The sequence below is a fragment of the Shewanella sp. NIFS-20-20 genome, assembly GCF_019209865.1.
GTDB lineage: Bacteria > Pseudomonadota > Gammaproteobacteria > Enterobacterales > Shewanellaceae > Shewanella.
Map to the genome: position 1 here is coordinate 1 of NZ_JAHUTT010000033.1, position 42,123 is coordinate 42,123.

The window sequence follows — 42,123 nt, forward strand, 5'->3', positions numbered from 1 at the left end:
TGTTAGCTAACGTCAAGGCAATGAACAAAGTCATAAGACTAGGTATGCCTGTTAGTTACCGAGTTGAGTAATTAGAGTAAGTGTCATTAGATCAGTACGTTACGTGAACTATTTGATCAACAACGCCTAGTGGAAGTGTTGCCCGGTGTGCCACTGGCGCTGGGGCGGCGGCATGAGGCCAGCCTGACCATGCAGCCGGAAACGCACTGGAGTACGCAGTTTGGTGGGGTGCGTAAAGACTATATGGATGCTGCCCATGAGTGGCATAAAGCGTGCGCCAAAACCGGTAACTGGTATATGCCCTTTGCGCCCAAAGAGCGGCCATTTCCTGTGCCTGAACTAATTGACCGCGCCGTACTCGAGTTAGGTGATCATGTGTGGCCGCATGTTCGTGGTAAACAGTCTGTTGGTTCACAACTTAGTGATAAGCAGCGAGATGAGCAAAATGCGGGGCAGGAAAGCTCAACCGTGCTCTTGTGTGGTCATGCTGCGTCCGATAAGCAGTTTGGCGCCGAGCGCAGTTTGTTGAATGTCGCCAAAGCCATTGCTGGCTTGGGGCACAAACTGATCGTGACGCTGCCAGAGCGTAATATGGCTTACCTTGAAGAGCTTAAGCCATATTGCAGTGACATAGTACTCATGCCAAGTCCTTGGCGCCAAGATGACGAAGTTTGGCCGATTTCTCTTGATGCTTATCAGCGGTTAATCAAGCATTTTGGTGTTGATTTAGTGCATGTTAATACCCTGGTGAACCGGGTGCCGCTGTTGGCGGCGTGGGAACTTGGCGTTCCCAGTGCATTACATGTGCGTGAGCTGCTTAACTGGGACCCTGCGTTAATTGCAGCTATGGGCGATGAAGATGCCGATACACAAGTGCTTAATCCGCTTATGCTGGCGGACAGACTGATTGCCAATTCGGACTATACCGCCCAGTGCCTGTTATCCCAGCACCCTGAGTTAGTAGATAAACTGGCGGTGGTTACCAATACCGTTTCCATGGAAGGAGATTGGCAAGCTGTTAATACCAATAAACAAACGTTGCGCATTGGTATGGTCAGCAGCAATCTGCCTAAAAAAGGGCTGGATGACTTTGTTGCCATTGCCAAGGCTGGCTTGGCTGCCAAAATTAACACCGAGTTTGTATTGATAGGTCCGGTTAATGAGCATACTGAGGTGCTGCAGGCCAATATGCCCGCAAATATCAACATGGCGGGATATGCTAACAGTCCAGAGGAAGCCATGGCTCAGTTGGACGTGCTGGTTAATCTGTCGCAGTTTCAGGAATCGTTTGGTCGAACGGTTGCTGAAGCCATGCTGGCTGCCAAGCCTGTGATTGCTTATCGGTGGGGGGCGCTGCCTGAGCTTGTCACTAATGGCGAAACCGGCTTTTTAGTGCACCTGGGCGATACTCAGGGCGTGCTGCAGCGGCTTGAACTCCTGTGCAGGCAACCTGAAATGATGGCTGGGATGGGAGTTAAGGCTCAGCAAATAGCCAAAGCCAGATTCAACGATGCCAGATTTCAAACTGATCTAGGTAAGGCTTATCAAGATCTGTTGCCGCCATCACTGAAAACTACATGCGCTGAACAGCTTTAAAAAGCGAAAGATTTGAAGCACAGAGAACACAGAGGTCACAGAGAAAAGCAATTGCAAAGGCGACTCTTAATCTTTCCCTCCGCGTTCTCAGTGAAGCGAAGCGCTCTGTGGTCAAAAGCTTTTTTAAATCCTAAAGCCATACACCACAGAGGGCACAGAGACAAAATAAGAGCTTCAACTTAATCTCCTTACTTCATGAGGCGAAGCGCTCCGTGGTGACAATGCTTTTAAAGCAATGCAATCAACCACTGAAAGCACTTCGTGGATGAAAGACTCTTAAAGTCACCTGTTTAACATTACCTAGTGTATTGCTGAAATGGCCCCGCTATTTCGGTTGACCCATTCTTATTATTTTTTCTGGAAGTTTTAAAGATGAAAATTGCCATTGCCGGAACCGGTTATGTTGGCCTGTCCAATGCTGTGCTGCTGGCACAACACCATGAAGTCGTTGCTGTGGATATCGTGCCTGAAAAAGTCGCCATGATTAACGATCGACTGTCCCCCATTCAGGACACGGAAATTGAACTGTTTCTCAAAGAAAAAGCGCTGAACCTGACTGCGACGCTGGACTGGCAAGCCGCCTATAAAGATGCAGATTTTGTGGTTATCGCCACCCCAACTGACTATGACGTTGCCACCAACTACTTCAATACCCGCTCTGTTGAAGCCGTGATTGATAACGTATTGTCAGTGAACCCCAATGCTGTCATGGTGATAAAAAGCACTGTGCCGGTGGGTTACACCAAAGCGATTAAAGAACAGTTTTTGACAGACAATATTCTGTTCTCACCTGAATTTTTAAGAGAAGGAAAAGCACTGTACGACAACCTGTATCCATCCCGCATCATCGTTGGCGAGCGTAGCGAGCGTGCTGAAACCTTTGCAAAATTGCTTGCAGGCGGCGCAATCAAGCAAGATGTGCCAATGCTGTTTACCGACAGCACAGAAGCTGAAGCCATTAAACTGTTTTCCAATACTTACCTGGCGATGCGGGTTGCCTACTTTAATGAGCTGGACACCTACGCAGAAACCCATGGTCTCGACAGCCGCCAGATTATTGAAGGCGTTGGCTTGGACCCTCGTATAGGTAGCCACTACCACAACCCATCATTTGGCTATGGCGGTTATTGTCTACCAAAAGACACCAAGCAGTTGCTGGCAAACTATCAGGATGTACCCAACAACTTGATCCGCGCCATTGTAGACGCCAATACCACCCGTAAAGACTTTATCGCCAACGCCATTGTTAAGCGTAATCCACAGCGTGTTGGTATTCATCGCCTGATTATGAAAGCCGGTTCGGACAATTTCCGCGCCTCAGCCATTCAGGGGATTATGAAGCGTATCAAGGCCAAGGGCATTGAAGTGGTGGTATACGAACCGGTGCTCAATGAGGATGAGTTCTTTAGTTCCCAGGTTTATAAAGATCTCACCGCCTTCAAAGCTGATTGTGACGTCATTGTCGCCAACCGTTTGGTAGACGAGCTGCTGGATGTGCAGGACAAGGTCTATACCCGGGATCTGTTCGGTTCAGACTAAAAGCGCTTAAAGAAAACGAGCGCGCTTCGCTGAGAAAAAGCAAAAGCGCCGAATCACGAAGTGTACAAAGGTCACAGAGAAAAGCAGAAAAAGCAAAGGCCCTTCTATTCGCTTTTGTAATTTATCTTTCCCTTCGTGTAGCGAGTGAAACGTGCGCTTCGTGGTGAAAACGCTTTTAAAGCAAAAGCAAAAGCAAAAGCAAAAGCCATAACCACAGAGAACATAGAGATGCACAGAGAAAAGCAGAAACAGCTTTGTCTTTCCCTCCGTGTCCCCTGTGAAGCGAAGCGCTCAGTGGTCCGAAGCTTTTAAAGCAACAGCCATACACCACCGAGAACACTGAGATGCACAGAGAAAAGCAGAAGCAACAGCTTCTTTTGGTTTTTCCTCTGTGTCCTCTGTGAAGCGAAGCGCTCTGTGGTCAAAGACTTTTCTGCTACTCGACCAAGCCATAAATCTGAATGCTGAACCAGCATAAGAGATTCAATATGTTTAAAGATTTTGAACTGACCTTCAGCGAAGGTTGCACTGACTATATTAAAAAGGTGTACCCAAAGCATAAGCTGATTTTAGAGTACGGCGCCGGTGGTTCTACCCTGCTTGCCGCTGAACATGGCTGTAAGGTGATTTCCACTGAAACCGACCCTAAATGGCTGATTGAGCTGATGGGCGCTTATAAAGAGCGACAATTACCTGGCGATATCATTCCGATATTGGCCGATATTGGGGCGACAAAAGCCTGGGGCTACCCAATTGATGATTCAGCCTTTAGAGAGTGGCCTGAATACCCCCAAAAAGCATGGCAATTTTGCAAAGAGCATGAACTTCAGCCAGACCTTATCCTGATTGATGGTCGTTTCCGGGTTGCCAGTTTCCTGACTGCTTGCATAAACGTCACCAAAACTACCACACTGTTATTTGATGACTATGTTGAACGCGAGCATTATCACAGCATAGAAGCGCTGTTTAAACCGGTAGACATTATCGATAACCGCATGGCGGTGTTTAAGATTCGCCCAAAAAAAAACAGCAGTCAGTACTTACTGAACAATATGCATTTTTTCCTCGACCCAAGATAAGAAACTCACTTTAAAGCAAGAGCTATCGGACAAAGAGAAAAACAAAACACAAACATTTTGGTTTGTCTCTTTTCTTTCTCTTCGTGTAACTCGGTGCAGTTGTAGTGCTTCGTGGTGCCAAGCTATAAAGCAACAGCAATACACCACAGAGAGCACAGAGGAACACGGAGAAAAGCAACAGCGGTAAGATCTTCTTCGCTTTTCGCTCAATGTCCACTGTGAAGCGAAGCGCTCCGTGTGCAAATGCTCTTTCGGGCCGCAGGCCGACCTTGGAGCGAGTGAAATGCCCCCTCCTTATCAGTAACCACATCATCTATCAATTTAGGATTTTTATGAAAGCCATTATCCCTGTTGCAGGCCTTGGCACCCGTATGCTACCTGCTACCAAAGCAATACCTAAAGAAATGCTACCTATTGTTGATAAACCATTGATTCAATACGTGGTGCACGAAGCGATTGCTGCTGGTATTAAAGAGATCGTGTTAGTAACCCATTCCAGTAAAAACAGCATTGAAAACCACTTTGATACTAGCTTTGAGCTTGAAGCGACGCTGATTAAACGCGTAAAGCGGCAACTACTCGATGAAGTTCGCAATATCTGTCCACCGGATGTGACGATCATTCATGTGCGCCAAGGTGAGGCTAAAGGCTTAGGCCATGCGATAAACTGCGCCCGAGCGGTCGTCGGTGATGCCTCGTTTGCTGTGCTATTACCAGATGTGATTGTCGATCAATATCACAGTAATTTACGCCAAGATAATTTGGCTCAAATGGTGCGCCGTTTTAAAAACACAGGTCATAGCCAAATTATGGTGGAGCCTGTGCCTATGGAGAAAGTCTCTAGCTATGGCGTGGCCGATTGCGGTGGCGCTAACTTAAATGCTGGTCAGTCTTTTCCTATGTCGGCCGTGGTTGAAAAACCCGCCCAAGATGAAGCGCCTTCTAACTTAGCCGTGACCGGCCGTTATGTGTTAGATAAAGCCATTTGGCCACTGTTAGCACAAACGCAACCCGGTGCCGGTGATGAAATTCAGCTGACTGATGCCATTGCCGAGTTGATGCAGAGGCATACCACTGAAGCCTATCATATTGTCGGTAAGAGCCATGATTGTGGTAATAAGGCCGGTTATATGCTGGCCAATCTTGAATATGGCTTGCAGCACCCTGAAACCGCATCTGAGTTACAACATGCGATTGAGTTACACGCCAGCTTAGGTTTATCGAGCGTAGCCTAATCGCAAGCGGTAACTGTTTTTATAAGCTCACACTTTAGCATGGCCATTGGTTCATGGTTGTCTGAGCTAGCATGATGAGACTGGTTTGGCTTATTTGGGCTAAAAACAAGCTTAGCGACTGATACTTAAGGCTTTACACTAGTAAGTGTCAGCGCTTTGTTTACCTGTGACATTAAGCTGGGCAATAATGCCGCTGTTAAAATAATTAAAAATGTTAAGTGAGAGTAACTGTGTTGTCTGCAAGTTTAGATTGGTTGTCGCCCACCCTTAAATTTCGTTTATTAGCCAAGCAAGATTTACAAAGTGGGCAGGGCTTTGATTGGCTGGCAACTGGAAACGATCCTTATTTCCATTTAAAGCACGGGTCGCGCCAACCTTTGGGTTGGTATATGGTCAGTGTAAAATTACGCGCCAATGTCGCTAAATTGGGCGCTAAGCTCTACGTCGACTATGGTGATGGTATTGAAGAGCAGCACGCAATTCAATTTAGTCTTACCAATAATAAGTTATTTAAACGCTTATGTTATTTCCCACAGCGGCCAGTACGGTTGCGTTTTGATCCTTGCATTCAGCCGTGTCAGTTTAGCGTTGAGGTGTTTAGCCTAGCTAAGCTGAGCGAGAAGCGTGCTCGAAAACTGATGCTTAAAAAACTGCAAAATCGTCGCAATACTGACCCGTTTAAACAGTTAGCGAGTGCTGAGATTTTATGCTTATACAATCAATGTTTTGATGATGGTTTTGGCTTAATTACTTACAGCCAATGGTTAGCGGAATACCAGCAACGGCAGCTGCAACCTCAACAACTTGAGTTGATCAGCCAATCGTTAACTCAGCAGCCACTGATCTCAGTCATCATGGCCAGCTATAACTCGCCGATAGCATATTTAGCACAATGTATTGCCTCGGTAAAGGCGCAAGTTTATCCCCATTGGCAGCTATGTATTGCCGATGATGCTTCAACCGATCCCGAGGTTTTGGCGTTATTGCAATCCTATGTAACTGCGGACGAGCGTATTGTTATTTGCGCTAGAGAGCAAAACGGCCACATTTCTGCCGCCAGTAACTCGGCATTAGCCTTGGCAGAGGGGGAGTACGTTGCCTTATTAGATCACGATGACTTGCTGGCGCCTCATGCGTTGTTAATGATGGCACAGGCCATTAATCGCCATCCTCAGGCGGAGTTCTTCTATTCTGACGAAGATAAAATTGATGAGCAGGGTAATCGCAGTGAGCCGCATTTTAAGTCGGCGTGGAATCGTGATTTATTTTACTCTCACAATTATATTACTCATTTGGCTGTGATTAAGCACAGCCTAATGACCAAGGTGGGCGGTTTTCGAACTGGGGTCGAAGGCAGCCAAGATTATGATGTATTTTTACGAGCCATCGCCCATTTAGGCAACAAACAAATTATTCATGTGCCCCACGTCTTGTATCACTGGCGTGCCATTAATGGCTCTACGGCGTTAAGCGCTGGTGAAAAAACGTATACCAATAAAGCGGGTCTCAAAGCATTAACCGATTACTTTACCCCGATTAATTTAGCAGTTGAGGTGACAGCTCATCAGCTTAATAATTGTTATCGGATTACTTGGCCTTTGCCTGAGCCTCTACCTTTAGTGAGTTTAATTATTCCCACCCGAGATGGTATTGAGCTGCTTAAGCAGTGCATTGACAGTATTTATCAGCGGACTGATTACCGAAACTTTGAAATCATTATTGTCGATAATCAAAGCCGCTGTCGGCGCACACTAGCCTATATGGCTGAGCTGACTCAGCAGGGGTTAGCGCGTGTGGTTAAATTTGATGATGAATTTAATTTTTCGGCGATTAATAACCATGGCGTTGCCCACGCTAAAGGCAGCATTGTTGGTTTAATTAATAACGATATTGAAGTGCTCAATCGCGACTGGTTAACTGAGATGGTGCGTCAGGTCAGTCGCCCTGATATCGGTTGTGTTGGGGCCAAGCTGTTTTATCCCGATAAACGAATTCAACATGCTGGGGTTGTTCTTGGCATTGGCGGCGTTGCGGGTCATGCCCATAAGTATTTTGGCAGTCATCATCACGGCTATCATTCGCGCTTAAGCTTGGTACAAAATTTTTCGGCGGTAACCGCTGCGGCTTTGCTGGTGCGTAAGGCTGTGTATCAAGAAGTTGGCGGCTTAGAAACCCGTCTAAAGGTGGCGTTTAATGATGTCGATTTTTGCTTAAAGGTGCGAGAGGCAGGTTACCGTAATTTATGGACACCCTTTGCTGAGCTGACTCATCACGAATCTGTGAGCCGTGGCTATGAAGACAGCACAGAAAAACAGCAGCGCTTTCAATCAGAAATCGATTATATGCAACAAAAATGGGGCGAGCAGTTACTCAATGACCCTTGTTATAACCCTAACCTTACGTTAACTCATGAAGACTTTTCATGCCGGGTTTAGCCTATTGTCTGCGAGAAAATTGTGAATAAATACATTTTATTATTGGGACCCTCTGGCATTGGTAAAACCACAGTGGTTAAGCAGCTGCATCAGTCGGTCTCATCTGTTACCAGTGTGATTTTAGATAACTTGGCTCACCAACATGCCCGTAATCTTGGTTTAATTGATAAAAAAGATAACTTAAATGCCTTAATTGCTGCGCTTGAGCACGACCGTGAGCGTTTTTTGAGTTTTGGTTTAGAAGCGCTTGAGCATTTTTATGAAAAACAAGCCGATAAGCTTAAAGGCAACCCGATTATTGTCGACATTGGTACTGGTTTTTTAGATGCGCAATCATCGATGGCTTGGGTGACTGATCATCCATCGATTTGTTTGTTATCTGAGCCTGCCAGTGCGTATGACCGTTTTCGTAAGGCGAGGCAATTAGATGTGTCTTACGAGCAATACCTCAGCACTCAGTTTTGTAAGCATCGCGTCGCGATATATAACAAGGCTGGGGTGGTGCTAAAAACCGATAATCTAGATGAGCAGCTCAGTGCTCAGCGCTTTATTTGCTGTGTGCTCGGTATGCTTGAACCTGCCAATGCCGCCATTGCATTGGGGGAGTGGCTTAATGATCACTAGGCTGATTAAGCGCTGGCGTTTACGCCCTAGTCCATTGTTCAGCTGCCAAGCCCAAGTATTGCCAAGGTCGCCAGACAATACCTGGGTACTATCAAAACTTAACACGCCGACAATGGATTTTTATTTTCGCAGCCGTCGACAGCAGTTACCTGGGTATCATGAGCTTGATGCCAGCATTTTGCCTGCACCAAACTCACCTTTGTGGCATAGCCCAAATTCAGTGCTGATTTTAGTGCGTGATGTGCCGCTATCGGTGTTAGAGCGTTTACTGGTATCGCCTAAGCGCCCTGCCCATATTGTGTGGTTTATGGATGATGATATTCCTGGGGCTGGCGCTGATCCAAGTTTGCCTGATGGCTATCGCCGCCGTTTGGCCAATTGGTATCAGCAAGCCGCACCTATGTTGCAGCAACTCTGCTGCCAAGTGTGGGTGTCAACCGCTGCGCTCGCGCAAAAATATCAACTAACAAATGATTGGATACTGGCGCCTAAGCAAATTGTTGCAGAGCAACTGCAATTTATTCGTTGTTTTTATCATGGGTCGAGCAGCCACACTTTGGAGTGGCAATTTATGCAGACTTTGGTCAGTGCTGTGCAGGCCCGTTATCCTCAACTATCTTTTGAATTAATTGGTGATATACAAGTTAACAAAGGCTTCAGGCATTTACCGAGAGTCAGTATTTTGCACCCCATGAGTTGGCCCAATTACCTAGCGTTAATTCAAAGTAGAACCATGGATATTGGCTTGGTGCCATTATTTGATAGCCCATTTAATCGGGCGCGTTCTCATTGCAAGTTATTAGATATCGCCCGCCAAGGTGCCATAGGCATTTATTCAAGCCGCGTGAGTCATAGTGAGCTTATTGCCAGTAATAATGCGGGACTAGTGGTTGGTGATAGCGTAGAGGAGTGGCTTCATGCAATTGATGTGGCGATCAATGCTGATAGACGTGTGATCCATCAACATTCCCTAAATTTAATTAATACCCTCGATACCTAATCTTTCGGCCTTAGGCCATCAATCGAAAATAATAACAATATGACCATTAAAATAATCATTCCTGCCAAGGTGAACTCGGCGCGCCTGCCTGATAGGGCATTGGCTGCATTTTTAAAAGACTCCGAACATGGCAAGCCCATGATCTGGAGTGTGTATCAAACAGCTCTGGCAACGGGCGTCGGTCGCGATAATATTGTGGTGGCTACCGATAGTCTAGATATTGCCATTATGATGCAGGCATCAGGTGTGCAAGTGCGCATGATAAATGCCGATACATCAGACACAAATACAGTGGCTGATGTGATTGCCACCATGAATTGGTCGCCAGCAACCTTAGTCATCAAAATACCTAGCGATCAGCCGTTGATCACCAGCACTATGATTAATGCAATGATTGCGCGCTTGCGGTGTGATAGCGATAGCGTGGTGACCCTTAGCTGCCCATTAGCCTCAGTAAGAGACATGGCTAACCCTAGTGTGGTTAAGGTGGCAACAGATGTTAGTGGCCGAGCACTATTTTTTAGTCGCTCGGTGGTGAGCCAGCAACCTAGCGGCGCGCAGCAATTTAATCATCCTGCTGAGTCTAACCCTTGGCAGCAACACATTGCAGTATTTGGTTACCGTAATGATGTGGCTATGGCCTTAGCCAATGCCCCGATCGCGCCATTAGAACGCTTAGAATATATTGAAGCGCTGCGAGCATTAAGCCTAGGGTACCGTGTTAATGTTATGCCGCTGCCATTGATTGACGCCAGCGCTACATCAGCAACTGCCCAACAAGTGGTAGCGCTAGAGCAAACCCGATAGCGCTTGACGGTTAACCACACATATAAAGATCATCATGTTAGCCTTTAGTCCTTGGTTGTTCTCCGCGTTGTCAGTGGTGAATCCGCTTTTATCAGTCATCTTGCAAAATGCGAAGCCAGAGCGTTGCCCCACTGATCACGTCGAGCGTGGCGTTTATTAGAGTTAGTCATTATTCAGTTTTTAATTTAAAATAACGTTATAATGCATTTATTTTAATCAATAAATAACAACGAGTTAAGTCAAATAAATGACGTTTTTAGTAAAATCGTCGGGAATACTTGCCCGCGCTCCCATTATTAGCACTTGTCTTGAACAGCCCGTCGCTCGCTTTGGTGAACATCCCGTCGACTTCTGCCATGATATTTGTATTGGCTGGGGCTTGAAGGCCAATAGCCGTCAGTTTAAAGCGCAAGCGCAGGGGTTAGGCGTGCCTTTTTGGCAGCTTGAAGATGGCTTTATTGGCTATATAGGTCACCCAGCCGCTAAGGGGCGGCAAGTGTCTTTAGTGGCCGATAAACAAGGCATGTATTACGATGCTAACCATCACTCTGATTTGGAGCAGTGTATTGCGACGCCATGTTCGGAAATTGAGCTGGCCCGCGCTGAAGCGCTGGTGGCTGCGGTAGTTGACGCTGGCATCACTAAATACAATTGTTATCCCCAGGCCAATAGCCATCAAACATTACCGAGCTCGCTTAAGGCGATGCTTAATGGTCGTGAGTATGTCTTGCTGGTCGATCAGGTGGCGGGCGATCAATCGGTCGCCGGCGCACTAGCGAGTGATGATGATTTTATTGCCATGGTCAGGGCCGCCAAAAGTCGCTACCCAGATGCTTGTTTGTTAGTCCGTACTCACCCAGATACTATCTTTAGTCGAGGCGTTGGCAAAAAAGTTGGCGCATTAGTTAAGCTCGAGCAGCACCCTGAGTTAGCTAATGTATTGTGGTTTAGCCAAGCGTGTCATCCGCACGCCTTAATTCAGGCGTGTGCAGCGGTTTTTACCGTGTCATCGCAAATGGGCTTTGAAGCCTTATTGTATCAAAAGCCTGTGCATTGTTTTGGCATGCCGTTTTATGCGGGCTGGGGACTAACCCATGACAGCAAAACGTGCCCGCGTCGCCAGTTGTTAGCGAGTGCTCACTCTGTCAGTCTTTATCAGTTGGCTCATGCGGCCTTGATTGCCTACCCAAAATATTATCATCCAGTGTTAGCCAAGGCGTGTGAGCCCGAAGAAATAATTGAGCTGATTGTTTTGCAGGCCCGCGCGTTGCCGCAATATCAGCAACTTTATCTGGTGGGCTTTTCATTTTGGAAGCGTGCCTTTATGGGGGCGTTTTGTGGTGAGTTAGCCCAAACCATTCGTTTTGTGGCTAAACCGCCGTCATCGTTACAAGCCAATGAGCAGATGTTAGTGTGGGGCAATCAGTGGCCTGAACTCACCGATGTTATTCGGGTTGAAGACGGCTTTATTCGCTCAAGCGGTTTAGGTTCTGATTTACGGCGGCCATCGTCATTAGTGGTTGATGATTTAGGCATGTATTTTAATGCTAAACGTAATAACCGCTTACGCGAATTACTTAATTATCAACCTTTAACCGAAGCCATGGCAGTGCGAGGCGCGCATTTAGCTGCGAGTTTAGTCGCTAACGACATCACTAAATATAACTTGGCGAGCAAGGTTGCTTTTCAAGCACCCAACACCAATAAGCCAGTGTTGCTGGTGGTCGGCCAAGTGGATGGTGATGCCTCCCTTACCACTGGCAGCCCTTTTGTGCATAGCAATCAATCGCTATTGCATGCGGTGCGCAAAGCCAACCCAGAGGCTTATATTATTTATAAACCTCACCCTGATGTGGTGGCGGGCAATCGTGAAGGGCTATTAAGTGATGCTTGCCGTCGTGATTGTGTCGATGAAGAAATCACAGAGATTGGCCTTAACCAGCTTTACCCCGTGATTGATGCCTTACACACCATGACCTCACTCAGTGGCTTTGAAGCCTTGCTGCGCGGGGTCAAAGTAGTGACCTGGGGCCAACCGTTTTATGGCGGTTGGGGGTTAACCCAAGATATGCACCCCCCCCACGATCGTTTACGGCCATTAAGCCTTGAACACCTAATTTATATTACCCTAGTGGCTTATCCCAAATATGTGGATTGGGACACTGGGCTTAAGGCAACGCCAGAACAATTAATTATAAAAATGGCCCATGCCAAAGCCGATGCCAATCTTAAATCGACATCATGGCAACGCTGGCAGCGTAAGTTGACTTATTTAATGGAAACTCTCAGAACTTAATGAATATTGTGTTATTGCAAGGCCCGCTCGGCCCCATTTTTCAAACCTTAGCTAATCAGCTGATTGCTGATGGCCATAAAGTATTTAAGATTTGTTTTAATGGCGGCGATGAATGCTGGTCGTCAAATGCTGAGCAAATCCGTTTTCGGCAACATAGCTCAACCTGGCAGGCTTTTTTTAGCCAGTTTTGTCATGAACAGCAAATTGACAAGGTGATTTGTTATGGCGATTGCCGCTTTTACCACCGCATTGCCGCAAAGGTATGTAAGCGCCAGCAGCGTCAGTTTTGGGCGTTAGAAGAAGGTTATTTACGCCCAGATTACATCACGTTTGAGCAAGGAGGCGTCAATGCTAATAGTCCTCTGTATCGCCAGCGTAATCATTTGGTGTTGCCGCAGACTTATCCAGCATATCAGCATCCTTTTGTGGCGGGTAAAACTTTTGGCAAACGCGCGTGGTTTGCTTGTCGTCAGCATATTAATCGCCTGCTTGCGAGCTTGCGCTACCCACATTATGTTAATCATAGGCCATGGCGTATCGATCAAGAGGCTCTGGGGTGGGTGAAGGGTGCATTGATAAAGCTCAAACATAAAGCCCCTGATGCACGATTACTGGCAGGACTTAAGGCCCATAACAAAGGCCGACTATTTTTATTGCCTTTGCAAGTGTCGGAAGACTTTCAAATTCGCGATCACGCTAACTACAAAGACATCAATAGCGTTATTACTGATGTCGTCACTTCGTTTGCCAAGCATGCCGATAGTCGCGACAGTTTACTGATCAAGCATCACCCGATGGATCGTGGCTTTGTGGACTATCAAAAATTGATCCATAGTTTACGCAAGCAATACCAGTTAGGTGAGCGCCTAAGTTATGGTTATGAACTGCCTTTGCCTGAGATTTATCCGTTATTAAAAGGGGTGGTGACAGTAAATAGTACCGTCGGTTTGTCGGCATTATTGCACCATGTTCCCGTGAAGTGCTTGGGTAAAGCCTTGTATGATATTAAAGGGCTTACTAGCGCCATGAGCTTAGCGCAATTTTGGCATAACCCGAGCGCGGTTGATCATCAGCGCTTTGAGTATTTACGCCAAGCATTGCTATGGCAAACTCAAATCAATGCCAGCTTTTATGCCGACTTACCCCATGCCGCGCGCCGTATTATTGAGCGCGTGACTGAGGTCAGTGAACAAGCTGAGCTACTCAAAAAAGCAAGTTAAAAAGCCCACTTAATGCCAATATTATGGCTATTTAAGGCGGGGTTATAATGGTAGCGATTGCCGTTAGACATGTGTCCATAACGGTAAAACACTCCGAGGTGTGGAGTTAGCCGGTATCCGGCTTCTATTCCATAGGTAAATTGAACCTCGCCGCCGTAATGCTTGGTGTAGCGCTGGTGCTCTCCATAAATCACTTTATCCATCCACACTACCCCAATTGGAATTTGCAGCCACAGCCCCCCTTGGTGGTAGCGCGCAAATGCTCCGCCGCCTAAGCGGGTTCCTGACTCATCATCCACGCTCAAATGGCCTAGTTTGCCACTGATCCCGAATGCCCATTGATCGCTATTGGTTGCCCATAGCTTACGCTCGTAGACTACATCTATACTCGCAATGCGCTTATTTTGACTGGTGGTAGGCTGGCCATAACTCAGGCTTAAGTCATTATCATTGGCCCAACCGTTAACGATAACGCTGACTAACAGTAGTGACAACAGGTTGATAGGCATCCTTTTTTGCATCAGCAATCTCCTTGGTTTCAAAGCCGACTCCCTAGCCAATGAATGGGATGAATGTGGCCACCTGTTTTAACCTTAGTTGAGGAATCAACAGTTTGAGGCGCAAAGATCTAAGGCGACATAAAATTTGCGAAATTAACTCAACAGATAACCTATTGCTGGTGCATATCGCTATCAATCGTTGGTTGATTTGGTGAGATTGGCTGCGCGCTGGCGTTAAATCAACGTAAATGATGGTTGGTTGTCGAGGGGGAAAGAATTTATCGGCATTTTAGAAGAATTTTTGTTGAGCTGCTAAACTTAACTAATTGATATTTTTTATTGTTAGTCTGTTCCAGTGGTTATAACGTGAAGTTCGCATCTCCAATGGATGTTGACTGGTTTTACTGGGCCGTGAGACTCAGTTGATGAAGGGATTATTAGTGACCGAAACACTTGCAAAAACCGCGAGCCCTGTTGATGTGAGCGAGGTTGAACATCGATTCTATTACCAACTTATTGTTGGGAAACAGAAACAGGAAGATATGCTTGATGGCATGGACGCCGACGTGGAAGCCGATGCGTTTAAACTCGATATTGAGCGCGAAGCGGTATTTGATCGCTTAGAAAAAAAGAAAGAGGCTCGCCGGGTCTTTGAAGACGTCTCTGGTCAGTTAGTCTACACCCTGATTCAATCCATCATGTTTCGTCTTGATGATCCCTTAGAAATCCTCAAGCATGCCGGACTGACCAGCAAACAACTGAGTTTAATGGAATTACTTCAAGGCGATAATGCCGAGTTACCGAAATTACGACCTTATATTGAAAAAATGGACTGGCTCAGTAAAGAGCTAGTCAATATGGTCAATAGTCCGAGTTTTCGCCACCGTAAACCGCAACGGGCTTCAGACATTCGTGTCAAAGATCTCAAATTGGTACTTAACTTTATTGGCATTGAAAACTTGCAAGTGTTGGTGCCGTATTTATGTATTCGTACCTGGTTACCCACGGGGCGTGCCAATATGTTGTGGACCACCCGCAAGTTGTGGCGCTATATGTTAGTGACGGCCACGGCGTCACAAATTTTAGCCAAGGAAGAGGGCATCGATGGGGCGTTTGTGTATACCTGTTCTTTGTTGTCTCAACTGGGAACCTCAGCGATCTTAAGCAATAGCTCAATGATTTTTGATGGCATTTGGGGCCACTGGTTACGGGAAGCCAATCAAAGTCGTGATAAAGAAATTTATGATGCGGTGATTGCCACCGAGTTTCCTGCTGAAGCTGTGTATCAACAAGTATTAGATCGCGCTATGTCGCTCAACTGGGAGTTGCTGAGTTTATTAGAATTTGAAGAGAGCCAATTCACTCAAGTACTCAAGGAATTAGCCGAAACACATACTTATGCAGGTTTGTCGCCGCAGGCGGCGGTGATCGCCCGAGCCAGCTGTTTTGCTAAAGTCATGCTCCTAAAAGAAATGCGCCAAATTAGCGACGAAGAAAAACACGCAATGTATCAGCAATATGAGCTGTCGACAGCGGAATTAGCCTTGTTAAATCAGCAAAACTTCAGAAAACTAGAGATTATGTAATCAGTATTGCATTGTATTTTTATGCTATTTAGGTGCATAGTTAACAAAGAGGGCCTTTAGGCCTTTTTTTTATGACTAAATATGCTGGGAGAAGATGGATTTATGCTAGTTAGCATCAAAAGTTAGTATCTTTATGCATCTCTGTGATGGGGCTGTTAACCGATTATTGTTAAAAACTGGTATTTCGGTCACAATTTAGCTAATAATGGTTGGTATATAGAGTAGCAGCACCAAAAACCAAGCAGATAAATTATTAATTTTGGTGCGGACAGAGCGTCAACACTTGCCCTTCGCAATTGAAAAGGATGTACAACATGAGTAACAAGCAACAATTTCAGCGCGCACAATTTGATCAAGTCATGGTTCCTAATTATGCTCCGGCTAATGTCATTCCTGTTCGCGGTGAAGGCAGCCGTGTATGGGACCAACAGGGCCAAGAGTTTATCGATTTCGCGGGTGGAATTGCGGTTAATTGCTTAGGTCATTGCCATCCTAAATTAACCGCTGCGCTGCAAGAGCAGGGACAAAAGCTATGGCATTTATCCAATGTGATGACCAATGAGCCGGCCTTGGCATTGGCCACCAAATTGGTTGAACATACCTTTGCCGATAAGGTCTATTTTGCCAACTCTGGCGCTGAGGCCAATGAAGCCGCATTAAAATTGGCGCGTCGTTATGCCCAAGATAACTATGGTACAGATAAAACTGAAATTATCGCCTTTAACCAAGGCTTCCACGGACGCACCTTCTTTACTGTTACCGTCGGTGGCCAAGCCGCCTACTCCGATGGTTTTGGCCCTAAACCACAAGGTGTGACGCACTTACCTTATAACGATGTCGCTGCGTTAGAAGCTCAAGTCTCTGATAAAACCTGTGCCATTATGCTTGAACCTCTGCAAGGCGAGGGCGGTATCATAAACGCGACCCCTGAGTTTTTAACCGCGGTGCGTCGCTTAGCCGATAAGCACAATGCCTTAGTGATTTTTGATGAAGTACAAACGGGTGTGGGTCGCACTGGTAAACTGTATGCCTATATGAATAGCGCTATTGTGCCTGATATCTTGACCACGGCTAAAGCGTTAGGCGGTGGTTTCCCCATCGCGGCTATGCTGACGACCACGGCCATTGCCGCGCATTTAAAAGTTGGAACTCATGGCTCGACTTATGGCGGCAATCCCTTGGCTTGCGCCGTTGCCAATGCGGTACTCGATGAAATTTGCCAACCGCAAGTGTTAGCGGGCGTCAGCCAGCGCGAGCAAATGTTCCGAGCGGGTTTAGCGGCTATCAACGATAAGTATCAAGTATTTAAAGAGGTACGCGGCCAAGGCTTGTTACTGGGAGCCGTGTTAAATGACAAGTATGCCGGCCGTAGCCGTGAGTTTTTATTGGCAAGTATTGATCAGGGACTCATGAGCTTAATCGCCGGTCCTAACGTGGTCCGGTTTGCGCCATCGTTAATTATTCCTGAAGCTGATATTACTGAAGGTTTAGCTCGTTTTGAGCGTGCCGTTGCTGCGGTTGTCGCCGCATAATTTTGGTCATGAAAAGGCGCCAATCGGCGCCTTTTATTTCAGGAGACCATTATGCTGGTCATACGCCCAATTCGTGAAAGTGATTTTGACGCGCTCAAGCAAATTGCCATCGATTCAGGTCATGGATTCACTTCTTTACCTGTGAATGATGCACTGCTGCGCAGTAAAATTGCGCGTTCAGAAGCCTCATTCATTAAAGATGTCTCTACGCCCAAAGATGAAGGGTATTTGTTGGTATTAGAAGATACCGATAGCCAAGAGGTGGTTGGAACCTGTGCCTTAGAGGCCGCGGTGGGCATGGAAGATGCCTTTTACCATTATCGCCTCGGCACTGAAGTGTACCATTCAGAACAAATCGAAGTGCGCAATGAGGTTGAAACCCTCACCTTGTGCCACGACTACACGGGTGCTGCCGAACTGTGTACCTTGTTTTTGCGAGATAGTTACCGCAAGGGTAACAATGGCCGCACCTTATCTCGTTGCCGTTTTTTGTTTTTAGCCCAGCACAGCCAGCGTTTTGGTGAGCGAGTGATCGCTGAAATGCGTGGGGTATCTGATGAACACGGCCAATCGCCCTTTTATGGTTGGTTACAAAAAAACTTTTTAGGCATAGATTTTGTGTACGCCGATTACTTATCGGGTGTGGGGCAAAAAGGGTTTATGGCTGAAATGATGCCAAGAAACCCTATCTATGTGGCGTTGCTACCGCCAGAAGCGCAAGAAGTCATTGGTGAGGTCCATGCCAATACTCGCCCTGCCGTGCGTTTGTTGCATGCCGAAGGGTTTCGCTGCCGCGGTTATGTCGATATTTTTGATGGTGGGCCAACGGTGGAGTGCCATCTGCCCGACATCCGCGCCGTGCGCGAGAGTCGACTATTAACCGTCAGCATTGGTGAAATGCCTCCGTCAGATAGCGCCAAAAGTTACATTGTAGCTAACACTCAATTGGCGGATTTTAGAGCCTGTGAAGCGCAATTATGTTTGCAGGAAGATATTCATTCTGTGGTGATCCCTGCCGAGCTTGCGAGTGCGTTAATGCTGCAAAACGGTGAGCAGATCCGCGTAATAGCCATGTAGGAAAATAATAATGACTCAATACATCAATGGCCACTGGCTGAGTGGCCTTGGCCACCAAATACAATCGTTTGATCCCGCGCTTAATCAAGTGATCTGGCAGGGGCAAAGTGCGACGGCTGAGCAAGTTGATACCGCCGTGTTGGCGGCAAGAGCCGCCCAGTTTGAGTGGTTTGCCTTGGGTTTTGATGCCCGTTTGGCCATCATTGAAGCTTACCGAGCCGAGCTCGAAGCGAACAAGCAACACCTTGCCGAAACCATTGCGGCTGAGACAGGTAAACCGTTGTGGGAAACCCAAACAGAAGCCGCAGCTATGATAGGTAAAATTGGCTTGTCGGTGAGTGCATACCATAAGCGCACTGGTCAAACTGAATCTGAAACTCCAGCGGGTCGCGCGGTATTACGCCATAAGCCTCATGGGGTCGTTGCGGTGTTTGGCCCGTATAATTTCCCCGGACACTTGCCCAATGGCCATATTGTCCCGGCTCTGTTAGCAGGGAATACCGTAATCTTTAAACCATCAGAATTGACCCCGAAAGTGGCTGAGCTCATGGTCAAATTATGGGCCCGCGCTGGCTTGCCCGCCGGTGTTATCAATTTAGTCCAAGGTGAAGTCGCAACCGGCAAGGCCTTGGCTGCTCATCCACAGTTAGATGGCTTATTCTTTACTGGCAGCTCTCGTACTGGCCACCTTTTGCATCAACAATTTGCTGGCGATCCCGGTAAAATTTTGGCGTTAGAGATGGGTGGAAATAACCCCTTGATCGTCAAAGATGTGGCCAATACCCGCGCGGCAGTGCATGACATTATTCAATCGGCGTATATTTCGTCGGGTCAGCGCTGCACCTGCGCCCGCCGTTTGTATATTCAACAGGGGGCAGCTGGTGATGCGTTAATCGCGGCCTTAAGCGAAGCGGTGGCAACTATCGCCGTCGACTCCGCCTTTGCTCAACCGCAGCCATTTATGGGCTCGATGATCTCTACGGCGGCAGCGCAAGGTATGGTGGCTGCACAAGCGAGCCTAGAAGCCTTGGGGGGTGTCCCTTTGGTTCGTTTACGCCATTTGCGCGCCGACACCGGTTTAGTCAGTCCTGGGTTGATGGATGTTAGCGCGATTGCCGAGCTACCCGATGAAGAGTACTTCGGGCCGCTGTTGCAAATTGTGCGTTATCAGGATTTTGATGAGGCGATTGCCCTCGCCAATAGCAGCCGTTATGGCTTATCGGCGGGTTTATTGGCCGACAACCGAGCGGATTATGATTATTTCTTAATGCGTATTCGCGCCGGTATCGTTAATTGGAATAAACAAATAACTGGGGCCTCTGGTGCAGCTCCCTTTGGTGGTGTCGGTGCGTCTGGTAACCACAGAGCCAGTGCGTTTTATGCTGCAGATTACTGTGCTTATCCCGTCGCATCGATGGAAGCTGATGCGTTAAGCTTACCGGCGGTTCTGAGCCCTGGTTTAGCGCTGTAATGATAAAAGGCCCAGCGAATGCACGGGCCTTTTTTTGGGCAAGCCTTCGCAAGAATCACAATATCAACGACAATCAACAACCCTAGATCAGGAGCAATCCATGCACTCAGATGTCAATGAGCTGTTTAGCTACTTATGGCAAGACTATATCAAGATGACGCCTTCAGCCGCCAAGGTTCATCAGTTATTGGGCCACGGACAGCCCATTATCAATGACCATATTGCGCTGCGGACCTTTAATCGTGGTGGGGTTGAATTGGCGGTGCTGGCGCAACATTTCGAAGCCCTTGGCTATGTGGCGTGTGGTGATTATGTCTTTACCCAGAAAAAGCTTAAAGCCAAACACTTTGAACACCCCAATAGCCAATTGCCTAAGGTGTTTATTTCAGAATTGCTGGTGGAACAATTTAGTCCGCAGTTATTGACCTTGGTTGATGATTTGTTAGGGCAAATGGGGCCATCGGCGACTTTCGCTGATAATTTTTTGTATTCTGGGCGCCACTGGCAGCTCGACAGTACGACTTATCAAGCGCTATTGGCAGAAAGTGAATACGCCGCTTGGGTCGCGGCATTTGGTTATCGCGCCAATCATTTTACGGTGTCGATTAATCATTTGGCAGGCGTCGATAGCATCGCTGCGGTCAATGACACCTTAAAGCAGGCTGGATTTATTCTCAACAGTGCGGGGGGCGAAATTAAAGGCAGCCCAGAGGTGATGTTGGAACAATCATCGACCATGGCTGATGTTATTGACGTTCCATTTAGCGACAAGCGCTTAGCTATCCCAAGCTGCTTTTATGAGTTTGCGCTGCGCTATCCCAAGGCCAATGGAGAGCTCTATACTGGCTTTGTTGAAGCCTCGGCCGATAAGATTTTTGAATCGACTAACGCCAAAGCTTAACGGTCACCTCGGTGAGTCAAGCATCAAGGCGACAATCGTTGCCTTAATGCTAACTCGCGCGGCATGTTTAGGATAAATTCATCCATAAATTGATTTGTAGCCCAGCCAGTGTTTGACCGTGGGTGAATTCCAGAGTGATGTCATATTGCTCGCAAATTTCTTTGACTATGGATAAGCCTAAACCATGTCCCATGACGCTCTCATCGAGACGTTTCCCCCGCTGAGTTAACAGTGCGAGTTGATCTTGGTCTACACCTTGACCATCGTCATTAATGCTAATGCGTACTTGTTCGTTATCTAAGCTCACTGTCAGAATCACTTGGCTGTTGGCCCATTTAAAGGCGTTATCCAGCAAGTTACCGATGAGCTCCATGCCGTCTTCCCGATGAATCGGCAGGCGACTTAGTTCGGCGTTAAACAGGCATTGACAATCAATCTTTTTATAGTGGTAGACCTTCGCTAAGGTACTCACTAGGCTATCGATGTCTTTGGGTATATTCATTTGCGCTGCCGGGAGCATATTACCGGTGATCCGCGCGGCTGCGAGCTTGCGTTCAATCATATGGCGAATTTGTTCGAGCTGCTGCCCGAGGGCTTCGGCCGTTTCAGGATCCTTAAGTCCTAACACTTCCACTTGCTGCTGCATCACGGCTAACGGGGTCTTTAAACCATGACTGAGGTTGCCAAGGTTATGGCGACTGCGCTCAATTTGATTGCTGGTATATTCGAGTAGTTCGTTGTAGGTGGTTGCTAAAGGCAATAGCTCGGGTGGTATCCCTTCGAGTTCAAGGGTTTGGCTATCACCATTGCGCAAGCGAGTTAAGGCTTGTTTGATTTTATTGATTGGGCTGAATGATTGGCGTAAAACCAAAAAAATACCACATATCATCGCCAGTAGCATGGCAAGGTTGACTAACAGCTTAGTGCCATAGACCTCACTGAACACTTGGCGGCCGATACTGAGATCTTGCGCTACGGTTAGCGTACCTGTGGTATTGGCTTTATTTGAGCTGAGTCCAACCGATAATAACTGAATATCATGGTTTTTGGGCCCCTTGGCCTGCCACACCCTGACTTCATCTTTAGCCAGTGGCTCGATATCGAGTTGTTGATCCCATAGCGAGCGCGAACGGATTTCGTCATCACTGAGGTTTAATTGGAAATAGCGTCCAGAAAACACCGGTTGATAAAAGCTCGACAGTTTGGACTCATTAATACGAATCTGGCCACCGTTGATTTCGGTGGCCATGATCACATGCTCAAGATCTTCTTCGAGGCGGTTAATAATCGAATCGTGGAAAGCTTGCCTGAGCATCGACTCGAATAAAATCATGCCAATCACAGTGCCTAAGATCACCAACGCAGTCAGCCACAGGCTGAGTTTGCTGCGGATGGACATCATTAGCGGTTATCACCGTTATCAGTACCGTGGAAAATATAGCCTTGGCCGCGACGGGTTTCAATGGCCGTTTTGCCCAGTTTTTTGCGCAAATGGGTGACATACACTTCGACCACATTACTCTCTTTTTCATCGTCAAATTGATACAGTTTATCCGTCAGTTGACTTTTAGAGAGTAACTTTTTCGGCGACAGTAAAAAGATTTTTAGCAACCTAAATTCCATGGCGGTCAGTTCAAATAAGGTGTCATTGACGGTAACAGTTTGCTCGTCTTCGTCTAAGGTCACCCCTGAGACGGTCAGTTTTTTCTCTGGGCTATTCATGCGACCACTAGCGCGTTGAATTAACGCTGAAATGCGAGCTAGCAGTTCTTGGGCATGGAATGGTTTAGCTAAATAATCATCTGCGCCGGCATTAAATCCTTCGACTTTTTCATGCCATTGGCTGCGGGCTGTCAGCATGATCACCGGAGTATTCACGCCTTGATGACGCCATTTGGTCAGTAACTCAAGGCCGTTTCCATCGGGCAGGCCAATATCTAAAATGACACAGTCATATAGCGTTTCTTTAATTAAATAATCAGCTTCTGCGGCTTTATCCGTGGTGTCGGTAACATAGCCTGCCTGCTTTAGCTGTTTTTGCAGTTCTTTCACTAAAAGCTGGTTGTCTTCAACGAGTAACAGTTTCATGATTGCGGCATTCACTAGGTAAGGGGGAACGACTGTTCGGGTGACCGGTTTTGGCATCGATACTGAGATCGATTAACTGGCCAGCATTGAGCTTGAGCTGTAAATCATAACGCCATTTATCTTGTTCTTGATAGAGGTGAGCGTCGATTAATTTGCCTGAGCAATATTGGCTAACAATGGATAAGGTTTCATTGAGGGAGAGGATATGACCATTAGCGACCAATTGCTTGGCTTGGTAATGATGCAATTCAGTGTCTTGACTAGAGGCTTGAGCGCTAAACATCAATACGCTGAGGCTGAGAACAAAGCGACTAACCAGCCTAATCATTGACGCTCCTATAAAAAAAATGGTTCAGAATTACTTCTGAACCACTCTAGCTTTTATGGCTTAAACTAAGCTGAACATTCGCTTAGGGATTAGCGAGTACCATAAACAACAATGGTTTTACCGTGCGCTTGAATTAAGCTCTGCTCTTCTAGCATTTTCAAGATACGCCCAACGGTCTCACGAGAACAACCAACGATTTGGCCGATTTCTTGACGAGTGATCTTGATTTGCATGCCATCAGGATGGGTCATAGCGTCTGGCTGCTTAGCCAAATGCAGTAATGTTTGAGCAATACGACCGGCCACATCTAAGAAGGCTAAGTTGCCGACTTTTTGGCTGGTGCTTTGCAGGCGATAGGCCATTTGCGATGCAAGTTTCATCAGAATTTCAGGGTTTACTTGGATCAATTGCTTGAATTTCTTGTAAGAAATTTCAGCAATTTCGCACGCTTGTTTGGCGCGAACCCAGGCAGTACGTTCGGCTTGTTCTTCAAACAGGCCTAACTCACCGATGAAATCACCCTGATTCAGATAAGACAGGATCATTTCTTTTCCTTCTTCATCTTTAATCAATACAGCGACAGAACCTTTAACTATGTAATATAAAGTGTCTGAGTCTTCACCTGCATGGATCAGAGTGCTTTTGGCTGGGTACTTGTGGATGTGACAGTGTGATAAAAACCACTCCAAGGTTGGATCTGGTTTTGGCTTACCAATCAGCGCCATGCCTATGTTCCTCGATTGATTAAAACGAAAATAAGAATATGCTAAATAAGTCTTTACCGTCAACGCAAGTGCTCAACATTTTGCTTAAATAACAGGTTAAAGCAAAAGGAAAAGCGATGCGCAGATCCGAAGACCATATTATCTAGGCGCTATTCTGCTACTTTAGTAATACATGTCAACTGTCGGCAGAGTAAAGCTTCCCGAAATAGATGAACTCTGCAAACCAAGTCACATCTTGCTATAAAATGAAGCATATTTTACTCCATTTAATCGGGCTGACCGATGAATGCACTAAGATTATCGTCCTATTTTAGTGTAAAAGTCACAATAAAGCTTAAAGGCACCCTTGTTTATGAACTTTTATTTGGTTTGAATGGTCGAAATTACTAGCGTTAGGGTCATTTTGTCTTAGTTGCCGTCGCCAATGTGACATTCAAGCCAATAACTGGCAGAATCAAAAGGTGACGGTGTTAGCATTTATTCTTGGAGGTTAGTTTGCAGATAAAGCCTTGGTTTATCTCTGTGTTTTTCGTTGGCTCCCTGACGGTGGCGGCATCCGTATCTGCCTTTTCTATCCCCCAACCTCAAGCTGAGAACGCGGCGACTAAGGTGGCATTTATTCAGCTCAATGCTAAAAATGGCGATGCCGAAGCGCAATTCTTATTAGGATTAATGTCCATTTCGGGACGTTTTGTCCACATCGATAAACAGCAAGGCATCGAGTGGTTACAACGGGCGGCAGCCCAAAACCACCCTAAAGCCTTGCAAGCGTTGGCTGATTTATATTATGAAGGCAGTTTAGTGCCACGAGATCTGGTGCAAGCACTCAACGCATATCAGCAATTGGTGGAGCAAGGCAATCCTCTGGCGCGTTTTCGTATTGGTTTAATCTATGCCGCCGGCGGTGAAGGCGTTACTCGCGATTGTCGCCGCGCCGTTGATGAATTTAGTCAGGTGGGAGATGCGGTGTCGCTGGGCAATGTGGTGTGGATATTATCGACTTGCCCTGAAGCTGAGCATCGAGATGGCGCGCGGGCGTTAGCCTTGGGATTAGAATTACTTAAATCTAATCAAGGGGACCCGTCAATCTTAGATAATCTGGCGGCGGCTTATGCCGAAATGGGCGATTTTGGTGCCGCGGTGAAAATTCAGCAACAGGCCATTGATGCCCTCGAGCAAAATCCGCAGATGCAAACCCATGCCCCTGAATTTCGACTCCGCTTAATTTCGTATCTCAATCGTCAGGCTCATCGCGAAGCGTTACCTCTTAAATAACCCTTGCCGCCGATTGGCTTGGCCCGATCTTATCAGCTCAACAGCCTACTAGCGCGGGGCTTTGTTGGGCTTATTTTTTTATGGGTTGCGCTTGATGTGTCTTGGGGGTGAGTCTGGAGCTATTTTTTGCGAAGGCTTGTCATGATTGATGTGGCTGCGTTAGCAAACCAAATTGAGGGCGCGCGTCTGAAGCTTAAGGGCAAACAGATCAAGATGGGGGAATCCACCCTTAAGATCCAGACGGCTATTACTGACTTACATCAGCAATCACTCGATACTAGCTGAGCTCTCTGAAACAAATCTTAAGTTGCATCTGTCATTTCGCTGCGCCGCACTGCTTAAGCTCGGCGCTGGCCATGGACGTTATTCGGCCACGGGATTGAGTAATTGTTTGCGGGTTTCGTATAGGTCACGAATGAGTGGCATTAAAATTAATTCCATCGCTAATGACATCTTACCGCCCGGGACCACCATGGTATCGACCCGCGACATAAATGCGCCTTGGATCATGCTCAGGTACTTTGGAAAGTCGACCGTGCCAATGCCGTGAAAACGGATCACCACAAAGCTTTCATCGAGGCTGGGAATTTCTTTAGCACTAAAGGGGTTGGAAGTATCGACCGTAGGGACTCGCTGAAAATTGATATGAGTGCGTGAGAATTGGGGGGTAATGTGATTGATATAATCGTCCATGCTGCGGACGATGGAGTTCATGACTTTTTCATGACTATGGCCACGCTCTGAGGTGTCTCGTACGATTTTTTGGATCCACTCAAGGTTAATAATGGGCACCATGCCGATCAATAAATCCACGTGTTGCGCAATATTAATGTCATCGGTGACGACCCCGCCATGCAAGCCTTCGTAATATAACATGTCAGTGTTGGCTTCAAGCGGTTGCCATTGAGTGAACGTACCGGGCATTTGGTTATAAGGCACGGCTTCATCAAAAGTGTGCAAATAGCGACGAGTTTCGCCTTGGCCGGTGAGGCCATATTGCTTAAAGCATTGCTCTAATTTGGCAAAGTCGTTGGCTTCATGACCAAAGTAACTGATGTTGTGATTGTCTTTTTGTGCCTTGCGGATTAACACTTCCATTTCTGCCCGGGTGTAGTGATGAAAACTATCCCCTTCTAAACATGCCGCATTGATCCCTAATTGCCTAAATATATGATTAAAGGCCGTAGTCGTGGTCGTGGTGCCCGCACCGGATGAACCGGTGACAGCGATAATGGGGTGTTTAGCAGACATGAACGAGCCTAATGTTATCTTTCTGATTAATAAATGTTATACCCGTCATTCATTGGTCGGTCAAACTTGGCTGCGGTCGGTACTGACACAATTTTCGGCTGAACGAATCGCAATGCTTTCTTCAGCTTCACTGTATTCGACCACCAGCTCTTGGCGCTGCAGGGCGAGATGGCAGCGACTGATGGCTTGGGTCAGCGCGTGTTCGTTGAGCTCACTAAACCCCCCGTCTTCAATATGGGCAAACAGATATTCTTTAATCAGGTTATTGAGGGTGTCCGTGGGCAGTTGTTGCAATGATTCATAGGGAATGAGCATGATTAACCTTGGCTTATGGTAGAAAAGAAAGGATACGTTTTTCTAAATAAAAGGTGGGCTTCCATGGCGTGCCGCCATTAATAAATCCAACATGGCCACCGTGAGGATGCAGTTCATATTGTACGTGTTTCGACAGCTGGGTGTTAGTTGGGATCACCGCCGCAGTCATAAAGGGATCGTCTTGGGCGTGCACAATTAAGGTGGGGGTGGTGATGGTGTCTAAAAAACCGATGCCACTGGCGCGCTGATAATAATCATCAGCACTGGCAAATCCATGCAAAGGCGCTGTGACTTGATGGTCAAACTGATAAAAATTAGTCAGCGTTTGCACTTGTTTGATAGTCATCGCTAAGGCATGTTGGCTAATTTTTTGTTGCGTTTTATGACGCAAGCGCTTGAGCAAGTGCGCTTGATAGACCCGAGAAAATCCGCGCTGCAGTCGCTGGGCGCAGGCGGCTAAGTGTAAGGGGGCTGACACCACCACCGCCCGCGTAATTTGGCTATCACGGCCTGCTTCACCTAAGTATTTAGCGAGCATATTGCCGCCAAGAGAATAGCCGCAGGCATAAAGATTGGTCGAGCGGCTTTGTTGGCGAATATGTGCCAGTGTGTGGCGTAAGTCATAGGTGTCACCACTGTGGTAACTCCTAGCTAAGCGATTGGGCTCGCCAGAACAGCTACGATGGTGATGAACCACTGCGCACCGTCCGAGTCGTTGGCATTGATGCAGCACGCGCTTGATATAGTGTGATTGGCTATTGCCCTCAAGCCCATGCAATAACAGCAAGACACCTTGATGACGGCGATCATAGTTGAGCCAATCAAGATCAATAAAGTCACCATCGGCTAACTCAAGGCGTTGTCGCATGAGGCTCAGGCTGGCAGGGGCGGCGAGCAGAGGCAACATGGTTTGAATATGGGGACTCTTGGCCCACCACGGGGGCGTAAAATTCATGCTCATTGTTATTCCAATTAGCTTAGTTATTCCAATTAGCTTAGTTATCGCAATTCGCTTAGCTATCGCAACATTACCGGCCGGGGGCGGTTCAGTGCAAGGCCGGCCTGGTTGTGGCGAAGAGAGCTGCTTGCGTCATATTGAGACTCGTCGTTAATCTCGGTAGGACCCTCGGCCGTGTTAATCCCAATGATTAGGCTTTATCCCACTGAATGCTGCACTACTATGCCTTCATTTTTTTGGCTTGTCTAAAGCGGGCTGAGCCTTGGTGAACGGATCAGTGGTCGATGCCAAGATGGCTTGGTTGTGAATAAGTGTTGAGCCACTTGTTTAAAATTAAAACATATGTTTAATTGTGGGTTAACATTCTGGGGCGTTTAGGGATGTGCTTCATTATCACAACCTGATAATTCGCACAGAGGAGAGTCATCGCGACCTCGGCCGACTTAAGTACCCGCGTGAAGTTTGCATGAAAGGAGCTAGGATGCAACGTCGAACTTTTATTACCGGAGTCGCGCTCGCCACGGTTGCCACCGGCATTGGCGTCAGTAGTTATTTGGCGTCTCCGGATATGCCTAACGATGGTCGGCAATACGATGTGGTATGGCAAACCTTTATGCCCATGGTGCTCGAGGGGGCCTTACCTAAGATGCCAGAACCGCGTGATCAAGCCATTAATCGTACACTGGCCGCCATACATGGCACGATTGCCGTGCTGCCAGCGTCGCAACAGGCTGAATTAGACCAGCTGCTGTGGGCGCTCAATAATCGCTTAAGTTTGTTATTGTTGACGGGCTCAATTACCCCTCTCATGATGCGCACTCCTAGCGAACTGCTGGATGTGTTTGAGTCTTGGCGCCAAGGTACTATGGATATTCAGATGCTGGCCTACTTAGGGCTCAAGGAAGTGATCTTCAGTAGTTATTATGCCTTGCCCGAGCATTGGTCTGCTTTGGGCTATCAAAAACCTCAGTGGTTTGTTAACCCGCTCAAGGAGTCGTAAATGAGCATAGTCGATCCCATTCAGGCGGGGTTAGCCGCGGGCTGGTCGCATACCGATGGTAGCCAATTAACCGATAATATCCGCCTTGAAGCCGATGTCATTATCATTGGCTCTGGTGCCGGTGGCGGCACCGCCGCTGAAATTTTAGCAAAACGCGGTTTGTCAGTGATAGTGGTGGAAGGCGGGCCGTTAAAGTCGTCGCAAGATTTTGATATGGAAGAGCGCTTGGCGTATCCCAATCTCTATCAGCAAGCCGCGGCGATGAAGACCAAGGATAAAGCGATTGGTATTTTTCAAGGGCGCAGTGTCGGTGGCTCTACCACAGTGAATTGGACCACGTCCATTCGTACCCCGAATGAAACCTTGGCCTACTGGCAAGCGGATAAGGGGGTTGATTTGAGCGCCGAGACGTTGCAGCCTTGGTTCGAGCAAATGGAGCAGCGGCTGAATATTAGTCAGTGGCCGGTGCCCCCCAACCCCAACAATGCCGTGCTGCAGCGAGGGTGCGAGCAATTAGGTTGGCAATACACCCATATTAAACGCAATGTCCTTGGCTGTTGGAACAGTGGCTATTGCGGTATGGGTTGCCCTGTCAATGCGAAACAGTCGATGTTAGTGACCACTATCCCGGCCGCGCTGGATTTAGGTGCGAGCCTATTGAGTCGGGTAAAAGCAGTAGAGTTGGTGTTTACTAACGACAAGGTCACTGCCATTAAGGCGCAGGCGCTAAACCAACAGCTTAACCCTACGGGGGTCGAGGTGGAGCTGATTGGGCGCCACTTTATTTTGAGCGCCGGCTCAATTCACACCCCGCACCTGCTGATGCGCTCTAAGGTACCCGATCCTTATGAGCTGCTAGGCAAGCGAATATTCTTGCATCCGACCTTGCTCAGTGGCGCCGTGTTTGATGAAAATATTAAGGCCCACAGTGGCGCGCCCCAATCGATATACTCGGATGAGTTTGTCTGGCGTGATGGTGCGGCTGGTGAACTTGGCTACAAGCTTGAAGTCCCGCCAGTACACCCGGTATTGATCTCATCAAAAACCATCGGCTATGGCCGCAGTCATGCACAATTAATGTCAAAGTTTAACCAATTACAGGTCACGATAGCCTTAGTGCGCGACGGGTTTAACGCGCAAAGCTCGGGGGGCGAGTTACAGTTAACCGATGATGGATTCGCCTTGGATTACCCACTGACCCCAGCATTTTGGCGGGCGGCGCGCCAAGCTTTTTTAAGCATGGCAGAGCTGCAGTTTGCTGCGGGAGCAAAGCAGGTATTACCTATCAATGATGGCATGGATTATTTAACGTCTTGGTCGCAGGCTAAGCAAAGCATCAATGACATGCCGCTGGCGCCGCTGCGCACTGTGGTGGCCTCAGCTCACGTGATGGGGGGTTGTGCTTTCGGCGAAGATCCCCGCATGGCCATGGTTAACTCCTATGGTCGCAGTCATTATTTCGAAAACTTATCTGTGATGGATGGCTCGGTCTTTCCCACCAGTCTTGGGGCTAACCCGCAATTGAGCATTTATGGTATTACCGCCAGAAATGCTAACCATTTAGCCGATGAGTTAGTCCCTGCGTAATCATTGCCGCCTTGGCTAACGGGATTTAGCATCAGTTACGCGCTGTGTTAAAGCCCGTTACCCCATAGAGGCGAGGCTGCCGATGATAATCGCTGGGGGCTAAAGCCAAATATCGATGGTTGGCAGGCGTCGATTGGCTTGCTGGCGGCGCTCGTAAAACGCCCGTAAGCGCACTGGCGCAAAGCGGCGATCTTCAAGGTATCGCTGATCTTGAATATAGGTATTACCGATTAATATCGTGTTGTGTATTCTCCGTCCTTGGCGATAGGGGGTTATTCTGGCCACAGTAAGTTTCCTGACGGTTAATGGTCTCTTTGTTGGCTGATGATCGCGTCGACTTGAATCAACTTAGCTATACGACCGAGTGACGGCAAGTTTTGTTGCTGTTCCTGATCATTTGCCGAGATGCAGCCATCGCTGACCACATGCACTTTAAAATCGCGATCATGGGCTTCTCGACTCGTAGTTTGAATGGTCATTTGGGTCGACACACCCGCTAAATAGAGGTCACTGACGCCTGCGACTCGCAGTAATAACTCTAAATTGGTTTGATAAAAAGCGCTGACTCTGTGTTTGCAAATTATGGATTCGCCAAGCACTGGCGCGACTTTGGGATGAAACTCGCAGCCCCAGCTTGAGAGCTTTAAGGCACCATGAGTGGCTGCATTGGCAAACAGCGGCGAGTGGCCACTGACTTCATGATAATCATCACTAAAGCCAACGCGAACATGAATGATGGTCCACTGATGTTCACGGGCAAAATGCAGTAAATTAGCCACTTTATTGAGGGTTTGGTGTTGTTGTTCGAATTGGCAAAACGCCGCTGACATTTTGCCATTAGGATCGACCATTTCATTGATTAAATCGATAACAACTAGCCCAGGATGGCGAGAGTTCGACATTGGCCTGCTCCAACAAAAAGGATGCATAAAGCTTAGTCGAGATCCCGCCAATAGGTATGGTGGCTCGGTCTAAGTTAATTTGGCGTTAATCGGGCTTAAATACGCCAATCATGTTGCCATTGGCTTGCTGGGTAACTTGAGGGTCGGTTTGTTGCTCTTGATAATCACATTCGGTGCATTCGACGGTTTCGATGCCATTTTGCTTGTATAACAAAATGCTATCTTGCGCTTGACACTTTGGGCACCGGGCTCCAGCAACAAAGCGTTTTTTTATTTTTGTCATGTATTATCCCTAATTAGCTTATTTGCTGGAGCCATTGTGCGAGCACAAGCCAACATAGTCAATTTAACTCACTTGCGGTAAACTCTGCCTCCACTTAAGTCGTCAAAGCGGTTGACCCAGTTACATGATCACAGTATCTCAAGCACAACTTATTCGAGGCAGTAAAGTGTTGCTCGATGAGGCTAACCTCACCATCTATCCTGGCCATAAAATTGGATTAGTCGGCGCTAATGGCACTGGCAAAACCTCATTGTTGGCATTGCTGAGTGGCAAAATTAGCCTAGATAAAGGCGAGGTGCGGGTGCCGCAACAGTGGGCGATGGCGCAAGTGGCCCAAGAAACCCCCGCCTTAGATATCCCCGCCCTTGAATACGTGCTCGATGGTGATGGAGAATTTCGCGAATTAGAGGCGCAATTAGCCGCTGCAGAAGCGGCCAACCAGGGCACACGGATCGCCGAACTTCATGGCAAGATTGATGCCATTGGTGGTTATAGCATTCGTGCTCGTGCTGGCAGTTTGTTGGCGGGCTTGGGCTTTAAAGAATCTGAACAGGCGCAACCGGTGAAATCATTTTCCGGTGGCTGGCGGATGCGTTTGAACTTGGCGCAAGCCTTATTATGCCGCTCGGACTTATTGCTGCTGGACGAACCCACCAACCACTTGGACTTAGATACCATGTATTGGTTGGAAAATTGGATTAAGGCCTACCAAGGTACCTTAGTCTTAATTAGCCATGACCGTGATTTTATTGATGAAATTGTCGATGAAATTGTTCATGTTGAGCACCAGAAACTCAATTTCTACAAGGGTAACTACACGGCGTTTGAGCGTATTCGGGCCGAGCGAATGGCGCAACAACAAGTGGCCTTTGAGCGTCAACAAAAAGAGCGTGCGCATATGCAGTCGTTTGTTGACCGCTTCCGGTATAAAGCCAGTAAAGCCAAGCAGGCGCAAAGTCGTTTAAAAGCCTTGGAGCGGATGGCTGAGCTGCTGCCATCCAAAGCTGACAGCCCATTTTATATGAGCTTTCGTGAGCCTGATGCGCTGCCAAACCCGTTAGTGGTGATGGAGCAGGTCAGCATCGGTTATGGCGACACCCCAATTTTAAGCAAGGTGCATTTAAATTTAGTCCCGGGTTCGCGCATTGGCTTACTTGGCCGCAATGGTGCCGGTAAGTCGACACTGATTAAATTATTGTCAGAACAATTGCCGCCAATGAGTGGCCTGTATGAGCCTAACCCAGGGCTTAAAATTGGATATTTTGCCCAGCATCAAATCGAGTTTTTATCGTTAGACGACTCGCCTTTGCAGCATTTAGTTCGCTTAGCCCCATTAGCTCGAGAGCAAGAGTTACGGGATTTTCTCGGTGGTTTCGGCTTCTTTGGCGATATGGCTCTCGCCCCGGTTCGTCCTTTTTCTGGGGGTGAAAAAGCGCGCTTAGTATTGGCCTTATTGGTGTGGCAGCGACCTAATTTATTGTTACTCGATGAGCCAACCAACCACTTAGATTTAGAAATGCGCCATGCCTTAACCATGGCTTTGCAAGATTTTAGTGGCGCCATGGTAGTGGTATCGCATGACCGTCATTTATTGCGATTAACCTGCAGTGATTATTACTTAGTCGACAATGGCCAAGTGGGCGTGTTTGATGGCGATTTAGAGGATTATCATCAGTGGCTGTTAGATGCCAATAAACCGGTAATCGAGACCGAGGTCGTCGGCGATAAGGCTTTGGTTGATAAAAAGCAACAAAAGCGCTTAGAGGCTGAACTAAGGCAAAAGTTGTCGCCTTACAAGAAACAGCAAGCCAAGCTTGAGCAGTCACAAACTAAGATGCAACAGCGTTTGGCTGAAATAGAGGCACTTCTGACCGATCTCAGCTTATATGAAGAAGGCAATAAGGGGCGGTTGACGCAAGTGCTTAACGAGCGTAATCAATTAACCCAAGACCTTGATGAAAGTGAGATGGAATGGTTAGAGTTACAAGAAAGTATCGATGAGCTCGAGCAAGCCAGCGTGCTCTGAAGTAGATCACAGGATGATAGCTATGCATTCGACCAAGTTTAACCAAACGTTATGGCAACGGTGCGACACACTCTATGAAAAATTGCAGCCGCTGTGCCTTGAGTTGCAAGATCAGCACGGGGTGTGCGTTAACTTGTTGCTGTTGGCCTATTACCTCGATGAGCGGGCGATGGGGTTTAATTTGCAGCAATGGCAGCAATTGCATCAGCAGGTAAGCCAATGGGAAGAGAAGCTATTATTGCCTTATCGTCGCTTGCGTCGCTTGGGCAAGTCCCACCTGAGTGAAGATGAATACCAACAAATGTTGGGATTGGAGTTACGTTTAGAACGTCAATCTCAGCGGCGAATTTTGTCACAGATTAACGAGATGAATGAGCTCAATGTGGGCGGAAACCTCGGCTTGTATTTGAGTCTTTTTAACCTGAATCAGAGCCAGTTTAGTCAGCTTAACATCACGGTTGCCGCCTAATATTATCGCCCCTTCACTGAAGGGGCGATGTCTCTGGTGTGAGCACGACTAGCGCCTTGTGCGGGGCTAGAGTCCGCGCAATTGAATGCGTCTTAAGAACTCAGTGATCACTCGGTCATATAATAAATCCCCGAGAAATAAGTCTTCCACCTTGTTGTCTATGCTGGGGTTATCGTTAACCTCAATCACATACGCTTTGCCATCACGCTCCTTCACATCAACGCCATAAAGGCCAGAGCCAATTAAGTTAGCCGCTTTAAGTGCTGCGTCTATCACCGGCTTAGGCGCTTGTTTAATATCGACGCAATCAAAATTACCGGATGAGACTTTTCCGCTTTGGTGGTGCTGATAAATCTGCCAATGACCGCGGCTCATAAAATAGCGACACACAAAGATAGGTTGCCGATTGAGAATACCTACACGCCAATCAAAGTCGGTGGGGAGAAACTCTTGTGCCAAGATCAGCGCGCTTTGCTCACCAATGCGTTGGCATTGCTGGTAGAGTTCTTCTGAGGTTTTTACCTTAGTGACACCCACTGAAAATGCGCCGTCGGGGATTTTTAGCACCATAGGGAACCCTATGGTTTGTTCCGCATGAGCGATGGAGCTTGGGGATTTAGCGCGAATGATAGCGCTGAGCGGCATGGGCACCTTGTGTTGATTGAGTAATTCAGTCAAAAACACTTTATTGGTGCATTTCATGATGGACTCAGGGTCGTCCATGACGACGAGACCTAAATTCTCGGCCGCCTTAGCAAAGCGATAAGTAAAATTGCCGATATTGGTGGTGGCGCGGATAAATAAACCATCAAACTCACCGAGGCGCGAGATATCTTGAGGGCCGATGATTTCCATGCTCATGCCCAAGCGATTGGCCGCTTTGATAAATCGCTTGATTGCCTGTTGATCCGAGGGCGGGAATTTTTCTTCGGAATCGACCAATACTGCCACATCGTAACGGTACTTACGGCTCTGCGATTTGCTGCGCCACACCTTATTGGAAAATTGTTCGAGAGATTCGGCAAAGAAGGTTTGCTCAGCATCATTGAGATCTTGAAAGGAAAAACTATTGAGGCGATTGAGTTGCCAGCGACCATCGACTTTGGTGAGTCTGACATCGAGGACTGGCACCATAAATTTTTCGAATAGCTGACGGGCGACTTTTTCAAAGCCAGGCAATTGGGTTTTGCCAAAGAATATTTTAGCGATGATCTCAGTGTGAGCACTAAAGTGCTTGTCGAGTTCTTGTTGACGAAAGGTCATCAGCATCGGTTGGGTCAAATCATTGATGGTCATCACTCGCGGCATGATCCTATGCCCGCGAGCTTCAGCCAGTAACGAACAATAATAGCCATTACTCATATATTGGTAGCTGCGACACAGGTTCAGTACCGACGTCGCCTTGTGTTGTAAGCTCGCGCCCGATTCTAAGTATTGTTCAACGGTCATCACTTGATCAGAGTGAAAATAATCCTGCCATTGCCTGTCATCGTCAATAACCACAATAATATTTGCCATAGTGACTGACCCTCCTGTGGTACTTTTGTCACATTTCAGATTTAATATCCCAACGCCCTCTTTGAGCATTTAATATGGATATTCGCTTTGCTACTGTTGAAGACTTACCCGCCTTGCTGCAACTTGAGCAGCAAGTGTTTGTTACTGATCTAATTAGCGCACGACAAATGAAGCGATTTATCAGCGCCAGCCATAGTTTGTTATTGGTCGCTTATGCCGATAACCAACTTGCAGGCTATGCATTATTGCTGTTTCATCGAGGTACCCAATTAAGCCGTATCTATTCCATTGCCATCAGTCCTAATTTTCAAGGGCGAGGCTATGCCAAAGCCTTATTGGCCAAGGTGGAGCACGAAGCCATCGATCGCGGTTACATTACGATAAGACTCGAGGTTAGGGAAGATAATTTAACGGCGTTAACTCTTTATCAAAACTTAGGTTATAAGCCGCTCAAAACCTTAGTGCATTATTATGATGATTTGGCCAGTGGTATTCGGATGCAAAAGCGGTTGGGAGCGCCAGAACCCAAACAATTACTGACCTTGCCTTTGTATGTTCAAACCACGCCATTCACCTGTGGGGCGGCCTGTTTGTTAATGGCATTTTCCTATTTGCGACCAGCGTTTCAACCCAACCGGAATGAAGAGATCCAGTTGTGGCGAGAAGCGACCACCATTTATATGGCGGCAGGGCATGGAGGTTGCAGTGGTCGCGGTTTAGCTTTGGCGGCTCATCAACGCGGTTTTCAGGTGCAATTATTTAGCCGAGCCGATGGCATTCCCTTTATTGATAGTGTGCGGGCACCAGAGAAAAAAGAGGTGATTACCTTAGTGCACGATAATTTCCAGCGACAACTGCTCGAGGCGAATGTGCCTATTGAGGCCACGGTGCCGAGTGTGGCAATGCTCGAAGCCTGGTTGGCTGAAGGGGCTTGCGTGTTGTTATTGATAAGCACTTATCGTTTTAATGGCAATAAAGAGCCGCACTGGATTATCTTGTCGGGAATGAGTGAGCTTTTTTTTTATTTTCATGATCCCGAGGTCGCTCATGCCGACGCCAGTGTCGGCTCGAGTTATGTGCCAATCAATAAGTCTGCCATTAACCAGATCATGGGATTTGGCAAACAAAAGCATGTGTCCTGTGTGGTTATCAGGGCTTGAGCCCTTGGTCGGTTATCGACAGCGGCGGATTATTCTCTCATTTCCCACACTAACCAAGCTGGTAATTGTTGTTGGGTCGCTAAGGCCATAGCCTTAGTTTGGTGCTGTGTGGCCAACTGCGGTTGCTTGTTCGCTGCGTAAGCCAAACTTAATTGATGATGCCACTGCGCTCGATGGCGGCACTCAGAACAGGGGGTGTTGGTCAGCAATTGAATGGCGAGAGCTGGCTGCTGGGTTTTGTTATAACCGGTGGCGAGACCAATTAACACCTCGGCGAGCGAGGCTGGCATTTGGCTGCTGACCTGCTGAACAATGGCGTCAATCTTATCGGTTTGCTGACTATGAAACACATATTTGGCAAAGCGATAGGCTTGTAACCAGCCAATGTTAAATCCGGCCCACTGGGTTTGCTGGTGTGAAAAGTGCGCCAGTACCTGTGAGTAATCGCCAAGGGCAATGAGATCAGGGACATCGCTGCCATGATTAGGGGCGAGTATTTGCAGCCCAGCTAATAGGGCTGGCAGCGACATACTGTAATGATCTTCTTCGGGGAAGTGGTGAAACGTCAGTGGCCATTGTGGTTTGGCTTGAGTCAAGGCTTGGTATAGCGCCTCAACCCCCATGTCTTGTTCGTTGGCGACACTTAAAAATAGCGGCGGTAATGGGGCAGGGGCCTTGGCCACCCAAGACAGGATTTTGGCATTGATGCCTGCATTGTCATACCAAGCACTTGGACTCATGGCTAAAAAGGCACTGAACGGCGTGTTATCTGCCATCATGGCTTGCAAGGTGAACAATCCCCCCATCGAATAGCCTGCTAAGGCATTAGCGCCACGAGTGCGATAGTGCATATCGATATAAGGGACTAACTCTTGATGTAAATGCCGAATAAGCAGATCGGCACCGCCAAACTCAGGACCCTCTAGTTGTGAGGGCCAGCTGGTGGTATAGAGAAAATCCTTGGGGCCTTGATTGGCTACGCCCACCACTATCATTGGCGGCAATTTTCCCATCCTAGCTTGGCTTCGAGCTAATGCTGCGGCATGGGTAAAATGAAAATCTGCATCGATAACATACAGCACGGGATAGGATTGCTGTTGGCCAAAATAGGATTCAGGCAAGGAAACGTAATAGCGCCGCGGCTCATCAAAAATCGTCGATTGAATCGAGTATAAATTGCCAAGAGACTGAGGTAGTGCGTCAGAGGGGGGCGCGATGGGTTTCTGTGAGGCGGCGGCACTGGCAAGCAATGAGCTCATGATGATTGACAGCAATAGCAACAAAGGTATCTTCGTTTTCCAATCCATAATGTCCTCGAGTGTTATTGGTTTTATCGGGAAACATAGCTGGTATAGCGCGTAGTTAATCCCACTCTACCGTGATGGCTAGCGATGATTCAAGTCAAGCTCGTGGCGACTCAGTGCTTAAGTGGACTAACTGGCTGGTCTGCATTGGCGGCCAGCTCGTTGGGAGCTGCATCAATAGTCAGTGCCCGGCACTGATAGGGAGCCATTATTGGTGTGGGGATATGCGCCGCGTTAAAATCGGAATGAAGCCTGCACCCCCACAAATGTACCCTGCTTGATGTCGGGCTTGATCACCGGCGATAAAATATATTGATCAGTGAGGTATGCACCAATGGCAGAGCCTAAGGCATGGCTAGTTGCATCCAGTAAAGCTTCTTCGATGGAGTTTTCATTACGACTATATTGATTTAACTCAGCCAAAGTGCCAATAAGCGCACTGACCCCAAAACCGACCCAAGCGCGGTTGTACTGGGGCCAATAATGATCCGATAAGGCCACGACCGCTCCCGCCATAACAGCCCCACCAGCGACATGGCTTATCTCACTATTAAAGCTCGAGTTTCCCTTTGCCATCGTCATAAATGGTAAGCACAAAGCTAAAAACAACACGTATTTCATGTGACAACCTACTGCTGAAGGACTGATAGCTCAGTGTAGTCGTTGCCAGCAAAATAGGAGGGAATTATTGCTACTTGTATGTTAGATAAAAAGGGGCAATGATTTGCTTAGTGTAGGGACTCGGCAGTTATCATCTGGAAAGCGATAATCGGGGGGGCTAGTCGATGGACTGAAATCGAATAGATTTCAAATTTAATAACAGTGAGAATAGTGAACTAACGGCACATGAACCAAGGCGTTTGCCTAATCAAAATAAAACTTTAGCGTAGCGTTGCTTGTGTTAAATGTTGTGGTGATGCTGTTATTTATATGGTGAATTATTGGCTGTCTAATTTAGATTTTAATATATCAGGATGCAAATCTTTAAGTCATAAGATTGTAAATAATAGCGCCCTAGGTATACTCATTCCTACTATATTGCCTGCAATCTAACCACAAGAATCAATTGTCGATGCGATTAATTACCGTTAAACAGTTAGCCCAACACTGTCTATTACTTTTACTATTAAGCGGCGTGATATCGCCTAGCATGGCTCGGGATCTGGCTGAGATCAAAGCGGAAGGGGTATTACGGCACGTAGGCATACCTTATGCCAATTTTGTGATGCAATTTAGCGAAGGTAATCAGGTAATTAATAGCGGATTTGATATCGAGTTAATGCAAGGTTTTGCCAAGTCTATTGACGTGCGTTACGAATTCGTACCTGCTAATTGGTACAATGCCTTCGGTCAATTGACCGGACAACAGGCGTTGTTTATTGATAGCAAGGTGCAACTTGGCAACAAGGTTGATGTCACTGGCGATGTGATGGCTCATGGGGTTACTATTTTCGATTGGCGAAAGCAGTTAATTGATTTTTCTGATGATTATTTTCCATCGGCCGTTTGGCTCGTGGCAAAAATAGATTCAGATCTTATGCCTATCACCCCCTCAGGTAATATTCTGGATGACATTAATCAGGTAAAATTTATGCTGGATTCTCGTCAGGTCCTCGCCATGAAGCAATCCTGCCTCGATCCGGATCTTTACGGCTTATACCAAACTAACGCCAACATCATTTTACCGACCAAGCAACTGCAATTGAATGAAATGGTGCCAGCGATGCTCAATGATGAAGCGGAGTCGACGCTACTCGATTTAGCCGACTCGCTGATTGCGCTGCAAAAATGGCCGAACCAAATCAAGGTGATAGGCCCTATTTCTGAAGAGCAACGTATGGCTGTTGGTTTTAGAAAAACCTCGCCTCATTTACGTCAAGAATTTAATCGTTATCTCGAAAAAATTCGCCAAGATGGTACTTATATGAAGTTGGTGAAAAAGTATTATCCTAGCGTGTTTAATTATTACCAAGATTATTTTTTATCTGTCACTGAATCTACCCATAATGAAAATTAAAAATTGGCTTAATAGCCGCACGGCTATTGTAGGTGCCGGCTTACTTCTGTCTGCCTATTTATTACTGATCTTGACAGTGGCTAATTTAGGTCAAAGCAAGTTGCAGGCATCTCAGACTAATATGTTGCAACTAAAAATAAATAACTATGCTAATAATCTTAGTTTTTTCTTTGATGCCAATATGGCGAGCTTATCTCATTTTGCCAACAATAGGTCTGTTAATACTTATTTCTCCAATTTGGCCGCAGGGATGTCGCTTCAATATGGTTTAGGTTCCAGTTTATATGAATTGAATAAATCTCTATGCCAATTTATTGAAAGTAATAAAGTGGAGTCGTTACCCACCTTTACTCGACTGACCATTGTTGGGCTTGGCGGCACCATGATCAGTGACACTAAGGCAGAGCAAGCCTTTGATTTAGATGAGGTTAACCTAAAGGGTGCCGCGACTAAGCCACACCGCATTGTGGTATCTTCTCATCAGAATTTACCCGAAATCCAACTGATCCATACGATTTACCATCAAGATAAAGCCGTCGCCATATTAGTTGCTAAGATAAATAATGAGGTATTAGTTCATCAATTATCTATGCAGGAACATCCAGGCTTTGGTAGCTTGCTGAAACTAGTGACCCCTAAGGGTAACTTATTAGTATGGGATTCATTAAAGCATCAAGAACACCTTGGAATAATAGATACTAATGTCAGAGACAATCAATTAACTGATCATATTTATTTCGAGGATGTCGTTAGCCGAACGCCATTTAAGCTAGTGAGTTGGTTTGCTCCATTAAACGAGCAAGATGTATTTACTTCAGCGTGGTTTATTGTGGCTATTTCGTTATTAGCCCTACCAGTGTTATATGGGTTAACCATGCTGATGCGAATTAATAACGCCAATATTATTTTGCAAACTGAAATTGAGGTTTCCGCCGATCAACAAATTAAATTATCCGAGAAAAATGCGCGTTTGAGTGATGAGGTCGCTAAGCGCAAAGAGTCAGAAAAAATGCTAGCGTATCAAGCAACACATGATGAATTGACCGGCTTAGCGAACCGTAGCTATAGCACTCAGCAATTAAGTGATGCGATTCAACGCGCCGAACGTAATGGTCACCAAGTCTTAGTGATATTTTTAGACTTGGACAATTTTAAGCAAATTAATGACACCGTCGGTCATCATGCCGGTGATGAGTTATTGCAACAAACCAGCGAAAGGCTCAAACGGGTGGTTCGTAACAGCGATACCGTGGCGCGCTTTGGTGGGGATGAGTTTGTGGTCATGCTGCCTGAGTTACCCAGCCAAGAAGTGGCTAGGATCATGGCCATGTCGATTTTATCTTTGTTTGAAAAGCCCTTTGTCATTGATGCTCAAGAGTTCTTTGTCTCCACCAGTATTGGTATGTCGATTTACCCTCAAGACGGAAGCGATGTGTCGCATTTGCTCAAAAAGGCCGATACCGCCTTGTATCGAGTGAAAGAAGCCGGTCGTAATGGCTTTAGTTTTTTTGATGAAAGCATGAATAACGATGTGCAACGTAAGCTGGCGCTCAATGTTCGTTTACATCAAGCGCTGCACCTCAACGATTTTGAAGTGCATTATCAACCCATTCTCGATTTAACCACGGGCAAAATCATTGGCGCTGAAGCCTTGTTACGTTGGTATGACGATGAGCTGGGGGCGGTGTCGCCAGAAGAGTTTATTCCGTTGGCGGAGAAAAATGGTCTTATTCACCGTTTAGGCGAATTTGTCCTCGATAAAGCCTGTCATCAGGCTGCGCAATGGCAGACGATTTGTCCATTAAAAATCGCGGTTAATATGTCCAGCGTGCAATTTAGGTATTGCGAGCAGCTGCAGGCTAAAATTATTCGGGTGCTCACCAGTTCAGGGTGGCGTTGTTGATCAAATGGTTCACGTAACGTACTGATCTAATGACACTTACTCTAATTACTCAACTCGGTAACTAACAGGCATACCTAGTCTTATGACTTTGTTCATTGCCTTGACGTTAGCTAACA

The 42,123-nt window shown here is 47.0% G+C and carries 38 protein-coding genes; 24 read left to right on the plus strand and 14 right to left on the minus strand.

Going from position 1 to position 42,123, the window contains the following annotated elements:
* Positions 1-129: 129 nt before the first annotated feature.
* The 10 genes from KU855_RS11440 to KU855_RS11485 all read left to right on the plus strand — a co-directional run bounded on the left by KU855_RS11440 (position 130) and on the right by KU855_RS11485 (position 13,831).
* A complete protein-coding gene (locus KU855_RS11440) occupies positions 130-1,596 on the plus strand; it encodes a glycosyltransferase family 4 protein (RefSeq protein WP_218530419.1) in 1,467 nt (488 codons plus the stop codon).
* Positions 1,597-1,968: 372 nt separating this feature from the next.
* Positions 1,969-3,135, plus strand: coding sequence for a nucleotide sugar dehydrogenase (locus tag KU855_RS11445; protein ID WP_218530420.1), 1,167 nt, complete (start codon positions 1,969-1,971; stop codon positions 3,133-3,135).
* Positions 3,136-3,623: 488 nt separating this feature from the next.
* The gene (locus tag KU855_RS11450; protein WP_218530421.1) at positions 3,624-4,214 is read left to right on the plus strand and encodes a hypothetical protein; all 591 of its coding nucleotides are present in this window, start codon (positions 3,624-3,626) and stop codon (positions 4,212-4,214) included.
* A gap of 332 nt (positions 4,215-4,546) precedes the next feature.
* Positions 4,547-5,449 (plus strand): UTP--glucose-1-phosphate uridylyltransferase GalU, encoded by a 903-nt coding sequence (galU, locus tag KU855_RS11455; protein ID WP_218530422.1) that lies wholly within the window; start codon positions 4,547-4,549, stop codon positions 5,447-5,449.
* 230 nt (positions 5,450-5,679) lie between these two features.
* Complete coding sequence (locus KU855_RS11460) at positions 5,680-7,884, plus strand: glycosyltransferase family 2 protein (protein WP_218530423.1); 2,205 nt, start codon at positions 5,680-5,682, stop codon at positions 7,882-7,884.
* 21 nt (positions 7,885-7,905) lie between these two features.
* Positions 7,906-8,508, plus strand: a complete 603-nt coding sequence (locus tag KU855_RS11465; RefSeq protein ID WP_218530424.1) for an ATP-binding protein — start codon at positions 7,906-7,908, stop codon at positions 8,506-8,508.
* Positions 8,498-9,508 (plus strand): hypothetical protein, encoded by a 1,011-nt coding sequence (locus tag KU855_RS11470; RefSeq protein ID WP_218530425.1) that lies wholly within the window; start codon positions 8,498-8,500, stop codon positions 9,506-9,508. Before KU855_RS11465 ends, KU855_RS11470 begins: the two co-directional genes overlap by 11 nt.
* Positions 9,509-9,547: 39 nt before the next feature.
* A complete protein-coding gene (locus KU855_RS11475) occupies positions 9,548-10,315 on the plus strand; it encodes a cytidylyltransferase domain-containing protein (protein ID WP_218530426.1) in 768 nt (255 codons plus the stop codon).
* Positions 10,316-10,562: 247 nt separating this feature from the next.
* Entirely contained in the window at positions 10,563-12,611 is a 2,049-nt protein-coding gene (locus KU855_RS11480) for a capsular polysaccharide biosynthesis protein (protein WP_218530427.1), read from the plus strand.
* Positions 12,611-13,831 (plus strand): capsule biosynthesis protein, encoded by a 1,221-nt coding sequence (locus tag KU855_RS11485; protein WP_218530428.1) that lies wholly within the window; start codon positions 12,611-12,613, stop codon positions 13,829-13,831. Before KU855_RS11480 ends, KU855_RS11485 begins: the two co-directional genes overlap by 1 nt.
* On the opposite strand, the gene KU855_RS11490 is transcribed toward KU855_RS11485, so the two are convergent.
* Positions 13,828-14,352: an acyloxyacyl hydrolase gene (locus tag KU855_RS11490; protein WP_218530429.1), complete on the minus strand. Its 525-nt coding sequence runs from the start codon at positions 14,350-14,352 to the stop codon at positions 13,828-13,830. The two genes, KU855_RS11485 and KU855_RS11490, sit on opposite strands and share 4 nt — an antisense overlap.
* Positions 14,353-14,756: 404 nt before the next feature.
* On the opposite strand from KU855_RS11490, the gene KU855_RS11495 reads away from it, so the two are divergent.
* From KU855_RS11495 to KU855_RS11515, 5 genes are all read left to right on the plus strand, one after another.
* Entirely contained in the window at positions 14,757-15,917 is a 1,161-nt protein-coding gene (locus KU855_RS11495; RefSeq protein WP_218530430.1) for an HDOD domain-containing protein, read from the plus strand.
* A gap of 314 nt (positions 15,918-16,231) precedes the next feature.
* Positions 16,232-17,449 (plus strand): aspartate aminotransferase family protein, encoded by a 1,218-nt coding sequence (locus KU855_RS11500; RefSeq protein ID WP_218530431.1) that lies wholly within the window; start codon positions 16,232-16,234, stop codon positions 17,447-17,449.
* Positions 17,450-17,500: 51 nt separating this feature from the next.
* Entirely contained in the window at positions 17,501-18,526 is a 1,026-nt protein-coding gene (gene astA, locus KU855_RS11505; protein ID WP_218530432.1) for an arginine N-succinyltransferase, read from the plus strand.
* Between the two features lie 10 nt (positions 18,527-18,536).
* On the plus strand, positions 18,537-19,997 hold the full coding sequence (gene astD, locus KU855_RS11510) for a succinylglutamate-semialdehyde dehydrogenase (RefSeq protein ID WP_218530433.1): 1,461 nt from the start codon (positions 18,537-18,539) through the stop codon (positions 19,995-19,997).
* Positions 19,998-20,097: 100 nt separating this feature from the next.
* On the plus strand, positions 20,098-20,898 hold the full coding sequence (locus tag KU855_RS11515; protein ID WP_218530434.1) for a DUF1338 domain-containing protein: 801 nt from the start codon (positions 20,098-20,100) through the stop codon (positions 20,896-20,898).
* 67 nt (positions 20,899-20,965) lie between these two features.
* Here KU855_RS11515 and KU855_RS11520 read toward each other — a convergent pair whose 3' ends face one another.
* From KU855_RS11520 to crp, 4 genes are all read right to left on the minus strand, one after another.
* The gene (locus KU855_RS11520) at positions 20,966-22,300 is read right to left on the minus strand and encodes an ATP-binding protein (RefSeq protein WP_218530435.1); all 1,335 of its coding nucleotides are present in this window, start codon (positions 22,298-22,300) and stop codon (positions 20,966-20,968) included.
* A complete protein-coding gene (locus KU855_RS11525) occupies positions 22,300-22,986 on the minus strand; it encodes a response regulator transcription factor (protein WP_218530436.1) in 687 nt (228 codons plus the stop codon). The genes KU855_RS11520 and KU855_RS11525 overlap by 1 nt, the downstream gene beginning before the upstream one ends.
* On the minus strand, positions 22,967-23,314 hold the full coding sequence (locus KU855_RS11530) for a hypothetical protein (RefSeq protein WP_218530437.1): 348 nt from the start codon (positions 23,312-23,314) through the stop codon (positions 22,967-22,969). Before KU855_RS11530 ends, KU855_RS11525 begins: the two co-directional genes overlap by 20 nt.
* An 89-nt stretch (positions 23,315-23,403) precedes the next feature.
* The gene (gene crp / locus KU855_RS11535; protein WP_140931035.1) at positions 23,404-24,039 is read right to left on the minus strand and encodes a cAMP-activated global transcriptional regulator CRP; all 636 of its coding nucleotides are present in this window, start codon (positions 24,037-24,039) and stop codon (positions 23,404-23,406) included.
* A 495-nt stretch (positions 24,040-24,534) separates the two neighbouring features.
* Between crp and KU855_RS11540 the strand changes: the two genes are divergently transcribed.
* Both KU855_RS11540 and KU855_RS11545 read left to right on the plus strand, forming a co-directional pair.
* The gene (locus tag KU855_RS11540; RefSeq protein ID WP_218530438.1) at positions 24,535-25,314 is read left to right on the plus strand and encodes a tetratricopeptide repeat protein; all 780 of its coding nucleotides are present in this window, start codon (positions 24,535-24,537) and stop codon (positions 25,312-25,314) included.
* A gap of 126 nt (positions 25,315-25,440) precedes the next feature.
* Complete coding sequence (locus tag KU855_RS11545; protein ID WP_218530439.1) at positions 25,441-25,599, plus strand: hypothetical protein; 159 nt, start codon at positions 25,441-25,443, stop codon at positions 25,597-25,599.
* A 78-nt stretch (positions 25,600-25,677) separates the two neighbouring features.
* On the opposite strand, the gene KU855_RS11550 is transcribed toward KU855_RS11545, so the two are convergent.
* From KU855_RS11550 to KU855_RS11560, 3 genes are read right to left on the minus strand one after another with little or no spacing between them, the layout of a single operon-like run.
* Positions 25,678-26,565, minus strand: coding sequence for a phosphoribulokinase (locus KU855_RS11550; protein ID WP_218530440.1), 888 nt, complete (start codon positions 26,563-26,565; stop codon positions 25,678-25,680).
* A 60-nt stretch (positions 26,566-26,625) separates the two neighbouring features.
* Positions 26,626-26,880 carry a YheU family protein gene (locus KU855_RS11555; protein ID WP_218530441.1) on the minus strand — a complete coding sequence of 85 codons (255 nt, stop codon included), beginning with the start codon at positions 26,878-26,880 and terminating at the stop codon, positions 26,626-26,628.
* A 13-nt stretch (positions 26,881-26,893) separates the two neighbouring features.
* Positions 26,894-27,841, minus strand: a complete 948-nt coding sequence (locus KU855_RS11560) for a hydrolase (RefSeq protein ID WP_218530442.1) — start codon at positions 27,839-27,841, stop codon at positions 26,894-26,896.
* Positions 27,842-28,319: 478 nt separating this feature from the next.
* On the opposite strand from KU855_RS11560, the gene KU855_RS11565 reads away from it, so the two are divergent.
* Complete coding sequence (locus tag KU855_RS11565) at positions 28,320-28,838, plus strand: TAT leader-containing periplasmic protein (RefSeq protein WP_218530443.1); 519 nt, start codon at positions 28,320-28,322, stop codon at positions 28,836-28,838.
* Positions 28,839-30,425 (plus strand): GMC family oxidoreductase, encoded by a 1,587-nt coding sequence (locus KU855_RS11570; RefSeq protein ID WP_218530444.1) that lies wholly within the window; start codon positions 28,839-28,841, stop codon positions 30,423-30,425.
* Between the two features lie 99 nt (positions 30,426-30,524).
* On the opposite strand, the gene KU855_RS11575 is transcribed toward KU855_RS11570, so the two are convergent.
* The 3 genes from KU855_RS11575 to KU855_RS11585 form a co-directional block, all read right to left on the minus strand.
* On the minus strand, positions 30,525-30,710 hold the full coding sequence (locus KU855_RS11575) for a hypothetical protein (RefSeq protein WP_218530445.1): 186 nt from the start codon (positions 30,708-30,710) through the stop codon (positions 30,525-30,527).
* A 17-nt stretch (positions 30,711-30,727) separates the two neighbouring features.
* On the minus strand, positions 30,728-31,327 hold the full coding sequence (locus KU855_RS11580) for a cysteine hydrolase family protein (RefSeq protein WP_218530446.1): 600 nt from the start codon (positions 31,325-31,327) through the stop codon (positions 30,728-30,730).
* An 85-nt stretch (positions 31,328-31,412) separates the two neighbouring features.
* The gene (locus KU855_RS11585) at positions 31,413-31,610 is read right to left on the minus strand and encodes a YheV family putative zinc ribbon protein (protein WP_218530447.1); all 198 of its coding nucleotides are present in this window, start codon (positions 31,608-31,610) and stop codon (positions 31,413-31,415) included.
* A 124-nt stretch (positions 31,611-31,734) separates the two neighbouring features.
* Here KU855_RS11585 and KU855_RS11590 point away from each other — a divergent pair, with 124 nt between their 5' ends.
* The gene (locus tag KU855_RS11590; protein WP_218530448.1) at positions 31,735-33,636 is read left to right on the plus strand and encodes an ABC transporter ATP-binding protein; all 1,902 of its coding nucleotides are present in this window, start codon (positions 31,735-31,737) and stop codon (positions 33,634-33,636) included.
* A gap of 22 nt (positions 33,637-33,658) precedes the next feature.
* Positions 33,659-34,105, plus strand: coding sequence for a TIGR02444 family protein (locus tag KU855_RS11595; RefSeq protein WP_218530449.1), 447 nt, complete (start codon positions 33,659-33,661; stop codon positions 34,103-34,105).
* Between the two features lie 66 nt (positions 34,106-34,171).
* Here KU855_RS11595 and KU855_RS11600 read toward each other — a convergent pair whose 3' ends face one another.
* Positions 34,172-35,623: a RimK family protein gene (locus KU855_RS11600; RefSeq protein WP_218530450.1), complete on the minus strand. Its 1,452-nt coding sequence runs from the start codon at positions 35,621-35,623 to the stop codon at positions 34,172-34,174.
* Positions 35,624-35,697: 74 nt separating this feature from the next.
* Here KU855_RS11600 and KU855_RS11605 point away from each other — a divergent pair, with 74 nt between their 5' ends.
* Positions 35,698-36,783, plus strand: coding sequence for a GNAT family N-acetyltransferase/peptidase C39 family protein (locus KU855_RS11605; RefSeq protein ID WP_218530451.1), 1,086 nt, complete (start codon positions 35,698-35,700; stop codon positions 36,781-36,783).
* A gap of 29 nt (positions 36,784-36,812) precedes the next feature.
* Here the strand turns inward: KU855_RS11605 and KU855_RS11610 are convergent, their stop codons facing one another.
* Positions 36,813-38,090: an alpha/beta hydrolase gene (locus KU855_RS11610; protein WP_218530452.1), complete on the minus strand. Its 1,278-nt coding sequence runs from the start codon at positions 38,088-38,090 to the stop codon at positions 36,813-36,815.
* A gap of 231 nt (positions 38,091-38,321) precedes the next feature.
* Positions 38,322-38,708 (minus strand): hypothetical protein, encoded by a 387-nt coding sequence (locus KU855_RS11615; protein ID WP_218530453.1) that lies wholly within the window; start codon positions 38,706-38,708, stop codon positions 38,322-38,324.
* Between the two features lie 451 nt (positions 38,709-39,159).
* Between KU855_RS11615 and KU855_RS11620 the strand changes: the two genes are divergently transcribed.
* Both KU855_RS11620 and KU855_RS11625 read left to right on the plus strand, forming a co-directional pair.
* Positions 39,160-40,104, plus strand: coding sequence for a transporter substrate-binding domain-containing protein (locus KU855_RS11620; RefSeq protein WP_218530454.1), 945 nt, complete (start codon positions 39,160-39,162; stop codon positions 40,102-40,104).
* Positions 40,094-42,007 carry a bifunctional diguanylate cyclase/phosphodiesterase gene (locus tag KU855_RS11625; RefSeq protein ID WP_218530455.1) on the plus strand — a complete coding sequence of 638 codons (1,914 nt, stop codon included), beginning with the start codon at positions 40,094-40,096 and terminating at the stop codon, positions 42,005-42,007. Before KU855_RS11620 ends, KU855_RS11625 begins: the two co-directional genes overlap by 11 nt.
* Positions 42,008-42,123: the final 116 nt, after the last annotated feature.

Excerpts from the sequence above, each read along its gene's own strand:
- KU855_RS11445 (WP_218530420.1), top strand. The coding sequence starts at position 1,969 with ATGAAAATTGCCATTGCCGGAACCGGTTATGTTGGCCTGTCCAATGCT.
- KU855_RS11450 (WP_218530421.1), top strand. The coding sequence starts at position 3,624 with ATGTTTAAAGATTTTGAACTGACCTTCAGCGAAGGTTGCACTGACTAT.
- galU (WP_218530422.1), top strand. The coding sequence starts at position 4,547 with ATGAAAGCCATTATCCCTGTTGCAGGCCTTGGCACCCGTATGCTACCT.
- KU855_RS11470 (WP_218530425.1), top strand. The coding sequence starts at position 8,498 with ATGATCACTAGGCTGATTAAGCGCTGGCGTTTACGCCCTAGTCCATTG.
- KU855_RS11475 (WP_218530426.1), top strand. The coding sequence starts at position 9,548 with ATGACCATTAAAATAATCATTCCTGCCAAGGTGAACTCGGCGCGCCTG.
- KU855_RS11480 (WP_218530427.1), top strand. The coding sequence starts at position 10,563 with ATGACGTTTTTAGTAAAATCGTCGGGAATACTTGCCCGCGCTCCCATT.
- KU855_RS11485 (WP_218530428.1), top strand. The coding sequence starts at position 12,611 with ATGAATATTGTGTTATTGCAAGGCCCGCTCGGCCCCATTTTTCAAACC.
- KU855_RS11490 (WP_218530429.1), bottom strand. The coding sequence starts at position 14,352 with ATGCAAAAAAGGATGCCTATCAACCTGTTGTCACTACTGTTAGTCAGC.
- KU855_RS11495 (WP_218530430.1), top strand. The coding sequence starts at position 14,757 with ATGAAGGGATTATTAGTGACCGAAACACTTGCAAAAACCGCGAGCCCT.
- KU855_RS11500 (WP_218530431.1), top strand. The coding sequence starts at position 16,232 with ATGAGTAACAAGCAACAATTTCAGCGCGCACAATTTGATCAAGTCATG.
- astA (WP_218530432.1), top strand. The coding sequence starts at position 17,501 with ATGCTGGTCATACGCCCAATTCGTGAAAGTGATTTTGACGCGCTCAAG.
- astD (WP_218530433.1), top strand. The coding sequence starts at position 18,537 with ATGACTCAATACATCAATGGCCACTGGCTGAGTGGCCTTGGCCACCAA.
- KU855_RS11515 (WP_218530434.1), top strand. The coding sequence starts at position 20,098 with ATGCACTCAGATGTCAATGAGCTGTTTAGCTACTTATGGCAAGACTAT.
- KU855_RS11520 (WP_218530435.1), bottom strand. The coding sequence starts at position 22,300 with ATGATGTCCATCCGCAGCAAACTCAGCCTGTGGCTGACTGCGTTGGTG.
- KU855_RS11525 (WP_218530436.1), bottom strand. The coding sequence starts at position 22,986 with ATGAAACTGTTACTCGTTGAAGACAACCAGCTTTTAGTGAAAGAACTG.
- KU855_RS11530 (WP_218530437.1), bottom strand. The coding sequence starts at position 23,314 with ATGATTAGGCTGGTTAGTCGCTTTGTTCTCAGCCTCAGCGTATTGATG.
- crp (WP_140931035.1), bottom strand. The coding sequence starts at position 24,039 with ATGGCGCTGATTGGTAAGCCAAAACCAGATCCAACCTTGGAGTGGTTT.
- KU855_RS11550 (WP_218530440.1), bottom strand. The coding sequence starts at position 26,565 with ATGTCTGCTAAACACCCCATTATCGCTGTCACCGGTTCATCCGGTGCG.
- KU855_RS11555 (WP_218530441.1), bottom strand. The coding sequence starts at position 26,880 with ATGCTCATTCCCTATGAATCATTGCAACAACTGCCCACGGACACCCTC.
- KU855_RS11560 (WP_218530442.1), bottom strand. The coding sequence starts at position 27,841 with ATGAGCATGAATTTTACGCCCCCGTGGTGGGCCAAGAGTCCCCATATT.
- KU855_RS11565 (WP_218530443.1), top strand. The coding sequence starts at position 28,320 with ATGCAACGTCGAACTTTTATTACCGGAGTCGCGCTCGCCACGGTTGCC.
- KU855_RS11570 (WP_218530444.1), top strand. The coding sequence starts at position 28,839 with ATGAGCATAGTCGATCCCATTCAGGCGGGGTTAGCCGCGGGCTGGTCG.
- KU855_RS11580 (WP_218530446.1), bottom strand. The coding sequence starts at position 31,327 with ATGTCGAACTCTCGCCATCCTGGGCTAGTTGTTATCGATTTAATCAAT.
- KU855_RS11585 (WP_218530447.1), bottom strand. The coding sequence starts at position 31,610 with ATGACAAAAATAAAAAAACGCTTTGTTGCTGGAGCCCGGTGCCCAAAG.
- KU855_RS11590 (WP_218530448.1), top strand. The coding sequence starts at position 31,735 with ATGATCACAGTATCTCAAGCACAACTTATTCGAGGCAGTAAAGTGTTG.
- KU855_RS11595 (WP_218530449.1), top strand. The coding sequence starts at position 33,659 with ATGCATTCGACCAAGTTTAACCAAACGTTATGGCAACGGTGCGACACA.
- KU855_RS11600 (WP_218530450.1), bottom strand. The coding sequence starts at position 35,623 with ATGGCAAATATTATTGTGGTTATTGACGATGACAGGCAATGGCAGGAT.
- KU855_RS11605 (WP_218530451.1), top strand. The coding sequence starts at position 35,698 with ATGGATATTCGCTTTGCTACTGTTGAAGACTTACCCGCCTTGCTGCAA.
- KU855_RS11610 (WP_218530452.1), bottom strand. The coding sequence starts at position 38,090 with ATGGATTGGAAAACGAAGATACCTTTGTTGCTATTGCTGTCAATCATC.
- KU855_RS11615 (WP_218530453.1), bottom strand. The coding sequence starts at position 38,708 with ATGAAATACGTGTTGTTTTTAGCTTTGTGCTTACCATTTATGACGATG.
- KU855_RS11620 (WP_218530454.1), top strand. The coding sequence starts at position 39,160 with ATGCGATTAATTACCGTTAAACAGTTAGCCCAACACTGTCTATTACTT.
- KU855_RS11625 (WP_218530455.1), top strand. The coding sequence starts at position 40,094 with ATGAAAATTAAAAATTGGCTTAATAGCCGCACGGCTATTGTAGGTGCC.